This is a genomic window from Kitasatospora saccharophila, from assembly GCF_039529925.1.
Lineage (GTDB): Bacteria > Actinomycetota > Actinomycetes > Streptomycetales > Streptomycetaceae > Kitasatospora > Kitasatospora saccharophila.
The window spans coordinates 1-54,657 of sequence record NZ_BAAANS010000029.1 but is presented as its reverse complement, the minus strand read 5'-3'; the positions used below and the strand labels follow the sequence as shown (position 1 = coordinate 54,657).

At 74.5% G+C, this 54,657-nt stretch carries 54 protein-coding genes, 1 tRNA gene and 1 pseudogene (1 of these 56 only partly in view); 24 read left to right on the top strand and 32 right to left on the bottom strand.

The window, feature by feature from the left end; all coding sequences use genetic code 11:
* Both ABD345_RS21640 and ABD345_RS21635 read right to left on the bottom strand, forming a co-directional pair.
* Positions 1 to 277 carry the beginning of a putative T7SS-secreted protein gene (locus tag ABD345_RS21640; protein WP_344554124.1) on the bottom strand. The gene continues 1,082 nt to the left of window position 1, outside the view, so the window shows 277 of its 1,359 coding nt (coding positions 1-277); its start codon is at positions 275 to 277; its stop codon lies off the left edge, out of view.
* Complete coding sequence (locus ABD345_RS21635) at positions 274 to 516, bottom strand: hypothetical protein (RefSeq protein WP_425556856.1); 243 nt, start codon at positions 514 to 516, stop codon at positions 274 to 276. Before ABD345_RS21635 ends, ABD345_RS21640 begins: the two co-directional genes overlap by 4 nt.
* Positions 517 to 883: 367 nt before the next feature.
* Between ABD345_RS21635 and ABD345_RS21630 the strand changes: the two genes are divergently transcribed.
* Entirely contained in the window at positions 884 to 1,417 is a 534-nt protein-coding gene (locus tag ABD345_RS21630; protein WP_344554123.1) for a hypothetical protein, read from the top strand.
* Here the strand turns inward: ABD345_RS21630 and ABD345_RS21625 are convergent.
* Positions 1,362 to 1,934 carry a DUF2199 domain-containing protein gene (locus tag ABD345_RS21625; RefSeq protein WP_344554121.1) on the bottom strand — a complete coding sequence of 191 codons (573 nt, stop codon included), beginning with the start codon at positions 1,932 to 1,934 and terminating at the stop codon, positions 1,362 to 1,364. The two genes, ABD345_RS21630 and ABD345_RS21625, sit on opposite strands and share 56 nt — an antisense overlap.
* Before the next feature lie 136 nt (positions 1,935 to 2,070).
* Here ABD345_RS21625 and ABD345_RS21620 point away from each other — a divergent pair, with 136 nt between their 5' ends.
* Positions 2,071 to 2,568: a hypothetical protein gene (locus ABD345_RS21620; RefSeq protein ID WP_344554120.1), complete on the top strand. Its 498-nt coding sequence runs from the start codon at positions 2,071 to 2,073 to the stop codon at positions 2,566 to 2,568.
* Between the two features lie 80 nt (positions 2,569 to 2,648).
* Positions 2,649 to 3,392 (top strand): hypothetical protein, encoded by a 744-nt coding sequence (locus tag ABD345_RS21615; RefSeq protein ID WP_344554119.1) that lies wholly within the window; start codon positions 2,649 to 2,651, stop codon positions 3,390 to 3,392.
* Between the two features lie 370 nt (positions 3,393 to 3,762).
* Here the strand turns inward: ABD345_RS21615 and ABD345_RS21610 are convergent, their stop codons facing one another.
* Complete coding sequence (locus ABD345_RS21610; RefSeq protein ID WP_344554118.1) at positions 3,763 to 5,199, bottom strand: MATE family efflux transporter; 1,437 nt, start codon at positions 5,197 to 5,199, stop codon at positions 3,763 to 3,765.
* Positions 5,200 to 5,353: 154 nt separating this feature from the next.
* On the opposite strand from ABD345_RS21610, the gene ABD345_RS21605 reads away from it, so the two are divergent.
* A complete protein-coding gene (locus ABD345_RS21605; RefSeq protein WP_344554117.1) occupies positions 5,354 to 5,878 on the top strand; it encodes a PadR family transcriptional regulator in 525 nt (174 codons plus the stop codon).
* 124 nt (positions 5,879 to 6,002) lie between these two features.
* On the opposite strand, the gene ABD345_RS21600 is transcribed toward ABD345_RS21605, so the two are convergent.
* The 8 genes from ABD345_RS21600 to ABD345_RS21565 all read right to left on the bottom strand — a co-directional run bounded on the left by ABD345_RS21600 (position 6,003) and on the right by ABD345_RS21565 (position 12,283).
* Positions 6,003 to 6,079, bottom strand: a tRNA-Ala gene (locus ABD345_RS21600).
* A gap of 148 nt (positions 6,080 to 6,227) precedes the next feature.
* Positions 6,228 to 7,310 carry a divisome protein SepX/GlpR gene (gene sepX / locus ABD345_RS21595; RefSeq protein ID WP_344554116.1) on the bottom strand — a complete coding sequence of 361 codons (1,083 nt, stop codon included), beginning with the start codon at positions 7,308 to 7,310 and terminating at the stop codon, positions 6,228 to 6,230.
* Positions 7,311 to 7,461: 151 nt separating this feature from the next.
* Positions 7,462 to 8,088: a GNAT family N-acetyltransferase gene (locus ABD345_RS21590; RefSeq protein WP_344554182.1), complete on the bottom strand. Its 627-nt coding sequence runs from the start codon at positions 8,086 to 8,088 to the stop codon at positions 7,462 to 7,464.
* Positions 8,085 to 8,576 carry a MogA/MoaB family molybdenum cofactor biosynthesis protein gene (locus tag ABD345_RS21585; RefSeq protein ID WP_344554115.1) on the bottom strand — a complete coding sequence of 164 codons (492 nt, stop codon included), beginning with the start codon at positions 8,574 to 8,576 and terminating at the stop codon, positions 8,085 to 8,087. The genes ABD345_RS21590 and ABD345_RS21585 overlap by 4 nt, the downstream gene beginning before the upstream one ends.
* Positions 8,573 to 9,010, bottom strand: coding sequence for a cyclic pyranopterin monophosphate synthase MoaC (gene moaC, locus ABD345_RS21580; protein ID WP_344554180.1), 438 nt, complete (start codon positions 9,008 to 9,010; stop codon positions 8,573 to 8,575). The genes ABD345_RS21585 and moaC overlap by 4 nt, the downstream gene beginning before the upstream one ends.
* A gap of 116 nt (positions 9,011 to 9,126) precedes the next feature.
* Positions 9,127 to 10,440 (bottom strand): molybdotransferase-like divisome protein Glp, encoded by a 1,314-nt coding sequence (gene glp / locus ABD345_RS21575; RefSeq protein ID WP_344554114.1) that lies wholly within the window; start codon positions 10,438 to 10,440, stop codon positions 9,127 to 9,129.
* Positions 10,441 to 10,465: 25 nt separating this feature from the next.
* A complete protein-coding gene (gene galU, locus ABD345_RS21570; RefSeq protein ID WP_344554112.1) occupies positions 10,466 to 11,386 on the bottom strand; it encodes a UTP--glucose-1-phosphate uridylyltransferase GalU in 921 nt (306 codons plus the stop codon).
* A gap of 57 nt (positions 11,387 to 11,443) precedes the next feature.
* Positions 11,444 to 12,283, bottom strand: coding sequence for a GGDEF domain-containing protein (locus ABD345_RS21565; RefSeq protein WP_344554110.1), 840 nt, complete (start codon positions 12,281 to 12,283; stop codon positions 11,444 to 11,446).
* 63 nt (positions 12,284 to 12,346) lie between these two features.
* Between ABD345_RS21565 and ABD345_RS21560 the strand changes: the two genes are divergently transcribed.
* Complete coding sequence (locus tag ABD345_RS21560) at positions 12,347 to 12,934, top strand: 5-formyltetrahydrofolate cyclo-ligase (protein WP_344554109.1); 588 nt, start codon at positions 12,347 to 12,349, stop codon at positions 12,932 to 12,934.
* A gap of 185 nt (positions 12,935 to 13,119) precedes the next feature.
* Here the strand turns inward: ABD345_RS21560 and ABD345_RS21555 are convergent, their stop codons facing one another.
* A complete protein-coding gene (locus ABD345_RS21555; RefSeq protein ID WP_344554108.1) occupies positions 13,120 to 15,861 on the bottom strand; it encodes a penicillin acylase family protein in 2,742 nt (913 codons plus the stop codon).
* Between the two features lie 216 nt (positions 15,862 to 16,077).
* Here ABD345_RS21555 and ABD345_RS21550 point away from each other — a divergent pair, with 216 nt between their 5' ends.
* The 5 genes from ABD345_RS21550 to mscL all read left to right on the top strand — a co-directional run bounded on the left by ABD345_RS21550 (position 16,078) and on the right by mscL (position 20,528).
* Positions 16,078 to 17,613: a potassium/proton antiporter gene (locus ABD345_RS21550; protein ID WP_344554106.1), complete on the top strand. Its 1,536-nt coding sequence runs from the start codon at positions 16,078 to 16,080 to the stop codon at positions 17,611 to 17,613.
* 181 nt (positions 17,614 to 17,794) lie between these two features.
* Complete coding sequence (locus ABD345_RS21545) at positions 17,795 to 19,093, top strand: MFS transporter (RefSeq protein WP_344554105.1); 1,299 nt, start codon at positions 17,795 to 17,797, stop codon at positions 19,091 to 19,093.
* 94 nt (positions 19,094 to 19,187) lie between these two features.
* Entirely contained in the window at positions 19,188 to 19,499 is a 312-nt protein-coding gene (locus tag ABD345_RS21540; RefSeq protein ID WP_344554104.1) for an FmdB family zinc ribbon protein, read from the top strand.
* A gap of 303 nt (positions 19,500 to 19,802) precedes the next feature.
* Positions 19,803 to 20,063 carry a hypothetical protein gene (locus ABD345_RS21535; protein WP_344554102.1) on the top strand — a complete coding sequence of 87 codons (261 nt, stop codon included), beginning with the start codon at positions 19,803 to 19,805 and terminating at the stop codon, positions 20,061 to 20,063.
* A 48-nt stretch (positions 20,064 to 20,111) separates the two neighbouring features.
* Positions 20,112 to 20,528 carry a large conductance mechanosensitive channel protein MscL gene (gene mscL, locus ABD345_RS21530; RefSeq protein ID WP_344554101.1) on the top strand — a complete coding sequence of 139 codons (417 nt, stop codon included), beginning with the start codon at positions 20,112 to 20,114 and terminating at the stop codon, positions 20,526 to 20,528.
* A 14-nt stretch (positions 20,529 to 20,542) separates the two neighbouring features.
* On the opposite strand, the gene ABD345_RS21525 is transcribed toward mscL, so the two are convergent.
* A complete protein-coding gene (locus ABD345_RS21525; protein WP_344554100.1) occupies positions 20,543 to 20,749 on the bottom strand; it encodes a hypothetical protein in 207 nt (68 codons plus the stop codon).
* Between the two features lie 42 nt (positions 20,750 to 20,791).
* A complete protein-coding gene (locus ABD345_RS21520; protein WP_344554099.1) occupies positions 20,792 to 21,763 on the bottom strand; it encodes a sigma-70 family RNA polymerase sigma factor in 972 nt (323 codons plus the stop codon).
* A 322-nt stretch (positions 21,764 to 22,085) separates the two neighbouring features.
* Between ABD345_RS21520 and ABD345_RS21515 the strand changes: the two genes are divergently transcribed.
* A complete protein-coding gene (locus tag ABD345_RS21515; protein ID WP_344554098.1) occupies positions 22,086 to 22,967 on the top strand; it encodes a phosphatase PAP2 family protein in 882 nt (293 codons plus the stop codon).
* A 304-nt stretch (positions 22,968 to 23,271) separates the two neighbouring features.
* Complete coding sequence (gene murJ / locus ABD345_RS21510) at positions 23,272 to 25,425, top strand: murein biosynthesis integral membrane protein MurJ (RefSeq protein ID WP_344554096.1); 2,154 nt, start codon at positions 23,272 to 23,274, stop codon at positions 25,423 to 25,425.
* A gap of 787 nt (positions 25,426 to 26,212) precedes the next feature.
* On the opposite strand, the gene ABD345_RS21505 is transcribed toward murJ, so the two are convergent.
* Positions 26,213 to 27,229: a LuxR C-terminal-related transcriptional regulator gene (locus ABD345_RS21505; protein WP_344554095.1), complete on the bottom strand. Its 1,017-nt coding sequence runs from the start codon at positions 27,227 to 27,229 to the stop codon at positions 26,213 to 26,215.
* A gap of 274 nt (positions 27,230 to 27,503) precedes the next feature.
* Between ABD345_RS21505 and ABD345_RS21500 the strand changes: the two genes are divergently transcribed.
* The 3 genes from ABD345_RS21500 (at position 27,504) to ABD345_RS21490 (ending at position 29,116) form a co-directional block, all read left to right on the top strand.
* The gene (locus ABD345_RS21500; protein ID WP_344554094.1) at positions 27,504 to 27,848 is read left to right on the top strand and encodes a hypothetical protein; all 345 of its coding nucleotides are present in this window, start codon (positions 27,504 to 27,506) and stop codon (positions 27,846 to 27,848) included.
* Between the two features lie 313 nt (positions 27,849 to 28,161).
* A complete protein-coding gene (locus ABD345_RS21495; protein ID WP_344554092.1) occupies positions 28,162 to 28,395 on the top strand; it encodes a hypothetical protein in 234 nt (77 codons plus the stop codon).
* 28 nt (positions 28,396 to 28,423) lie between these two features.
* Positions 28,424 to 29,116, top strand: a complete 693-nt coding sequence (locus tag ABD345_RS21490) for a response regulator transcription factor (RefSeq protein ID WP_344554091.1) — start codon at positions 28,424 to 28,426, stop codon at positions 29,114 to 29,116.
* Between the two features lie 85 nt (positions 29,117 to 29,201).
* On the opposite strand, the gene ABD345_RS21485 is transcribed toward ABD345_RS21490, so the two are convergent.
* From ABD345_RS21485 to ABD345_RS21450, 8 genes are all read right to left on the bottom strand, one after another.
* Positions 29,202 to 30,728, bottom strand: coding sequence for a SagB family peptide dehydrogenase (locus tag ABD345_RS21485; protein WP_344554090.1), 1,527 nt, complete (start codon positions 30,726 to 30,728; stop codon positions 29,202 to 29,204).
* 53 nt (positions 30,729 to 30,781) lie between these two features.
* Complete coding sequence (locus tag ABD345_RS21480; protein WP_344554089.1) at positions 30,782 to 33,046, bottom strand: TOMM precursor leader peptide-binding protein; 2,265 nt, start codon at positions 33,044 to 33,046, stop codon at positions 30,782 to 30,784.
* A 28-nt stretch (positions 33,047 to 33,074) separates the two neighbouring features.
* Complete coding sequence (locus ABD345_RS21475; RefSeq protein WP_344554087.1) at positions 33,075 to 36,320, bottom strand: DUF4135 domain-containing protein; 3,246 nt, start codon at positions 36,318 to 36,320, stop codon at positions 33,075 to 33,077.
* 1 nt (position 36,321) lies between these two features.
* Positions 36,322 to 38,568, bottom strand: a complete 2,247-nt coding sequence (locus ABD345_RS21470) for an ATP-binding cassette domain-containing protein (RefSeq protein ID WP_344554086.1) — start codon at positions 38,566 to 38,568, stop codon at positions 36,322 to 36,324.
* Complete coding sequence (locus ABD345_RS21465) at positions 38,565 to 41,003, bottom strand: ATP-binding cassette domain-containing protein (protein ID WP_344554084.1); 2,439 nt, start codon at positions 41,001 to 41,003, stop codon at positions 38,565 to 38,567. Before ABD345_RS21465 ends, ABD345_RS21470 begins: the two co-directional genes overlap by 4 nt.
* Entirely contained in the window at positions 41,000 to 41,785 is a 786-nt protein-coding gene (locus ABD345_RS21460; RefSeq protein ID WP_344554083.1) for a biotin/lipoyl-containing protein, read from the bottom strand. The genes ABD345_RS21465 and ABD345_RS21460 overlap by 4 nt, the downstream gene beginning before the upstream one ends.
* Positions 41,782 to 43,020, bottom strand: a complete 1,239-nt coding sequence (locus ABD345_RS21455) for a cytochrome P450 (RefSeq protein ID WP_344554082.1) — start codon at positions 43,018 to 43,020, stop codon at positions 41,782 to 41,784. The genes ABD345_RS21460 and ABD345_RS21455 overlap by 4 nt, the downstream gene beginning before the upstream one ends.
* 104 nt (positions 43,021 to 43,124) lie before the next feature.
* Entirely contained in the window at positions 43,125 to 43,289 is a 165-nt protein-coding gene (locus ABD345_RS21450; protein ID WP_157852240.1) for a hypothetical protein, read from the bottom strand.
* A 281-nt stretch (positions 43,290 to 43,570) separates the two neighbouring features.
* Between ABD345_RS21450 and ABD345_RS21445 the strand changes: the two genes are divergently transcribed.
* Positions 43,571 to 44,569: an ABC transporter ATP-binding protein gene (locus ABD345_RS21445; RefSeq protein ID WP_344554080.1), complete on the top strand. Its 999-nt coding sequence runs from the start codon at positions 43,571 to 43,573 to the stop codon at positions 44,567 to 44,569.
* The gene (locus ABD345_RS21440) at positions 44,566 to 45,375 is read left to right on the top strand and encodes an ABC transporter permease (protein WP_344554079.1); all 810 of its coding nucleotides are present in this window, start codon (positions 44,566 to 44,568) and stop codon (positions 45,373 to 45,375) included. Before ABD345_RS21445 ends, ABD345_RS21440 begins: the two co-directional genes overlap by 4 nt.
* Before the next feature lie 143 nt (positions 45,376 to 45,518).
* Here the strand turns inward: ABD345_RS21440 and ABD345_RS21435 are convergent, their stop codons facing one another.
* Entirely contained in the window at positions 45,519 to 46,355 is an 837-nt protein-coding gene (locus tag ABD345_RS21435; protein WP_344554077.1) for an NAD(P)H-binding protein, read from the bottom strand.
* A 274-nt stretch (positions 46,356 to 46,629) separates the two neighbouring features.
* Here ABD345_RS21435 and ABD345_RS21430 point away from each other — a divergent pair, with 274 nt between their 5' ends.
* Positions 46,630 to 47,115, top strand: coding sequence for an ATP-binding protein (locus ABD345_RS21430; protein ID WP_344554076.1), 486 nt, complete (start codon positions 46,630 to 46,632; stop codon positions 47,113 to 47,115).
* Positions 47,116 to 47,132: 17 nt separating this feature from the next.
* On the opposite strand, the gene ABD345_RS21425 is transcribed toward ABD345_RS21430, so the two are convergent.
* A complete protein-coding gene (locus ABD345_RS21425) occupies positions 47,133 to 47,624 on the bottom strand; it encodes an HPP family protein (protein ID WP_425556855.1) in 492 nt (163 codons plus the stop codon).
* A 210-nt stretch (positions 47,625 to 47,834) separates the two neighbouring features.
* On the opposite strand from ABD345_RS21425, the gene ABD345_RS21420 reads away from it, so the two are divergent.
* Positions 47,835 to 48,449, top strand: coding sequence for a signal peptidase II (locus ABD345_RS21420; RefSeq protein ID WP_344554072.1), 615 nt, complete (start codon positions 47,835 to 47,837; stop codon positions 48,447 to 48,449).
* 29 nt (positions 48,450 to 48,478) lie between these two features.
* Here the strand turns inward: ABD345_RS21420 and ABD345_RS21415 are convergent, their stop codons facing one another.
* From ABD345_RS21415 to ABD345_RS21405, 3 genes are read right to left on the bottom strand one after another with little or no spacing between them, the layout of a single operon-like run.
* Entirely contained in the window at positions 48,479 to 48,715 is a 237-nt protein-coding gene (locus ABD345_RS21415; protein ID WP_344554071.1) for a hypothetical protein, read from the bottom strand.
* Entirely contained in the window at positions 48,712 to 48,897 is a 186-nt protein-coding gene (locus tag ABD345_RS21410) for a hypothetical protein (RefSeq protein WP_344554069.1), read from the bottom strand. Before ABD345_RS21410 ends, ABD345_RS21415 begins: the two co-directional genes overlap by 4 nt.
* Positions 48,894 to 49,250, bottom strand: coding sequence for a hypothetical protein (locus ABD345_RS21405; RefSeq protein ID WP_344554068.1), 357 nt, complete (start codon positions 49,248 to 49,250; stop codon positions 48,894 to 48,896). The genes ABD345_RS21410 and ABD345_RS21405 overlap by 4 nt, the downstream gene beginning before the upstream one ends.
* 113 nt (positions 49,251 to 49,363) lie before the next feature.
* Here ABD345_RS21405 and ABD345_RS21400 point away from each other — a divergent pair, with 113 nt between their 5' ends.
* The 3 genes from ABD345_RS21400 (at position 49,364) to ABD345_RS21390 (ending at position 50,890) form a co-directional block, all read left to right on the top strand.
* A complete protein-coding gene (locus tag ABD345_RS21400; RefSeq protein WP_344554066.1) occupies positions 49,364 to 50,203 on the top strand; it encodes a helix-turn-helix domain-containing protein in 840 nt (279 codons plus the stop codon).
* The gene (locus ABD345_RS21395) at positions 50,187 to 50,396 is read left to right on the top strand and encodes a DUF397 domain-containing protein (protein WP_344554065.1); all 210 of its coding nucleotides are present in this window, start codon (positions 50,187 to 50,189) and stop codon (positions 50,394 to 50,396) included. Before ABD345_RS21400 ends, ABD345_RS21395 begins: the two co-directional genes overlap by 17 nt.
* Before the next feature lie 167 nt (positions 50,397 to 50,563).
* Positions 50,564 to 50,890: a putative quinol monooxygenase gene (locus ABD345_RS21390; RefSeq protein WP_344554063.1), complete on the top strand. Its 327-nt coding sequence runs from the start codon at positions 50,564 to 50,566 to the stop codon at positions 50,888 to 50,890.
* A 46-nt stretch (positions 50,891 to 50,936) separates the two neighbouring features.
* Here the strand turns inward: ABD345_RS21390 and ABD345_RS21385 are convergent, their stop codons facing one another.
* Entirely contained in the window at positions 50,937 to 51,539 is a 603-nt protein-coding gene (locus ABD345_RS21385) for a hypothetical protein (protein WP_344554062.1), read from the bottom strand.
* 128 nt (positions 51,540 to 51,667) lie between these two features.
* On the bottom strand, positions 51,668 to 52,597 hold the full coding sequence (locus tag ABD345_RS21380) for an alpha/beta hydrolase (RefSeq protein WP_344554061.1): 930 nt from the start codon (positions 52,595 to 52,597) through the stop codon (positions 51,668 to 51,670).
* Positions 52,598 to 52,728: 131 nt separating this feature from the next.
* Here ABD345_RS21380 and ABD345_RS21375 point away from each other — a divergent pair, with 131 nt between their 5' ends.
* Together ABD345_RS21375 and ABD345_RS40325 are read left to right on the top strand one after the other, a co-directional pair.
* Positions 52,729 to 53,175: a MarR family winged helix-turn-helix transcriptional regulator gene (locus tag ABD345_RS21375; protein ID WP_344554060.1), complete on the top strand. Its 447-nt coding sequence runs from the start codon at positions 52,729 to 52,731 to the stop codon at positions 53,173 to 53,175.
* Positions 53,121 to 53,477, top strand: a pseudogene (locus tag ABD345_RS40325) (hypothetical protein); the annotation flags it as partial. The gene ABD345_RS21375 and the pseudogene ABD345_RS40325, both read left to right, overlap by 55 nt.
* Positions 53,478 to 53,515: 38 nt before the next feature.
* Here ABD345_RS40325 and ABD345_RS21365 read toward each other — a convergent pair.
* Positions 53,516 to 54,556 carry an AI-2E family transporter gene (locus ABD345_RS21365; RefSeq protein WP_344554059.1) on the bottom strand — a complete coding sequence of 347 codons (1,041 nt, stop codon included), beginning with the start codon at positions 54,554 to 54,556 and terminating at the stop codon, positions 53,516 to 53,518.
* Positions 54,557 to 54,657: the final 101 nt, after the last annotated feature.

The following is a 54,657-nucleotide window of genomic DNA, read 5'->3' as shown; positions in this document are numbered from 1 at the left end:
AGGACGCCTGGCGCATGGCGTCGACGCTGTCCTCCAGGTAGCCGGGCAGTTCGCCGATCTTGCCGGCGAACGCCTGGGCCGCGTCGCCCTCCCAGATGCTGCCGCCGCGGCCGACCTCGACCAGGGTGCGGTGGGCGCTGTCCATCGCGTTGGCGGCCTTGTTGAGCTTGCCGACCAGGCCGTCGACGTTGTCGGGGTTGCCGGGGGCCGGGTTGAAGCCCAGGGCCGGGAAGTCGGGGTCGAGGCCGACCACGTAGGAGAAGAAGTCGCCGCTCATGCCGCGGCCCCGCTGAACATGTCGTGGATGGCCTGGTCGGTCTCCGCGTAGTTCTTGCAGGTCTGGTCGAGCTTCTCCTCCAGGGCCTCGACGCCCTGGGTTATCCGGGTGATGGCGTCCTGCCAGCTGTCGTTGAAGTCGTCGCAGGCGTGGTCGAGATCCTTGCTGCCGGTCGTCTTCGGACCGGTCTCCTTCATGGCGTGCAGTGCCTCGCGCATGTCCTGCTGACTGTCCCTCATGCGCTGCATGAGCTTGGAGAGATCGTCGACTTCGACGCGGAAGTAGGCCCCCATTGCGTATTCATCCCCCTGGGTCATCGTCATCTGCTGGCAAAGCATCAGCCTAGGAGTGCCTCCCGACGGGTACGAGCACGGGTTCGCACCATTACACTTTCTTCACTTCCACCGCACCGGCGCCTTACCCTCCGCTCTCCAATACCCCGCCCCACCAGGCCGGATGACGCACCGGGGCAAATCCGACAGACCGGGTCCGTCGGCCGCGCGACCGCTGCCGCGGGAGTCGCCGACGGTCCTCCGAGCCGGTGTTCGGGCGGTCTATGATCCCGGGGAACACCGCCCGGAGGGGCGGCGCACCGGGGGGTTGGGCATGTCCGCTGTCCGCGCCTGGCACCGCAGGCCGCTGACCTGGGTCCTGGTCGTACTGCTCGTCCTGGGCGGCGGGCTGATCGGCGCCCGCGAGGCGTGGGGCGGCTGCTGGCCGATGCACCCGCACGACGCCCGGGCCTACCGGCAGTACGACTGCGCCAACCTGGGCGGGCCGCGCAACCTGGCCTCCCTGCTGCGCTACTACGGCGTCACGCTGCCCGCCGGGGCGACCGGGGTGCGCTACTACAGCGACGACGACTCGGTGTCCGGCCCGGACGTCCTGTTCCTGCGCTTCACCGCCCCGTCCGGCGCCGCCGCCGACTACCTCGCCGCGCTGAAGGCCACCGAGGTCGCCACCACGCCGGACGCCGCCCTGGGCGACACCGCGGCGCTGCGCCGCCGCGACCACGTCGACTGGGAGTTCCCGATCGGCGCCGGGCACCGGGTGCTCACCTTCGGCACCCCGTCCGGCACCGCCGTCACGACTCCGGACGGCGACGCCACCACCGTCCGCCTGGTCGTCCTGCACCCCTGACCCCGCCGCCCCGCCCGGGGTGCAGCAGCGCCTCGGCGATCTCCCGGACCCGTTCCAGGGTGATCCCGGTGCGCTGCTCGACGGCCAGCGGGTGGCTGGTGGGCTCCAGTTCGATGTACGGGCGCCGCCCGACCGGCCGGGTGTGGTGCATGGTCTTCAGGTTGATCGTGGACGGCGCGTACAGCGGCAGTTCGGTGGACAGCCAGCCGAAGTAGGCCGGCTCCGACTCCCGCCCGGGCCGCTCCCACAGTTCGGTCGCCCGCGCGAAGTTCCGCTCGCTCAGCGAGACCCACACGCCCCAGGCGAACACCTCGTCGCCGCCGATCACCGGGATCTCGACCAGCCCCCGGACGAACGAGTGCTCCCCGACCACGCACTGGTCGGAGGTCAGCTCGCAGTCCTCCCGCTCCGCCATCCCGGGCTCCCAGGAGGCGGGCGCCTCGGCGTGGTAGGCCATCGGCAGTTCGGAGTGCCGCTCACCGCAGCAGGTGCAGGTCCAACCGGGGTCGTTCGCCATGCGGCAGACCCTAGCCCGCGACCGGACGGTTCACGGGGGCGGGTGGCGGGTATGGGAGTTCAAATACCGAAAACGGCTCCTGCGCCACGGCACCGGCCAGTAGGGTCCCCACCCAGGCGCCGGGGACGCGCTGTCGGTGCCCCGGCCCGACAAGAGCGCCCCGCTGGAGGAGCAGGTCGAGGCCAAGCTGCGCGAGGACCTGCTGGGCCGGGCCCTGGTGCCGGGCAGCACCAGCGCCACGTGCCCGAGCGGCATCATCCTGAAGCCGAGCACGGGCAGCCCGTGCGACGTCGTCTACGAAGGCGTCACGGTGCCGTACAACGTGCAGATCAGCGACGCCTACAGCCCGGACCAGTCGCTGGTCTCGTACACCATGAGCCCGATGAAGGCCCTGGTGGTCGCCAAGGCCGTCCAGGCCGAGCTGTACCGGGACTACGGCCCGGACTCCGGCCGCCCCGACACCAGCAAGCTGGCCTGCCAGGAGATGCCCGCCGTCGCGGTCTACGCCTCCGGCTCCGACACCGGCTTCACCTGCCAGTACTGGAGCGAGCGCGCCGCCGGCGGCAAGCCCGGCTACACCACGCTCAAGGTGATCGCGGACGGGGCCAACTTCCAGTTCGAGCCGGTCAGCTGACCCGGGGGCGGCGACCGCGCGTTCCCGCTCCCCGGACGTTACTTCAAAGGAAAGGCAAAGAGCCGGTATGGTCCTCGCCCATGCGGCTCTCCAAGACCTTCCTCGTCGGCGCCCTCGCGGCGGTCCTGCTGACCTCGGCCTGCTCCTCCGACGCGGACTCCGGTGCGGGTTCCGGCTCGGACTCCGCCCTCGGCTCGGCTTCCACCGCCTCCTCCGGCAGCCCCACCCCCACCTCGAACGCCGGTGCGGCGCTGCCGGTGGCGGTGACCGGGCCGGTGGCGGACGTGTACCTGCGCAGCGGCGACAGCGGTGACGCGCTGAAGGTGACGCCGGCGCCCGACCGCAGCGCGCCGCTGGTCGAGAAGGTCGAGTTCGCGCTGCGCGAGGACCTGCTGTCGAAGGCCCGCACGCCCGGCGAGACCACCGCGAAGTGCCCGGACGGCGTCACGCAGAAGGCGGGCGCGGTCAGCCGGTGCGTGGCCACCTTCGAGGGCGCCGAGGTGCCGTACGAGGTGAAGATCAGCGACTCGTACAAGGAGGGCAGCATGATCATCTCGTACACCAAGACCCCGAAGAAGGGCCTGCTGGTCGCCAAGACGATCCAGGCCCAGCTGTACGACCAGTACGGCCCGGAGTCCGGCTACGAGGGCGCGGGCAAGCTGGCCTGCCAGGAGATGCCGGTGGCCAAGGCGTACGACTTCGAGACCGACACCGGTTTCACCTGCCAGTACTGGAGCGAGCACGCCGCCGGCGGCAAGCCCGGGTACACCACGCTGAAGGTCCGGATGAACAGCCGGAACGCCGACCTCCAGACCGTCCGCTGACCCGGGTCCGCCGCCCGGTCGCCGTTCGGGCCCGGAGGGCCGGGCCTCGGCCCTCCGGCCAGAGGTCGGGACGCGGCACCCGGCACCCGGCACCCGGCACCCGGCACCCGACGAACGCGAACACCGGCCGCTCGGGCCGCAGTTCGTCGGGCCTGCCGGTGAAGCGGTGCACCCCCACGCCGTAGCCGACCCCGGGCGGGGAGAGCCGGCGCTGCTCGAACCCCGCCGCGAACCACTCACCGATCCGGAGCACCAGGTCGGTCTCCTCCATCCGCCGCCGGGCCCGCCAGGAACCGGGGTCGTCGCGCCCGGCGTGCCAGGCGTTCCAGTCCATGCCCGGACGGTACGGCCGCGGTTCATCGACCGGCCGTCAATTTTCCTTCCCAGCACGGTGGTTGAGGCGCCCTGCCGGGTGGCCCGGGGCGGCCCGGCCGTGGTCGCGACCGCACTCCCCCGCGGTTCGGAGCAGGTGGGGCGGCGGACCCGGGGGTGTTCGGTCCGCCGGTCGGGGCGTCGCGCGGCGGTGCATCCTGGTGACGGCCGCGCACTGGAGGGCCGTGGAGGCCGCCATCGCGGTGCAGATGCCGGGTAGTCCTGACCCCGACAGGGCGTGGGCGAGGGCGAGTTGGAGGATCACCCCGCAGGTGGTGATCCGGGCGAGGGCGGGGCTGCCGCCGCTGCCTTCGAAGACTCCGCCCAGGGCGATGAAGCAGGCGAGCAGGACCAGGTACGGGCCCAGGCAGCGCAGGTAGAGGGTGCCGGCCTCGGCTACCGCGCCCTCGCTGCCGAAGGCCCGCATGATCCACGGTCCGGCGGCGAGCAGGGTCAGGGCGGCCGTGAGCCCCAGCGTCCCGCCGAGGAGCAGGGCCTGCCGTCCGACGGACCGGCGTTCGTCGCGGCCGGTGCCGAGCAGGTGGGAGGTGTGGATCGCGGCGGCCTGGCGCACCGCGTAGAAGGCCATGGTGGCGACGTACACGGCCTTGGTGGCGATTCCGTAGGCGGCGACTTCGTCGACCCCGATCCGGGCGACCAGGCCGACCAGGGCGAGCGCACCCGTCATCCGGACGACGAAGTCGGCCGACATGGGCAGGCCCGTCGCGGCGACCCGGCGGGCGTCGGCACCCGGTGTCCCCGTCCGGGACGACGGCGCGCTCGCGGCCCGACGCAGGACGGCGTTGCGGCGCAGTGCGACGAGTCCGCAGGCCAGCGCGGCCGTCCGGCCGAGGACGGTGGCGGTCGCGGCGCCCCGGACGCCGAGGCCGAAGCCGAGGATGAGCAGCGGGTCCAGGGCGAGGATCAGTCCGTTGGCGAGCACGGCGAGCCTCATCGGGGTGCGGGTGTCGCCCGTGCCCTTGAGGACGCCGTCGATGACGTTGGTCGCGAAGAACACCGCGATCCCGGGCAGCGCGATGGAGAGGTAGTCGACGGTGCGGGTCAGCGAGCCGCCACCGCCGCCGAGCACGAGTCGGGCGAGCGGCTCGCGGACCAGGTACCCGCCCAGTGCGACGACCGGCGTGACGATCGCCCACAGCACCAGGCCGCCGCGGACGGCGGAGCGCAGTGCCGCCGGGTCCTCGGCTCCCCTGGCCCGCGCGACCAGCACGGTGGTGCCCGATCCGGCGACCAGGATGACGCCGAGCAGCAGGTTCTCCAGGTTGGTGGCGACGGCCACGGCGGCGACGGCGGGCCCGCCGAGCCTGGCCACCCAGAGCATGTTGATGATCCCGGCCGTGACGCCCGCGAGCAGTTCCAGGTAGACCGGGTACGCCAGCGACACCAGTTCGCGCCGGTGCTGCGTTGCTCCCATGGCCGCGCCCCTCCCTCTGCGTTACCTCGATTCGAGGTACCGCGAAAAGAGGTAGCATGGGTCGCACCGAACGGGCAAGCGTCCGGACGGGCCCGGGAACGGGAACGGGGACGGACCCGGGAACGGGGACAGGGACGGGAAGGGGTGCGGCCGCGTGCTGGAGCTGTCGATTCTGGGGTTCCTCCGCGAGGAGCCCTTGCACGGGTACGAGTTGAAGGCCCGGATCCAGGGCCTCAGCGGCCACATCCGCCCGGTCAGTGACGGCGCGCTCTACCCGGCGATCACCCGGCTGGTGAAGGCGGGGCTGGTCGAGCAGCGCACCGAGCCCGGCAGCGGCGCGGCGCCCCGGCGGATCCTCTCCCTCACCGGGGCGGGCCGCGCCGAGCTGGAGGACCGGCTCCGGCGGCCCAAGGAGGTCGAGATCACCGACGGGCAGCGCTTCTTCACGCTGCTCTCGTTCCTGCGGCACCTCCCGGACCGGGCGGAGCAGGTCGCCGTCCTCCGCCGCCGGCAGGTCTTCCTCGACACCCCGGCGAGCTTCTTCTACCGCGACGGCGAACCGGTGCGGGCCGAGGAGGCGCCGGACCTCTTCCGGCAGGGCATGTTGCGCATCGCCCGCGCGAGGGGCGCCGAGGAGAAGCGGTGGCTGGCCGAGGCGATCGCGGCCCTGGAGGACTGAGCCGCCGGCCGGCCGTCAGCCGTCCGGTGCCGGAATCTCCCGGAACCCCGCCCGCGCGGGGTCCGTCGTGCGATGGCCCCGGAATGCGAGAAATCCCGCCCGGTTTCCCGGGCGGGATTTCTGTTGGTGGAGCTGAGGGGATTCGAACCCCTGACCCCCTCGATGCGAACGAGGTGCGCTACCGGACTGCGCCACAGCCCCAACAAGAAAGAACTCTATCACCTCTGCGCGGGTACTCGTGACCATGGTCGTTGCCACCCGGACGGCCGCCGTCCGGGCACGCGAACGCCCCGGCGCGGGTGGGGCGTTGCGGCCGGGGCGGGGCGGGTGGAACGGGTGGGGCGGGTGGTCACTCGTTGGCGGCGCGGGGGCGGCTGCCCCAGTCCGCGGCGGGCGGCTGGGCGGCCTGGCCGGGCTCGCCGTACTGGTCGAAGAGCGGGGTGGCGGGGCGGCCGGAGTCCCAGGTGCCGGGGGCCGAGAGGTCGAGGCCCCGGGTGGTGCGGGGGGCCACGGGGGCGGTGACGTAGGTGGGCAGCGGGACGGGGACGGGCTCCCAGGAGTCCGGCCCGGCGGCGGCGCGGGCGCGGACGCCGTCGGCCCACTCCTCGTGCTCGGTGGCCTCGGCCAGGACGGTCGCCCGGGTGGTGGCCGGGTCGGCGCCGACCGGGTCGGCGGCGGGTGCGGGGCGGGCCGCGGACGACTGGGCGGACGACGGCCCGGACGGGCGGGCGGCCCGTTCGCGCTCGCGCTCGCGCAGCCGCTCGGCGGCCTGCGCGGCCCGGCCCCGGTCGAACTTGACCTCGTAGCGCTGCCGTTCCAGTCGGCGCAGGTGGCCGATGTAGAGGGTGAGCAGCACGCCGGGGACGACGGGCACCCAGAGGAAGGCGAAACCGGCCACCGCGGCGACCACGGCGCCGAGCGCGAAGGCGAGGAACAGCATGGTGACCATCCGCCGCCGCCGGGCGAGCAGCCGGGCCCGCCGCTCGGCCGAGCGCCGGTCCCCGTGCTCCCACTCCCGCTCGCGCTCCCGTTCGCCCCGGCCCTCGGCGGGCTTCGGCTGGGACGGGGCCGACGCGGGGTCGGGCCGCGGGGCCGGCTCGGCGTCCTCCCAGGCGGTGGGCCGGGTGGCCACGTCCGCGGGGTCGACCGCCGGGTCGGCGGCGGGGCCGTCCGCGGGGTCGTCCGCGGAATCGGCGAGGGCCCCGTCCGGGTCGCCCCCGGCGGGGTGCTGCTGGTCGTCGGTCTGGTCGCCGAGGGCCCGGGCCGCGCGCCGCTCCATGGCCGATCGACCGGCCAGCAGGCGGATCGCGGTACTGAAGCGTTCCGTCGGACGCGACTCGTTGAGCTCGTCCTGCCTGCGGAGCCACATCGGCACCAGATAGGCAGCCCAGGCCCCTACGATGACCGCGTAGATAAGGCCGCTACTGCTCACGTTTCACACGGTACGGGCGCGGGCGAAGGCGCTGCAGCAATTTGGCGCGGCGTGTCGTGTGATCAAGCTGATTCTCAGACTATTTTGCCGGTATTTGTGACGGCTCGACACGACTCCGATGCCATATCGATATCTACATTCGAACACACATTCAATTCTCTTGCGGCGGTCGGTTCCTGAGTTCCTGCCAGCGCCGCAGCAGCCCGTCGGTGGCCTCCTCGGCGGTCAGCGCGTACACCAGGTGGTCGCGCCAGTCGCCGTCGATGTGCAGGTAGCGGGGGCGCATCCCCTCCGCGCGGAAGCCGAGCTTCTCCACCACCCGGCGGCTGGGCCGGTTCTCGGGGCGGATGCACACCTCGATCCGGTGCAGGCCCAGGTCCCGGAAGCAGTGGTCGACGGCGAGCGCCACGGCGGTGGGCATGATGCCGCGGCCGGCCACCGCCTCGTCCACCCAGTAGCCGACGTTGGCGGAGCACATCGAGCCCCAGGTGATCCCGCCGACCGTCAACTGGCCCACCAGGCGGCCCCGGTGGAGCACCACGAAGGGCAGCATCCGGCCCGCGCCGGCCTCGGCCCGCAGGTAGCGGACCATCTGCCGGTAGGTGGGCCGGGGCAGCGGGGCCCGGCCGGCCGGGGCGGGCGGGACGGTGGCCTCCCAGCGGCGCAGCCAGTCCCGGTTGCGGCGGCTGACCTCCTGCCACTCGGCCTGGTCGCGGCGGCGGATCGGCCGCAGCACCACGTCCCCCTCGGCCAGTTCGACCGGCCAGGGCGCGTTCAGTGCGCACCGCCCGCGGGTCGCGGGTGGTCGCCGCCGGCCAACTGGTCGACGGCGTGCGGCAGCAGCGGGGCGAGCACGGCCAGGCCGTCGCGGACGCCGCCGGTGGAGCCGGGCAGGTTGACGACCAGGGTGCGTCCGGCCAGGCCGGCCAGGCCGCGGGAGAGCGCCGAGGTGGGCACCTGCTCCCGGCCGTGCGCGCGGATCGCCTCGGGGATGCCGGGGACCTGCCGGTCGATCACCCGGGCGGTCATCTCGGGCGTGAGGTCCTGCGGGGAGATGCCGGTGCCGCCGGTGGTGAGCACCACGTCGTACCCGGCGGCGACGGCCGCGCGCAGCGCCGCCTCGACCGGTTCGCCGTCCGGGACGACCTGCGGGCCGTCGGTCTCGAAGCCCATCGCGCGCAGTCCGGCGACCAGCAGCGGGCCGCCCCGGTCCTCGTACACGCCGGCCGCGGCCCGGTTGGAGACGGTGACGGCGAGCGCCCTCACTTGGCCTCCTCCCGGTGCCAGTCGCCGCTCTTGCCGCCGGTCTTGCTGAGCACCCGGACGTCCTCGATCGCGGCGGCCTTGTCGACGGCCTTGACCATGTCGATGACGGTGAGCGCGGCGGTGGCGACGGCGGTCAGCGCCTCCATCTCGACGCCGGTGCGGTCGGCGGTGCGGACGGTGGCGGTGATCTCGACGGCGGTGTCGGTGACGGCCAGTTCGACGGTGGTGCCGGTGAGCGCGATGGGGTGGCAGAGCGGGATCAGCTCGGGCGTCCGCTTGGCGCCCATGATCCCGGCGATCCGGGCCACCGCGAGGGCGTCGCCCTTGGGAACGCCCTCGCCGCGCAGCAGTTCGACCACCCGGGGGGCGACCCGGACGCGGCCGGCCGCCACCGCGACCCGGGTGGTGGCGGCCTTCTCGGAGACGTCGACCATCCGGGCGGCGCCGGTGTGGTCGACGTGGGTGAGGCGGTCGCCGGGGGGTGTGTCGGTCACGAGTGGGCTCCAGTGGCACGGTGCGAATCTCGCGCTACCGTACAACCCCGCCCCGGTCAGTCCGTGAGAAGGACCACATCGACGGCGCTCCCGGCGGGCAGCGCGGTCGCGTCCTCGGGCACCGTGATCAGGCAGTCGGCCCGGGCCAGCGCACCGACCAGGTGCGAACCCTCGCCGCCGACCGGGGAGACGGTGCCGTCCGCCGGGTGGTACCGGCCGCGCAGGAACTGCCGCCGCCCGGCCGGGGAGCGCAGCGCGGCGGTGGTCGCCGCCCGCACCACCGGGCGGTGCACGTCGGGGGCGCCGAGCATGGTGCGGATCACCGGGCGGACGAACAGCTCGAAGGAGATGTACGCGCTGACCGGGTTGCCGGGCAGCGCGAGCAGCGGCACGCCGGGGCCCGCGCCGACCCGGCCGAAGCCCTGCGGCTTGCCGGGCTGCATCCGCAGCCGCCGGAAGTCGACGCCGCCGTAGTCGGCGAACACCTCCTTGACCACGTCGTACGCGCCGACCGAGACGCCGCCGCTGGTGACGATCAGGTCGGCCCGGCCGAGCTGGTCCTCCAGCACGGCGCGCAGCGTCTCGGCCTCGTCGGGGACGCCGCCGACCCGGAAGGCGACGGCGCCGGCCGCGATCGCGGCGGCGGTCAGGGTGAAGGAGTTGGAGTCGTGGATCCGGCCCGGCCCGGCCGGCTCGCCGGGCTGGACGAGCTCGCTGCCGGTGGAGAGCACCACCACCCGGGGGCGGGGGGCGACCCGGACGGTGCCGCGGCCGATCGCGGCGAGCAGGCCGAGCTGGGTGGGGCCGAGCACGGTGCCGGCCTCCAGCACGGTGTCGCCCGCGGTGACGTCGCTGCCCCGGCGGCGGATGTGCGCGCCCTCGGCGACCGGGCGCAGCACCCGGACCTCCTCGTCCGCGACGGGGGCGCCCATCGCGTCGGCGGCCAGCCCGGTGCCGGTGCCGCCGTCGGTCCACTCGACCGGGGCGACCGCCTCGGCGCCGGGCGGGACGGGGGCGCCGGTCATGATCCGGGCGGCCTGGCCGGGGCCCACCTTGGGCAGTTCGGCGGCGCCGGCCGCGATGTCGCCGACCACGGCGAGCACCGACGGGTACTGCCCGGTGGCGCGCACGGTGTCGGCGGTGCGCAGCGCGTAGCCGTCCATCGAGCTGTTGTCGAAGGGCGGCAGGTCGGCGCCGGCCCGCACGTCCTCGGCGAGCCGGCAGCCCTGGGCGTCCAGCAGTTGCAGTTCGATGGGCGGCAGCGGGGCGACCGCGGCGAGGACGTCGGCGAGGTGCTCGTCGACGGTCCACAGGCGCGGCGAGGCCGGGGAGCCGGCCCCCTCGCAGCAGGGGTCGTGCTTCCCGGTCATCGCCTCACGCTCCTTCGCTGGTGGGTCAGTCCTGCATCTCGGTGGCGACGAACTCCCGCAGCCAGCCGCGGAACTCGGGGCCGAGGTCGTCGCGTTCGGCGGCCAGCCGGACGATCGCCCGCAGGTAGTCGGCCCGGTCGCCGGTGTCGTAGCGGCGGCCCTTGAACAGCACGCCGTGCACCGGGCCGCCGTCGGCCTCGCCGCGGGTGGCCAGTTCGCGCAGCGCGTCGGTCAGCTGGATCTCGCCGCCGCGGCCGGGCGGGGTCTCGCGCAGCACGTCGAAGACCGCCGGGTCGAGGACGTAGCGGCCGATGACGGCGTAGTTGGAGGGGGCGTCGGCGGTGTCGGGCTTCTCCACCAGGTCGGTGACCTGGAAGACGTCCGGGCCGAAGTCGGTGGCCTTGACGGCGGCGCAGCCGTACAGGTGGATCTGCGCGGGGTCGACCTCCATCAACGCGACGACGGAGCCGCCGAGTTCCTGCTGCACCTCGATCATCCGGGCCAGCAGCGGGTCGCGCGGGTCGATCAGGTCGTCGCCCAGCAGGACGGCGAACGGCTGTCCCGCGACGTGCTGTTCGGCGACCGAGACGGCGTGGCCGAGGCCCTTGGGGTCGCCCTGGCGGACGTAGTGCATGCTGGCGAGCTGCACGGACTCCTGCACCCGGCGCAGCCGCTCCTGGTCGCCCTTGCGGCTGAGCAGTTCCTCCAGCTCGTAGGCCCGGTCGAAGTGGTCCTCCAGAGCACGCTTGTTGCGTCCGGTGACCATCAGTATGTCGGACAGGCCCGCGGCGGAAGCCTCCTCCACGACGTACTGGATGGCCGGCTTGTCGACGACCGGCAGCATCTCCTTCGGCGTGGCCTTCGTGGCGGGGAGGAACCTGGTGCCGAGACCGGCGGCCGGGACGACTGCCTTGGTGACCGGCTGGCGGGCGTGCTTGTTCGTCATGCGTCGACCTTACTAAGGCGGGCGTTCCACTCGGCTGAGAGCGGAGTGAATCGATGATTAGGGCCTGTCACCGATCGGGCCCGGACCGACGGTGGTCGCGTGCGGGGTGAGGGAGGCCCCGCCGGGGCCGGAAGACACCCTACCCGCCGACGGTGCGGCGCCCGGACCGGCCAACTCGGCCGGGAGCTGCTCGGTGGAGCGCCAGCAGTCCCCGCCGGCGGCCCGGGCGGCGGCCAGCGCCCGGTCCGCGGCCCGCAGCAGCAGGGCCGCGTGGGCGCCGTCCCGGGGCTGCACGGCCAGGCCGACGGAGGCGGTCAGGCCGCTGCGCTCGCCCGGGTCGGCGCTCTCACCGGGGTGACGGTCGGTCAGGCGGTGGCGGCGCACCGACCAGCAGAGCCGCTCGGCGACCTGCGCGGCGCCCTCCGGGCCGGTGTCCGGCAGCAGGACCAGGAAGTCCTCCCCGCCGTATCGCCCCAGCGTGTCACAGCCGCGGATCTCCATCGCCAGCCGCTGGGCGAGGTCCCGGAGCATCGCGTTGGCGCGGGCCCGGCCGTGCTCGGCGACCACCGCGTCGAAGCCCGCCACCTCCACCAGCAGCACCGACAGCGGGCGGGGGTCGATCGCGGTGGCCTCGGCCCGGCGGGCGCGTTCGATCTCGCGGTCCAGGGTCAGCTGGAGGTGCCGGTAGTTCCACACCCCGGTCAGCGGGTCGCAGGAGGCGGTGCGCACCAGCTCGTCGCGTTCCTCCGTCAGTTCCGCGATCTTCGCCAGAAGTTCCGACTCCCGGGCGCCGTGCTCGGCCCGGCACCTGCGACGGCGCAGCGCGAGGACGCCGGCGGCGGCCGGAACGGCCGCGCCGAACGCGGCCACGGCCTGGAGCAGGAACGGGGTGGACATGCGGCGGCCTCGGCGTGTCAGGCTCGTGTCAGTGCACGTGACGGAGCTGAAGGGAATCGAACGGTGACTGCGGATCGGTTGTCCAACGACAAGACGGCGCTGAGGTCACGGCTGCTCGCCGAACGACGGGCGCTCGGCGCCCCGGAGCGCGCCGCCGCGGCCGGAGCCCTGGCCCGGCGCGCCACCGCGCTGGTGCCGCCGGGCGGCACCGTCGCCGCGTACGTCTCGGTCGGCGCGGAACCTGGCACCCGCCCGCTGCTGCGCGCCCTCGCCGGCGCGGGCGTCCGGGTGCTGCTGCCGGTGCTGCTGCCCGACAACGACCTGGACTGGGCCCCGTACGAGGACGACGAGCACCTCGCCCCCGCCGCCCTCGGCCTGCTCGAACCCACCGCCCCCCGGCTCGGCCCGGACGCCGTCCTCGGCGCGGACGTCGTCCTGCTCCCCGGCCTGGCCGTGGACCGGCACGGCGTCCGGCTCGGCCGCGGCGGCGGCTCCTACGACCGCGTCCTGGCCCGCCTGGCCCGCGAGGGCGCGCGGCCCCTGCTGGCGACGCTCCTCTACCCGACCGAGGTCCTCCCCGCGGTGCCGGCCGAACCGCACGACCTGCCGGTGCACGCGGTGGTGACCCCGGAGGGCGTGACGCGCTTCTGACCCCGGGGGCTCGGGGGACGGCGAGCCCCGGTCTGCTGACGGTTCACTGCCGCCCAGCGCATCTGCTTCTGGTTCTCTTAAAGACACGCAGCAGCACGAACCTCCGATGGGCTCCGGCCACCAGCAGCACGGACTCGCCGTTCCCCGAGCCCCTGGTTTGTTCCCCCTTCGCGTGCCGAAAGCTTTCAGTTGGTGAGGGTCAGGGTGTTCTTGCCGGCCTTGGTGACCGCGTCCTTGGTGTAGGCCCAGGGCAGGAGTTGGCCGGAGGCCCAGAGGGAGGTCTGGTCGTTGTAGTTGGGGTGGAAGGCGTGGCCGGAGGCGCCGCCGACGTTGATCCAGCGGGAGGAGTCGAAGTCGCTGAGGTCGACGACCATCCGCATGGAGGGGATCCAGTCGACGTCGTAGCCGGCGGCGGCGTTCCAGCCGGTGGCGTCGACGGCGGCGCTGCCGCCGGAGAGCTTGTAGGGGCCGCGGTTGAGGAGCTTGTGGACCAGGCCGGAGGCGATCGAGGAGTCGTCGCTGCCGAGGGTGGGCTCCTGCAGGGTGAGCTGGTGCAGGCGGCCCCAGCTCCAGGTGGAGATGTCCTTGCTGAGGCGCGAGGTGAGGTCCTGGCGGGCGTCCTTGAGCGCTTCGGCGAGCAGGTTGTCGAGGCCGTGCTGCTGCTGGTGGTCGGAGTCGATGTAGTCCCACCAGGGCGACTTCGGGTCGGTGAGCTGCTGGCGGACGACCTCCATCCAGCGGTCGCCGCCGTCCGGCTGGGCCTGCGAGGGCTTGCGGGTGCCGCACTCGGTGACGGCCTGCGCGGCGCCGCCGAGCGCGTCGTCGGGCAGGGTGTTGTCGCGCTTCTGGCGCACCAGCAGGCAGTCGCCCTCGACCCGGAGGTCGGCGGGGAACTTCTGGCCGAAGGAGAGGGTGAGCAGGGCCCGCCAGACGCCGTTGTAGTAGGCGGCGGCCGCGGAGTCGGCGTCCTGGTGGTAGTTCCAGTCCTTGAGGAGGTCCTGGGCCTCGCGCACGTAGGGGTCGTCGATCTTGACCTTGAGCAGCAGCGGGACGAGTTCCTGGGCCATCACGCTGGTGTTGTCGAGCTGGATGGACTGCATGTCGTCCAGCGAGATCTTGCCGCCGTTCTTCAGCTTGCCCTGGATCTGGTCGGTGATCTCCTTGGCGCGGGTGCCGTACTCCCAGTCGGTGGTGAGCAGCGGCTTGTAGTTCTGGTCGACGACGGCCTGGTTGGCCGTGACGATGTAGCCCTCCGGCGGGTTGTACGCGTAGGGCAGCGACTTGAACGGCAGGTAGGCGGTCTTCCAGGCGTACGCGGACTCCCAGCCGGGGGCGGGGTAGCGGCCGTCGCCCTTGCCGCGGACCGGGATCAGGCCGGGGGCCTGGTAGCCGATGTTGCCCTTGGTGTCGGCGTACAGCAGGTTCTGCGCGGGGACGGCGAAGTCCTTGGCGGCGGCCCGGAAGGAGGCGAAGTCGGTGGCCCGGTCGAGTTCGAAGACGGCGTCCATGGTGTTGCCGGGGACGAGCGCGGTCCAGCGCAGCGCGACGCCGTAGCCGGCCGCCCGGTCGGGGGCGGCGTTGCCGGCGGGGGCGTACTGGCCGACCTTCTGGTCCTCGGAGGACTGGTCGGAGATCAGCGGCATGCCGTCCTGGGTGGTGCGGACGGTGATGGTGCGGTCGTCGCCGCCGGCCACCTTGATGGTCTCCTTGCGGACGGTGAACTTCACGTCCTTGCCGTCGAGGAGGTAGGTGTCCGGGCCGGTGACCTTCTCCAGGTACAGGTCGGTGACGTCGGCGCCGAGGTTGGTGAAGCCCCAGGCGATGTCCTTGTTGTGGCCGATGACCACGCCGGGCATGCCCGCGAAGGTGTAGCCGGCGGTGTCGTAGGCGCAGGTCGGCGAGACGGCGCGGCAGTGCAGGCCCATCTGGTACCAGATGGACGGCATGCCGGGGCCGAGGTGCGGGTCGTTGGCCAGCATCGGCTTGCCGGTGGTGGTGTTGGTGCCGGACACCACCCAGGAGTTGGAGCCGATGCCCTGCCCCTGCGGGCCGAGCAGCTGCGGCAGCGCGGACACCTTGTCGGACAGGTCGCCGACCAGGGCCTGGGTGGCGGCCCGGGCCTGGGCGCTGGCGGCGGGGGCGGCGGAGCCGGTCACCGGGGGCACCGTGGTGCCCTCGCCGGGGGTGTAGGTGCCGTCGGCGGAGAGCTTGCCGGTCTTGACGATGGTGCCGTTGCGGTCGTACGGGTACTCGGGGTAGAGCTGCTCGATCTGCTCGGTGCTGAAGTCCTGGGTGAGCAGCGAGCGGTCGATCTCCTCCTGCATGTTGCCGGACAGGCTCCAGGCCATCGCCTTGAGCCAGGCGACGGAGTCGACCGGGTCCCACTTCTCGGGCTGGTAGCCGGAGTTGACGGTGCCGAGCAGCGCGTACTCCAGCGAGGCGCCGGCGCCGCCGGGGTGCTCGTCGAGCCAGGCGTTGACGCCCTCGGTGTAGGCGGTCAGGTTGCGCTTGGTGTCCTCGGACAGGACGGTGTCCCACTCCTTCTGGGCCACCTGGCGCCAGCCCATGGTGCGCAGGAAGGTGTCGTTCTCGACCGAGGAGGAGCCGAACATCTCGGAGAGCCGGCCGGCGGTGATGTGCCGGCGGACGTCCATCTCCCAGAACCGGTCCTGGGCCTGGACGTAGCCCTGGGCCCGGAACAGGTCGGCGTCGGTGTCGGCGTACAGCTGCGGGATGCCCTTGTCGTCGCGGACCACGTCCACCGGGGCGGACATGCCGGCCACCTTGACGCTGCCGCTCACCTGCGGGAAGGAGGAGCGGACGGTGTCCACCGCCCACCAGCCGCCGCCGATCAGACCCGCGATCAGCAGCACGGCGAGCAGGATCATGATCAGACGTGCGCGCCGGAACTTCTTCGAGCGGGGCATCCGAGTCCTTGTATGAGGGAGCGTGCGACCGTGACAGGTCACCACATTAGGGCGAGCGTCCCGGCGGCCGTGCACGGGGGACACCGGCGGCGGTTCGACGCTCCGCAGGACCTTACCGGGCGGGGACGGGTGCAGGGGCTAGCGTAAAGATCAAGTAAAATGTTAGGATGGGTAACGATCCGTCAGTCGCCCCCTCCCTGCCCGAGGTGCCCCTGCGTGACCGTTGACCACCTGAACACCCTGCTGCTCGAGTCCGCCGTGATCCTGCTGTTCGCCGTGGTGGCGGTGCGGATCTCCACCCGCTCGGGGCTGCCCTCGCTGCTGATCTACCTCGGCATCGGCGTCGCCCTCGGCCAGAACGGCATCGGCATAAGCTTCAACAACGCCGAACTCACCCAGGTGATGGGCTACGCCGCCCTGGTGGTCATCCTCGCCGAGGGCGGGCTCAAGACCAGCTGGCGGGCCATCAAGCCGGTGGTCCCGGCCGCCGCCGTGCTGGCCACCCTGGGCGTCGCGGTCTCGGTCTTCGTCACCGCCGCCGGCGCGCACTGGCTGGTCGGCCTGGAGTGGCGCACCGCGCTGCTGCTCGGCGCGATCGTCTCCTCCACCGACGCCGCGGCGGTCTTCTCGGTGCTGCGGATGGTGCCGCTGCCGCAGCGGCTGACCGGCCTGCTGGAGGCCGAGTCCGGCTTCAACGACGCGCCCGTGGTGATCCTGGTGGTCGCCTTCGCCGGCACCGGCGAGCTCGACCCCTGGTACGTGCTGGTCGGCACCATCGTCGTCGAGCTGGCGATCGGCGCGGCCGTCGGCTACGCGGTCGGCAAGCTCGGCGCCTACGCGGTGCGCCGGGTCGCGCTGCCCTCCTCCGGCCTGTACCCGATCGCGGTGCTGGCGCTGATCGTGCTCGCCTACGCGGGCGGCGCGCTGCTGCACGCCTCCGGCTTCCTGGCCGCGTACATCGCCTCGGTGATCCTCGGGAACTCCAAGCTGCCGCACGGCCCGGCGGTGCGCGGCTTCGCGGACGGGCTGGCCTGGATCGGGCAGATCGGCATGTTCGTGCTGCTCGGCCTGCTGGTCACGCCCGCCAGCATGGGCTCGGCGGTGGTGCCCGGACTGGTGGCCGGCACGGTGCTGGTGTTCGTCGCCCGGCCGCTGTCGGTGCTGCTGACCATGACGCCGTTCCGGGTGCCCTGGCAGGAGCAGGCGCTGCTGTCCTGGGCCGGGCTGCGCGGCGCGGTGCCGATCGTGCTCGCCACCATCCCGCTGGTGACCGGCGCGACCGACGCCCAGCAGCTGTTCAACGTGGTCTTCGTCCTGGTCGTGGTCTTCACCCTGCTCCAGGGCCCGACCCTGCCGCTGGTCGCCAAGTGGCTGAAGATCGGCGAGGGCGACATCGGACAGGACCTCGGCATCGAGTCCGCGCCGCTGGAGAAGCTGCACGGCCACCTGCTCTCCGTCCAGCTCGCCCCCGGCTCCCGGATGTCCGGCGTCGAGGTCTCCGAGCTGCGCCTGCCCACCGGCGCCGCCGTCACCCTGGTGGTCCGCGAGGGCTCCAGCTTCGTCCCGGACAAGATGACCGTGCTGCGCGAGGGCGACGAACTGCTGGTGGTCACCACCGACGAGGTCTCCGGGGCCGCCGAGCGCCGGCTGCGCGCCGTCGACCGCGGCGGCAAGCTCGCCGGGTGGCTGCACAACGCGGAGGCACCGCCGACCGGCACCCGGCCTTCCAACCCCAGGAAGAAGACCGGCTGAACGCTTGAACCGAAGGCGAAACGCCCTGATATACGCTTGTACATTCTGATCAACCCGGATTTTCCACATCTGCCTGATGCAGAGTCGGCGCGACGGCCCCGGTCGGCGCGCGAGAGGACGACCCTCGGCGCCCGGCCGGTCCCACCCGCGCGGCGCTACCAGGCAGCAGAGAGGACCGACCGTGGCGGCTCGCCGACCGGTCGACGACACCACCCCCCACGGCACCGGCTACGGCGCGCTGCTGCGCACCCCCCGCGCCTGGACCTTCCTGCTCCCCGCCCTGGTCGCCCGGCTCCCGTACGCCATGCTCAGCCTGGGCATCGTGCTGCTGGTGCACGACACCACCGACTCCTACGGCCTGGCCGGCGCGGTCGCCGCGGCCGCCGCCGTCTCCCAGGCCCTGGTCGGCCCGCAGACCGGCCGGCTCGCCGACCGCCACGGCCAGGCCGCCGTCCTGGTGCCCGCCGTGCTCGTGCACGCCTGCGCGGTCGCCGCGCTGATCGTGCTGGCCCGCTCCGACGCCCCCGACTGGACGCTGTTCCTGGCCGCCGCCCCGGCCGGCGCCTCGGTGCCGCAGGTCGGCGCGATGGTCCGGGCCCGCTGGGTGCACCGGCTGGCCGAGCGGCCCGCCCTGATGAACACCGCCTTCGCCTTCGAGTCCGTCACCGACGAGTTCACCTTCGTGATCGGCCCGATGCTGGCCACCGGCATCGCCACCCTGGTCGACCCGGCCGCCGGGCTCACCGCCGAGGCCACCCTCACCCTGCTCGGCGGCCTGGCCTTCGCCGCCCGCCGGGACACCGCGCCCGCGCCCACCGGCCCCGCCGCCCCGGGCGTCCGGCGCGCCTCCGCGCTCTCCTCCCCCGGCGTGCGCCTGCTGGCCGGGGCCTTCCTCGGCCTGGGCACCGTCTTCGGCACCCTGCAGGTCTCGATCACCGCCTTCGCCGAGGACGCCGGCTCCGGCGGGCTCAGCGGCCTGGTCTACGGCCTGTTCGCGACCGGCTCGATGGTGGCGGGCGTGCTCTACGGGCTCGTCCCGTGGCGCAGCAGCGCCCGGCGGCGGATGGTGGTCTGCTACGCGCTGCTGGTGCTCGGCTGCTCCACGCTGTGGGCGATGCCCAACCTGGTCGCGCTGACCGTGGCGGGCCTGTTCTGCGGCCTGGCCATCGCGCCCACCCTGATCACCGGCTTCACCCTGGTGGAGACCCTGGTCGCGGACGGCGCCAAGACCGAGGCGTTCACCTGGCTGACCGGCTCGATCGGCCTGGGCCTGGCGCTCGGCTCCACCGCCGCCGGGCAGTTGATCGACCGCTCCGGGCCCTCGCTCGGCTTCACCGTCGCGCTCGCCGGCTCCGGCCTCGGCCTGGTGGCGCTCGTCACGATGCGCCGCCTGCTGCTCTCCCCGGCGCCCGCGCCCCGTACCGTGGCACGGGGCGGCGTCGCCCGCGAGGAGGCGGTCGGCGCGGCCCGCCGCGGCTGAGCCGCTGGACTCCACCAGCGGAATGCCGCATCATGGACCGTCGTTAGCACTCATAGCGTGAGAGTGCCAGGGGGAGTGCAGGAGGAAGCGGAAAGTGCCCACGTACCAGTACCAGTGCACCGAGTGCGGCAACGGCCTCGAGGCGGTGCAGAAGTTCAGCGACGACGCGCTGACCACGTGCCCCGACTGCCAGGGGAAGCTGCGCAAGGTCTTCTCGGCCGTGGGCGTGGTCTTCAAGGGCTCCGGCTTCTACCGCACCGACAGCCGCTCCAGCTCCAGCAGCTCGGTGAGCGGTTCGTCCTCCTCGACGGCCTCGTCCTCCTCGACCTCGACGGGGTCCTCGACCCCGTCGTCCTCGACCAGCGGCTCCAGCAGCTCCTCCGGCTCCGCGTCCACCGCGAGCTGACCCCGCTTCCCCGCGGAGCCCCCGTCCGGCCGTTGCCGGGCGGGGGCTCCGTGCCGTTCCGGGGCGGGTTCCGCCGCGCTCCGGGGCGGGTTACGCGGGTTCCTCCGGACGGCGGGCGGGGGCGGGTCACGGGCGGGGGGCCGGACGGCCCAGCGGTTCACCCCCGCGGGTGAAGGGGGTTTTCCACAGGGCCGGGTTTTCCACAGGCTGGGGAAGTCCGCGGCCGGGCTCCGGCGGGCGGGCGCAGGATGGCGGTCGCGACCCCGTCCGGGGCCGTGGAGAACCGTCGGAAGGCCCGCTGCCGTGACCTCCTCCGTACTGCCCCCGCTGCCCGCCGCGCTCGTCCCGCCGCGCCGCGAAGTGCCCGATTTCCCGCCGATCCGCGGCACCGCGCCCTGCCGCCACCGCTTGCGCGGCGCGCTGCGCCGGCGCCCGGGCCGGTTCGCCGCAGGGTGCCTGGTGCTGGCGGCCGCGCTGCTCTGCGGCCCGCCGCGGGGCGCTCCGCCGCCGCCCGGCCGGGCCCCCGCCGGGGCGGTCGGCTGCCCGCCGGCGTCAACCCGTTGACGCCGGATTCACCCGTGACCTCAGGGGGCGTCCGCCGTTCGACGCGGCATGAAAGGCTTCAAGGAATTCCTGCTCCGCGGAAACGTGGTGGACCTGGCCGTCGCCGTCGTCATCGGCGCGGCCTTCACCACCGTCATCAACGCGTTCGTCAAGGGCGTGATCAACCCGCTGGTCGGCGTGTTCGGCACCAAGGACCTGTCCGCCTACAAGTCCTGCCTCAAGGGCCCCTGCGAGATGGACGCCGCGGGGAACGTCACCTCGGGCGTCTACATCCTCTGGGGCTCGGTGCTCAGTGCCGCGCTCACCTTCCTGATCACCGCGGCCGTCGTCTACTTCCTGCTGATCCTGCCGATGAACCACTACCTGCGGAAGCGCAAGACCGCGGAGGAGGAAGCCCTGGAGGCCGAGGAGATGGAGGTCCAACTGCTCACCGAGATCCGCGACGCGCTGGTGCGCCGCGGCTGATCCCCGCTCCCCCGCTACTTCTCCCCGTGGTGCGGGGGCCGCTGGCTGCGGTACCAGTCGAGCCCCCGCTCCCCCGAGGCGTCGCCCCAACCGCGGTCGGTGTCGTCGGAGGTCTGCTGCTCGAACGGGTCCTTGAAGACCAGTCGGCGCCGGGGAGCGGGCTCGGGCCGGGGCTCGGACGCGGGTCGGGGCTCGGGCTGCTGTTCGTCCGGGGAGGTCATGCCTCCACTGTAGGACCGGCGCGGGCCCCGACGGCCCGGGTGCTACGCGGCCTCGAAGCCCGCGTGGTCGGCGATCTTCTTCAGCTCGGCGAGGGCGTGCTTCTCGATCTGGCGGATCCGCTCGCGGGTGAGGCCGTGCTGCTTGCCGACCTCGGTCAGCGTCCGCTCGCGGCCGTCCTCCATCCCGTAGCGGCTGCGGATGATCGAGGCGGTGCGGTCGTCGAGGCGGCCGATCAGGTCGTCCAGCTCCTCGCGGCGCAGCATCACCATGACCGCGTCCTCCGGGGAGACCGCGCCGGTGTCCTCCACCAGGTCGCCGAACTGGGTCTCGCCCTCGTCGTCGACCGACATGTTGAGGCTGACCGGGTCGCGGGCCCAGTCCAGGACGTCCTTGACCCGCTGCTCCGTGCTGTCCAGCTCGGCGGCGATCTCGGCGGGCTCGGGCTCGCGGCCCAGCTCCTTGGCCTTCTCCCGCTGGACCCGGCGGATCCGGCCCAGCTCCTCGACCAGGTGGACGGGGAGGCGGATGGTGCGGGACTGGTCGGCGATGGAGCGGGTGATCGCCTGGCGGATCCACCACGTCGCGTAGGTGGAGAACTTGAAGCCCTTGGAGTAGTCGAACTTCTCCACCGCGCGGACCAGGCCGGCGTTGCCCTCCTGGATCAGGTCGAGCAGCGGGAGGCCGCTGCGCGGGTAGCGGCGGGCGACGGCGACGACCAGGCGCAGGTTCGAACGGATGAAGACGTCCTTGGCGCGCTCGGCGTCGTCCGCTATCGCCCGCAGCTCCTCGGTGCTGACGCCGTCGAGGGACTCCTCCTCGTCGAGCAGGTGCTGGGCGAAGACCCCGGCCTCGATCCGCAGGGACAGCTCGACCTCCTCCGCGGCATCGAGCAGGGGCGTCCTGGCGATCTCGTCGAGGTACATGCCGACCAGGTCGCGGTCGGCTTCGAGGTTGGTCGGGCGGGCGGTGCGAGTCCGATCGGCCCTGTCGCGTACGACGGCACGGGTGGCCATGCTTGCTCCCTCACTGACGCTGCCGGGGGCGCTCCGTTCCGCCACTCGGCACAACCGTGTGGGCCGTTCGTGGCTCACACGTAACGATCCAACGCACAGAAATCGGACAACATTCCCAAGTGGCTCAGTTTTCCACCGGCGATGCAGTATCCTGCCGATTTTCATCCGATCGGTACACGCAGCGTGACGCGCCCCGCACGGCGTGCTCCCCGGAACCGGCACCGAACCGGCGCGGAGCCTTCGCGGCATATCCGCACAACCGATGCCGAATCGCTATCGCCCCAGCGCCGGTTCGCCGCCTGCCGCTGGGAAGGTGTCTGTCATGCACCAGTCCGCCGACCACGACTCCCGAGCGGCCACCGGGCGCCCGGGCGGCGGTCGGCGCACCGGCCCGCCGACGGCCCGTCCTCCGGTACAACGCACGGGGGCGCTCCGTTGTGCCTGGCCGGCCCTGGCGGGCGCGCTGGTGTTCGCGGTGCTGCTGGTCCTGGTCCGGGCCGACTGGGCGCCGCTGGTCCGGTTCGACCAGGGCTGGGCCGCGCTGCTGCACCGGTACGCGCTGCGGCACCCGGTCTGGACGGCCGCCCTGCAGACGCTGGCCGACCTGGGCGCGCCCTGGGTGATGCGGACCCTGCTCGGGGCGGTCGCGGTGTGGCTGTGGGCGCTGGGCGCCCGCTGGCTGGCGGGCTGGGCGGCGACGGCCGCGCTGCTGGCCTGGGCCGCCGACGCCGCGGGGCGGGCGCTGATCGGCCGCCCCGGACCGCACTTCGCCGACCAGCTGGCCCCGGACGCCGGAGCCTCCTTCCCGTCCGGCCCCGCGCTGGCCTCGACGGTCACCTGCGGGGTGCTGCTGGCGCTGGCCTGGCCGCGCACCGGACGGCCGGGGCGGGCGGCGGCGGGCGGCGCCGCGGCGCTGGCCGTGCTGGCGGTGGGCTGGACCAGGATCGCGCTGGGCGCGCACTGGCCGAGCGACGTGCTGGCGGCCTGGGCGGTGGCACCGGTGGCGCTGGCCGCCCCGGCGCTGGTGGTGGGCCTGTGGCGGCCGGGCCGGCTCCGCCGGGACGTCCGGCTGCTGCGCCTGCGGACCCGGCCGCGGGTGCAGCGGGTGCTGGCGCCACCGCTGCCGCCGGTCGGGACGGGCGGGCAGGGCGGGCCGGTGGAGGGCGTACCGCCGGTCACGGAGCGCGATCCGGGCCGTTCCTGACGGGCCGTGAGCAACGTCACACCCGGTCGCCCGCCTCCTCCCCCCGGGGGAACCGCGCGGCCAGCATTCCGCGTGTTTCCGGGCGCAAACGACGCTCCCCGGCGGGTGCGGCAAGGCCACCGGGCACCGGTGCGACCCGGTCGAACACCCCGCCGGTCGGCACCCGACTCCCCATCGGGTGCCGAAGTGGGGCAGACTTCTGCGGCTGGTGCACCCTGCAACCGGCAGGCGGAGTCCGGACCAGCGCCGACTCACCGCACTCACCCACGCAAAGCCGGACGGGCACCGATCGACGGGGGGTCCGATGACCATGCACACCGCGGACGGCCCCACCGACCCGTACCAACCGCAGGGCGGCCCCTACCAGCAGCCGCAGCACCAGCCGCAGCAGCAGGCGCACCGGCAGCAGCCGGGCGAGCCGTACGGGCAGCCGCAGCACCACCAACCGCACCAGCAGCAGCCGCAGTACCCGCAGGGCGACCCGTACGGGCAGCAGTCGGCCGGGTGGCCGGGGCAGGACCAGCCGACCATGCAGCTCGGCCGGATCCCGGCCGAGGCGTTCGAGCAGCCCGGCTGGTCGCCGTACGCCCCGGAACGGCCGGTGCCGCCGCCGCGGGTGAGCGAGGAGCAGGCGGCCGAGCCCGCGAAGCCCGCCGCGGCCAAGCCCGCCGCCTCCACCGGCCGCAACGGCCTGATCATGGCGCTGGGCTCGCTGGCCTCCCGGGCGCTGGGCTTCGTGCGCAGCGCGGTGATCGTGGCGGCGCTGGCCACCGGCCCGGCCGGTGACGCGTTCAACGTGGCGAACTCGCTGCCGAACATCGTCTACATGATGCTGCTCGGCGGCGTGCTGGCCTCGGTGTTCGTGCCGGAGCTGGTGCACGCGATGCAGACCCACCAGGACGGCGGCCAGGCGTACAGCGACCGGCTGCTCACCCTGTGCGGGGTGATCCTGGTGCTGCTGACGGTCGGCGCCTGGCTGTTCGCCCCGCAGATCGTCGACTTCTACTCCGGGGCCGACGACCCCGTGCAGCGCCAACTGGCGATCACCTTCGCCCGGTACTGCCTGCCGCAGATCCTCTTCTACGGCGTGTTCACCCTGCTCGGACAGGTGCTGAACGCCCGCGACCGGTTCGGCGCCATGATGTGGACGCCGGTGCTGAACAACGTGGTCGCGATCGCCGTGTTCGGCGGCTACCTGGCGATGGGCAAGCACGCGTACGAGGCGAACGAGGTGAGCGGCGGGGACGCGATGCTGCTGGGCCTCGGCTCCACCCTCGGCATCATGGTGCAGGCGCTCGCGCTGCTGCCCTCGCTGCGCTCGGCCCGCTTCAGCTACCGCCCGCGCTTCGACTGGCGCGGCGCGGGCCTGACCCGGCCGCTGCGCGCGGCCGGCTGGGCGCTGGCCCTGGTGCTGGCCACCCAGCTGTCCTTCGCGGTGATCACCAGCCTGAGCACCAGCGCGGGCACCGCGGCGAAGGACGCGGGCATCCTGGGCGGGCGCGGCTTCTCCGCCTACAACAACGCCTACGCGCTGTTCGTCGTCCCGCAGGGCGTGATCACGGTGTCGCTGGTGACGGCGCTGCTGCCGACCATGTCCCGGGCCGCGACGGCCGGCGACTACCGGAAGATCGGCGAGGACCTGTCGGGCGTGCTGCGCTCCTCGGCGGCGATGGTGGTCACCGCGGCGGTGCTGTTCTTCGCACTGGGCTCGCAGATCGCGATGGCCGCGTACGGCTACGGCTCCGGGGCGCACGTGCACGACGACGCGATGGTGGTCGGCCTGCTGCTGATGGCCTTCGCGGTCGGCCTGCCGGCGTTCTGCGCCCAGTACGGCCTGGCCCGCGGCTTCTACGCGATGGGCGACGCCCGGACGCCGTTCTGGCTGACCCTGATCTCCACCGGCACCAACGCGGCGCTGTGCTGGGTGGCGTACGAGACGCTGCCGCTGCGCTACAAGGTGATCGGCATGGCGGTGGCGCACACCGTGGCGGCCACCCTGTCGGCGGTGGTGACCGGCGTGGCGCTGGGCCGCCGACTGGCGAAGGGCGCCCCGCCCGCGACGGTGCCCGCCCCGCGGCGGGAGGCGCCGGGCGGGAACCCGGACGCCACGATGGTGCTGCGCACCGACTCCTTCGCGCCGGGCGCGAACGCCACCGTGGACCTGGGCGTGCGACGGCACGGCAGCGGGCTGGAGGGCGGCCGGCTGGTGGTCCTGCACCTGGGCCTGATCCTGGCGTGCCTCCCGGGCGCGCTGGCCGCGCACTGGCTGGCGGGGCGGTTCGGCGCGGGGCTGTTCGGCAGCCTGGCGGGCCTGGCGGCGGGCGCGCTGGCCGTGCTGGTCTCGCTGTTCGTCCTGGCCCGCCCGCTGGGCGTGGGCGCCTCGGTGGCACCGTTCGCCCGCAAGCTGCGCATCCCGTACCCGACCCCGGCGCCGACCAACGGCAAGCACCGCCGCTGAAACCGCCTGCGGCGGGCTCCGGGGCGGAGGGCCACCGCACCGGACGGCGACGGCAACCGCCTACGGCGCCCCGGACGGCGGGCAACCTTGGCAGAGCGCCTGCGGCGGGCTGCGGAGGCGGAGGGCCGCCGACGGGCCACCGCACCGGGCGGCGACGGCGACCGCCTGCGGCGGGGCCGCAACGACGACGGACCAGCAAGACAGTCAGCGCCGGAACCGCCTGCGGCGATCACCGGACGGCGGGCAACCTTGGCAGAGCGCCTGCGGCGGGCCGCAGGGGCGGAGGACTGCCAAAGCGGCGACGGCAACGGACAGCGGCACCGGAACCGCCTGTGGCGAGCACCGGCCCCCCGAACCGCCTGCGGCGAGCCTCGGACGGCGGGCGACCGTGGCGAAGCGCCTGCGGCGGAGGCGGAGGCGGAGGACTGCCGGCGGGCCACCGCGCCGGGCGACGACGGCGACCGCCTGCGGCGAGCCTCGGACGGCGGGCGACCGTGGCGGAGCGCCTGCGGCGGGCTGCGGAGGCGGAGGACTGCCGGCGGGCCACCGCGCCGGGCGGCGACGGCGACCGCCTGCGGCGGGGCCGCAGCGACGACGGGCCGGCAGGACAGCCAGCGCCGGAACCGCCTGCCGCGAGCACCGGCCCCCGGAACCGCCTGCGGCGAGCCTGGAGGACGGGCCGCAGCAGCGACGGAGGGCAGGACGAGCCGCGCCGGAACCGCCTGCGGCGTGCCGCGGGTTGTCTGGCGGCCTGGTGCGGGGGTGCGGGGAGGGGCCCGCCGGGGGGCTAGGCGGGGGCGTCTTCGGCGGTCTCCAGCCAGCCGAGGGCGGCGACCTGGATGCCGGCCTGGAAGCGGCTGCGGGCGTCCATCCGGACCATCAGGTCGGCCATCATCCGGCGGACGGTGCGCAGGGAGACGCCCAGGCGCTGGCCGGCGCGTTCGTCGGTGAGTCCTTCGGCGAGGAGGCGGAGCAGTTCGCGTTCCTGGCCGGTGAGGCCGCGCAGGTCGCGCTGGGGGCTCTCGCCGAGCGGGCGGGCGTGATCCCAGACCTGGTCGAAGAGGGCGCGCAGGGCGGCGACCACGCCGGGGCTCTGGAGGAGGACGGCGCCCTTGCGGGGGTCGTCGGGGTCGATCGGGACGATGGCGGTGGCGTTGTCGACCACGATCATGCGCAGCGGCAGGGTGGGGGTGGTGCGGACGGCGCCGCCGAGGCCGTGCAGCCAGCGGGCGTACTGGACGGTGGCGGGGTCGTTGCGGACGCTGTCCTGGTAGACGGTGCGCATCCGGACGCCGCGTTCCAGGGTCTCCTGGTCGAGGGCGCGGCTGGCTTCCATGACGGGGGCGGGCTGCGGGCCGCCGGGGGCGAAGGAGAGCACTTCGACGGTGGCGTCGGAGGCGAGCTGGATCAGCCGGTCGCGGACCTGGTCGAGGCTGGCGAGCATCTCGATGCCGCGCTGCCCGTCGGTGCCGGGGGCGTGGATGCTGGCGTACTCGGCGATCAGTCCGGCCATCGCGGCCCGGCTGCGTTCGGCCTCGCGCTGGCGGCGGGCCTCCTCGGCCTCCTGGTGGGCGAGGAGGGCGGCGAGGCCGCGTTCGGGGTTGACGGCGCGCCAGCGGGTGCCGCAGCTGGCGGGGCGGGTGAGGGCGAGGTCGGCGAGCCGGTCGAGGGCTTCGCCGACCTCGGCCTCGGTGGAGTCGAGGTGTCCGGCCAGGCCACCGGTGTCGAGGTCGGGGTGCAGCAGCATGGCGCGGTAGACCGCCTCGCCGAACGCGTCGAGCCCGATCGGGCCGCCGGCGGTCAACAGTCGGTCCGTCGTGCGTCCGGCCGGGTGCCCGTTCTCGTGGTTCTGCCCATGTCGACCTCCAGCGCGCAGGTGCCGCGCACCCCCCGGATTCCTGCTGACCGGGCGTCAGACTAACGCTGTCCGGACGGTGGGGAGAACTGGCTTGCGGAGATTCTGTCGCACTGGTGGGCGAGGCGTGAAGAGCGCCCGGGAACTGTCATATTCGTGCCAGGCGGGGATCTGACACCGGTGGCGGCCCCCGGATCGGCCCGCGGTTTGCCACGCTGGACGGATGTACGCCATCCGCCTGGAGCTGGTTCCGCCGCCCGTGGAGGACGGCTGCCCGGAGACCGCGGGGGCCGCTCCGGTGCGGACGGCGCTGCTGCGGCTGCGGCTGGACGGGGCCCGGGTGTGCCACGCCCGGGTGCGGGCCGTGCGGCTGCGGGCGGGCGTGGACGGGCTGGCGGCGGTGTGCTTCCTGACCGCGTCCTCGCTGCTGGCGGCGGAGTTGGCGCTGCGGGCGGGTGCGGCGCGGCTGGTGGGGCCGGACGGGCCGCTGGCGGGCTGGTCGGTGGAGCGCTGCGAGGCGGACCCGTGGATCGCGCTGGGGCTGTGGCAGGACAGCGCCCGGAGCTGACCGGGCGTCGGGTGCCGGAGGCGGGGGCGGGGGCGGGAGCTGTCCTCAGGGTGTCACGGCACTCTGGTGCCAGCTCCGGCTACTGACACGGAGGTGCCACCGGGAGCACTCTCGTTGTTGTCGGCAGGACGACGGAGCGGGAACCGCGGCAGCAGCCCCCGGCGGGGGACGCGGAGCGCACCGGAGACCTGACGGCGGCTCACACCACACTCCCCGGTGGCAGCCCGGGGATCAGCCGAACGCGAGAGGACCGGGCACTCCCATGTCGCTGAACATTCGAATTGTCGCGATTGCCGTACTTGGCGCTCTGACCGTGGGTGGCGTCGCCACCGCCGCCGAACTGGCCGGGCCGGCCCGGCCGGGCGCCGTGGTCACCGCCGACGGGGTGGTCCTGGACGGCCCGGGGCAGCCCGCCGACGCGGGGGCCCAGGCGATCGTGATCGGCCCCGGCGTCTCCGACCCGACCCCCGTCCCCTCCGGCAGCCCGACCCCGACCACCAGCCCGAGCGGTGGCGCGCAGGAGTCCGGTACCTGGGGCTGGGGCTGACCGGGCCGGGACGGGCGGAGGCGCGCGGATGACGACCGCACTGGAACGCCCGCTGGGGCAGCGGGTCATGACGCACCGGTTCCCGTCCGCGGAGCCGGCGGCCACGGACTCGACCCGGGTGCTGCTGGCCGACGGGCACCACCTGTTCCGCTCGGGCCTGGGGGCCCTGCTGGACCGGGAGGAGGACCTCGCGGTGGTCGCCGAGGCGGCCGGCGGCGAGGAGGCCGCCGCGGCGGCGGCCCGGGTGCGGCCCGCGGTGGCGGTGCTGGGCCTGGACCCGGAGCAGCCGGACGGGCCGGGGCCGGCCCGGCAGGTGCAGCAGGCGGCGCCGGGCACGGCGGTGCTGCTGCTGGTCCCGGCGCTGCCGCGGACGGCGGAGTCCCGGCGGGCCCTGGTGGAGGGCGCGGCCGGGGTGCTGCTGAAGGACGTGCAGGCGCCGGCGCTGATCGCGGCGGTGCGCGAACTGGCCCGCGGCGGCCGGGTGTACGACCCGCGGCTGGTGCTGGACGTGGTGCGGTCCGGGCAGGCCGGGCCGCTGAGCCGCCGGGAGCTGGCGGTGCTGGGCGAGATCGCCGAGGGCAGCACGGTGCGGGAGGCGGCCGCGGCGCTGTCGCTCTCGCCGGGGACGGTGCGCAACTACGTCTCGGCGGCGATCGCCAAGACCAGGGCCCGCAACCGCTGCGACGCGATCCGGATCGCCCGCGAGTGCGGCTGGCTGTAGGGCGGTTGAGGAAACGCAGGCTCGCCGACGACCCGTCAGATTCCCGCTGACGGGTCGCAGGCGTGCGCGTGTCCGAAAAGGGCCGTCAGAAGTTCTCGCCGAAGCCCTCCCCGGCGCGGGCGGCGTCCACCACGTCCGCGAAGCCGTGCGCGGTGCGCGGCACCCCGGCCGGGCGGCTGCCGATCAGGAACTCGCCGACCGAGGATTCGGCCGTCCAGTCCAGGCCGAGCGCCCGGGCGGCGGCGTCGGTGTCGCCGGAGCCGAGGCCGCAGGGGGCCAGGCCCATGGCGGTGGCCACCAGGTAGAGCGTCTGGTAGAGCACGCCGACGTGCTTGAGGGTCAGCGCGTAGGCGATCTGGCTGTACTTCCAGGAGAGCCGGCCGAACCGGCTGGTGACGGTGAGCAGCACCTGCGGGTCGACGGTGCAGGCGGTGGCGCGCCAGGCGGCGGTGACGAGTTCGCTGAACGCGGCCTCCTCGCCGGGGTGTTGGAACGGGCGGGGGCGCAGCCGGTGGGCGGCGGCGTCGTAGCGGTAGACGCCGGGCTCCAGGCCGACGCACTTGACCACCGAGAGGTAGACCTCCAGTTCGCCGGTGGCGCCGCCGGCCGGGTAGGGGCGTTCGACGCCGTCGTAGCCGTGCGGGTCGGCGGGGTCGCCGGGGATGACCCGGCGGACCCGGGCCACCCGGTAGAGCAGTTCGGCGAGTTGGTCGAGGGTGACGGGGGTGTCGGCGTACGTGCGCACCGAGCGGCGGCCTTCCAGGACCTCGCTGAGCGCGGGGTCGCGGGCGACCACGGTGTCCCAGTCGGGGACGGGCAGGTCGATGCCCTCGCCCTCCTCGCGGGCGCCGGGGGCGGAGACCGCGGGCAGTTGCGGGACGTCCTGGTGGGCGAAGACGCCGCCGGTGGGGTAGTCGTGCCGGCCGGGGCGGCTGCGGGCGTGGAACAGCAGGTCGTGGAAGTCCCAGAGCGGGGCCTCGGAGCCCTGTCCGGCGTCCAGGAAGCCGCCGCCGGCCAGCAGTCCGGCCAGGGCCTCGCCCTCGCCGGGGCTCATTCCGGCGAGCAGGGCGGCCTCCTCGGCGGTGCGGGAGGTGCTGAGGGCGGCCACGAAGGCGCCGGCGGCGGCCTGGTGCAGGGTGAGCCGGAACGGTGCCATCGGCGATTCGAGGACGCAGCTCTCGCCGTCCTGGCCCTGGCCGTCCGGCAGCCGGCGCAGGTAGGCGAACCGGGAGAGCACCAACCGGCCGGTGGGGCGGGCGAATCCGGGCAGGGCGGCGGAGCGGGCGATCGGGACGGCGGTGGCCAGCGGGGTGCCGAGCGGGTCGGCGACGGTGGTGGTGACCAGGTACGGGAAGCGTTCGAGCAGTTTGAGCAGCCGGACGTGGTCGAGGCTCAGCAGGTCGAGGTCGGCGTCGGCGCGGGTGAGGTCGAGCAGCGCGGCGACGGTGCGCTCGCCGAGGGCGTGGACGCGCTGGCGGCCCCACGGGTGGGCGAGTTCGACGTCGGCGCCCTGGGCGGTGACCTCGACCTCGGGGCGCAGTCTCAGCAGGCGGCGGAGCGGGCGGTGGCCCCCGGTGGCGGGGGCGGGCGGCAGGGTTTCGATGACGGTCATGGGTACCTCCCCGGAGGGGCGGGGCAGCCGGGCCCGGCTGCCCCGCGCGTCGGTCAGATGAAGATGGGGATCGGGTTGAGCTCGCTCTCCGGGGTCGGGGTGTCCAGCCAGCCGAGCCGGACCGGGACGTCGTAGAGCCGGCCGGGCGCGAACCTGGCCCAGAAGTGCCGCATGCCGGGGACGATCACCCGGGCGACGGGCAGTCCCACGTCGGGGCGGGTCTGGTCGGCGACCAGGAACTCCATGCCGCGGTCCTCGACGATCTTCTGGACGAGGGCGAGGTCGTCGGCGAGGTCGGGGCCCGCGAGCGGGAGCCAGCTGGCGGGGGTGGAGCGCGGGGCGCGCGGGTCGGGCAGCAGGTAGGGCTGGTTGGCGACGGTGGCGGTGGTCCACCAGGCCTTCTGCTCGGGGTCGGCGCCCGCGTAGCTGACCCTGCCGTGCTCGTCGCCGGCGACCGGGCCGAGGAACTGGTTCATCTCGGTGAGGGCGCGGGTGAGCGCGATGTGCGGGTCGAGGTGGGCGCCGAACGCGATCAGCACGTCCTCGTTGGTGCCGTTGCTCCCGGCGTCGAGCCGGCGGGAGAAGGCGCCGACGACGGGGATGCCGAAGTCGGCGGTCAGGTCGAGCGCCCAGATCTCCCGGCGCAGGCCGCGGTAGACCTCGCGGAGCTGGTCGACGTACGGGTCGCCGAAGGCGTCCAGGTCGACGGCGGGGCGCTGGACGCGGTTGTACCACCACAGGGCGACGGCGTCCCGTTCGACGAGTTCCAGGAAGCCCTGCAGGACGGCGTCCTCGAAGGAGGTGCCGGCCGCGCAGCCGTTGGAGTCGCCCGCGGCGTAGAACCGGCCGGCGTGCCGGTAGCCGTAGTACATCGCCTGGGTGGGCAGCCAGCGGTGCCGCTGCTCGGTGAGCGACCAGGCCGGGGACCACTCGATCGGGTCGTCGGTGCGGAACGGCACCGGGACGACGTTGAACATCGACTGCTTGACGTTCCAGCGGTCGCGTTCGGCGTACTGCTTGGCGGAGTAGAGCAGGGTGCGCCCGGGGTGGATCGCGGCGTCGCCGAGTTCGGCGAAGGTCGCGGTGCGGCGGGCCTCGTCGCCCTGGAAGACGCCGGAGAAGCGCTCCATCGCCTCGCCGAGCGCGGAGGCCCGGGCCTGCACGTCGGTGCGGCCCTTGCCGCAGGAGACCGAGCGCAGGCCGGTGCGCAGCTGCTTGAGGTCGCCGCTCTGCCGGGACAGGTTCTGCCCGGAGACGTAGACCCGCAGGCCGGTGGGGGTGCGGGCGGCGGGGACGAGGGTGGTGACCACGCCGGTGACCGGGCTGAGCTGGGGGCGGTACTTCTCCAGCATGTCCTCGGGCGAGGCGGAGCGGTGGCCGCCGTCGGCGGTGAACGCCTTGGGGCGGGACTCGAAGCGGACGGGCGCCAGCTGGCGCAGCGTCATCATCGCGTCGTCGCCGCAGGAGGGGCACTGCGGGCGGCGGACCAGGACGTGCTTCTCGCTCTCCAGCAGCACGGTGTCCAGGGTGGTGACGGCGGGCTGCGGCGGGCGGGCGCCGGCCAGCCACTTGGCGGTCTCCAGCGCGGCGAGCTGGGTGCCCAGGGCCAGGGTGGCGGGCAGGTGGGCGCCGGCGGTGGAGATCGGCTGGTCCTGGCCGAGCCGGTGCTGCAGGTAGCTGAGCGACTGCCGGTTGGCGGAGAGCCGGTGCGCCAGGCACTCCCAGCAGCCGGAGCCGTCGACGCCGGGGGTGTCGGGGCTGAAGACCGGGCCGACCCAGACGATCGAGCCGACCGGGCGGGCCAGCAGCCAGGGGCGGCCGTCGGCGAGGGCCTGCCGGTTGCGTTCGGCCAGGCCGGGGTGGAGGTAGTCCTCGGTGAGCGCGACGGTGAACTCGGCGTCCTGGTCGACGGTGACGCCGGCGGCGGCCAGGGCGGCCAGGAACGGCGCGGGGTCGAGGTCGCCGTGCACCTCGATCCGGACGGTGGCGGCGCGCAGCGCGGTCATCGCGGTGTCGCCGTCCTGCCCGGCCATCTCGAAGAAGGCCGCGCCGGGGCGGTCGGTGGCCGGGTCGGCGGCGGTGACCCAGCCGCCGGCCCGCAGCTTGTCGACGCCGGCCCGCAGCTTGTCGGCGGGGACGACGCCGTCCAGGGCGGCGCCGATCTGCTCGGCGGTGCGGGTGCCGTCCAGCAGCGGGGCGAGGGCTTGGGCGAGCGTGCCGTCGACCACCGAGACGCCGCGCTCGGAGACCAGGTAGACGGCCTCGCCGTCGACCACGTACGGGGTGAAGTGGCGTTTGAAGCCGATGAGTTCGGACATGGCGGGTACTCCTCGAAGCGGCGCGCGGTCAGCGCAGGGTGGCGAGCGGGGCGGCGGAGGCGTCGTGCAGGCGCAGCAGCAGCAGGCCGACGGCGACGGTGCCGTCCAGCGCGCCGAGGTTGACGGCGTCGTGCGCGGCCCGGTCCGGGAACCAGGTGCCGTGCAGGCGGTGGCGGGTGAGCAGTTCGCGGACCATCAGGGCGGCGGCCTCGCGCCCGTCGTAGAACGGGCCGTCCAGCAGGGCCCCGGTGGCGTCCTCGGGCAGGGTGTGGACGAGGCCGGCCTCGGCGGCGGTGAGTGCCTCGGTGGCGGCGGAGAGCAGGGCGCGGCCGGTGAGGGCGGCGAGTTCGGGGCCGGTGACGGGCGGGGCGAGGGCGCCGAGGTCGGCCTGGTCGACGGCGTCGGCGCCGAGCGAGACGGCGGCGTCCAGGCAGGCGAGGCGGCCGGAGCGGGTGGCGGTGTCGAAGCGGTGGGCGTGCAGCCGGGCCCGGACGTCCTCGGGGTCGGCGAGCAGGGCGGGGGCTTCGGCGAGGGTGCGGGCGAGCGCGGCGGCGATCGAGTCGGTGCCGCCGGGGACGAGCTGCAGGAAGTCGAACGGGCTGTGTTCGTCGGCGAGCCGGTCGAGCGCGCCGGCGGCCAGGACGCGGATCGCCCGGTCGGTCTCGCCGTGGCCGCCGCCCGCGGCGCGGCGCAGCCGCAGCAGGTTGAGCAGCAGGCCGGCGGTGCCGAGCGGGACGTCGGCGTGCGGGATCTTCACCGGGCGGCCGGGCCGGTTGGAGGCGGACTCGGCGACCGTCATGGCGCCGGGGACCAGGGCCTGGGCGGCGGCGAGGAAGTCGGCCTCGCCGAGCAGCAGTCCGCCGCGGGCCAGGCCGTGGATGATCGCGCCGGGGCCGAAGAAGCCGCCGGGGACGGGTGCGCCGGAGGCCAGCCGGGAGTCGCCGGCGAACGCGAACGCCTTGGGTTCGGCCGGGTCGATCAGGGCGGCGGCCTCGGCGAGCAGCGCGTGGGCGGCCCGGTGGAAGCGGGGTTCGCCGGTGGCGGACCAGAGTTCGGCGAGGTAGAGGGCGATGCCGAGGGTGCCGGCGGTCAGGTCGGGGCCGAGCACCTCGACCTGGCGCAGGCCGGTGCCCGGGTACCAGCCCTGGGCGACCCAGCCGGTGCCGCGCCGGGCGTCCAGGATCCGGTCGCCGATCGCGACGGCCTCGGCCAGCAGTTCGCCGGGGGCGGGCGGTTCGGCGGCGGTGAGCGGGCGCGGCGGGGTGGCGGGCTCCTCGGTGCCGGCCCGGGCGGCGTCCACGCAGCCGGAGAGCACCGCGACGTGGGTGTCCAGGTCGAAGTCGTCGAGTTCGGCGACCCGCTGCTGGAGGCGCTGCCAGCCGGTGGAGCGGAAGTGGCCGGGGATCTCGCGGCCGTCGGCGGTGAACACCGAGGACGAGGTGGTCAGCGAGCGGAAGAACGGGATGTCCAGGGTGCGGAAGGAGTCGAGCTCGGCGAGCACCACCTCCAGCAGGTCGCCGCGGTCCGGGTCGCCGGAGCGGGCGGTGACGGCGCCGCGCAGGGCGCCCGCGATGACGGTCTCCCGGGTCGCGCCGTCGTCCAGCGCGAGCGGGCTGGTGGAGGCGCGCAGGATCTTGTAGCCGTCCCAGGTGTGCCGCCAGATGTAGCGCACCCAGACGCCCCGGAATCCGCTCAACGGTCCTTCGGGGTCGGCGAGTTCGGCGCGGATCCGGTACAGCGCGTCGTGCATCTCGCGGTAGCCCTCGACCACTTCCTCGGTGTACTGCCACGGGTCGGCGGGCTGCCCGTCGTGCACCGGCCGGTAGGCGGTGATGGGCAGCGCGGGCACGCCGGGGACGACCTCCAGGCTGCCGACCCGGGACAGGCAGCCGATGTCGAGGGCGTCGGTGCGTCCGGCCGGCGTCCACGCTTGGAAGGCCATCGCGGTGCGCACCACGGTGGTCTCCAGCTCGTCCAGCAGGGCGTGCTGGGCGTCCTTGAGCACCGGCGGGTTCTGCACCCGCGGGTAGAGCAGGCACTCCAGGTCGATCAGGACGGGGTGCTCGCCGTCGGCCAGCAGGTTGTCGGCCCACATGTCGCGGCCTTCGAGCAGCTGCACCAGCCGGATGGTCATGCCGAGCCGGCGGTAGAACCGGGCGAAGCCCGCGCGGTCGGCGCAGGGGCGGGACGGGACGAGCTCCTCCCAGCCGTAGTCGCCGGAGCAGTCGGTGCTGAGCGAGGCGCCGTGGCCGTCGTCGCCGCGGTCGGAGCGGATCAGCACGGTGCGCACCGGCAGGTCGAGGCTCAGCTCCCGGTTGAGGCGCTCGACCAGGCGGAGGAAGGCGGTGGCGTGCCGCATGTCCTTGGGCTTGTAGACCACGCCGGCGCCGTTCGCGAAGCGCAGCAGCGCCACCGAGCGGCCCTGGGCGTGCCGGTCGCCGGCGTCGCCGTGCACCGAGTCCAGCGCGCCCGGGTCGACCCCGTCCCACATCTCGGCGACCAGGCCGGCCCGGTCGGCGGAGAGGCGGGCGAACATCTCGGTGTACATCTCCTGCCACTGCCGGCAGACCGTGCCGATCAGGTAGGCCAGCGCGGGCAGCCGCTCCAGCCGGGCCAGCCAGCCCGCGGCGGAGGCGTCCGGGCCGCCCTCGGCGTCCCAACCGGTGGCGCGGGGGCGGCCGGTGGCGAGCTGGAACTCCTGGCAGAGGGTGAGGTTGGCGACCTCGACCAGCCGTCCGGTCAGGGTGCCGACCACGTCGGCGCGGCCCTTCGCGGTGACCGGGACGCCCAGCACCGAGCCCTGCCCGGCGGGCAGCAGCGCGTCGGCGGCGGCCCGGAAGCCGGCCGCGACCGCGCCCGGTCCGGTGGCGGGCGCCTCGCTCTGGGCGCGCAGGAACACGGCCAGCGGGTACGCCCAACTCGGCAGCTTGGCCGGGTCGGCGAGCCGGACCCGGCGCAGGCCCTCGCCGAGCGGGCGGCCGGTCTCGGCGAGGTGGTCGAGCAGCACCCCGGCGGAGCGCTGGTCGCCCGCGGCGCGGCGCAGCCAGGTCTCGACGGCGGCGGTCCGGCTGCGCCGGTCCTCGCCCTGGTCGGGGGCGAACAGGGCCTGCCCGTCGTCGCGGGCGGCGGCGCGTTCCTCGAAGCTGGCGGCGGCGGCGATCACGGCGTGCAGCCGCTCGTCGGCGCCGGGCAGGCCGGGCAGCAGGGCGGTCGTCGGGGCCGCGGGGCCCGGGGTTCCGGCGGTGCGGAGCCAGGTCTGAACGTCGAGCGACATCTCACATCTCCTGGAAGCGGGCGAGGCGGGTGAACAGCGGTTCGGTGCCGAGCAGTTCGCGGTAGGTGCCCTCGGCGGACACCCGTCCCCCGTCCAGCACGTAGATCCGGTCGGCGGTGCGGATGGTGCTCAGTCGGTGGGCGATCACCAGGCGGGTGCGGTCGAGTCCGGCGACGGCGGCGGCGACCCGCTGCTGGGTGGCGTTGTCGAGGGCCGAGGTGGCCTCGTCGAGCAGCAGCACGGCGGGGTCGCGGACCAGGGCGCGGGCCAGCAGCAGGCGTTGCACCTGGCCGCCGGAGAAGCCCTGGGCGTCCTCGCCGACCCTGGTCCCGAGGCCCATCGGCAGGGCGCGCAACTCGTCGGCGATTCCGGCGAGTTCGGCGGCGTGCCAGATCCGGTCCTCGGTGACGTCGGGGTCGGCGCCGGCCAGGTTCTCCAGCAGCGAGCCGCGCAGCATCCGGCCGTGCTGGAGCACCGAGCCGAGCTGTCGGCGCACCAACCGGGCGTCCAGGGTGGCGAGTTCGCGGCCGTCGTAGCGGATCGCACCGGCTTCGGGCCGCTCGAAGCCGAGCAGCAGCCGGATCAGGGTGGACTTCCCGGCGCCGGACGGCCCGACCACGGCGACGAACTCGCCGGGCTCGGCCCGCAGCGACACCCCGTCCAGGGCGGGCAGCGCGCTGCCCGGGTAGCGGAACACCACGCCGTCCAGGGCGAGTCGGCCCCGCAGCCGGCCGGGGTCGGCGAGCTGCCCGGCCCGTTCGGCGGCGTTCACCGCCGGTTCGGCGAGGATCGGCCGCAGCCGCTCCAGCACCGGGGCGACGCCGTACGCGCCGACCGCGGCGTGGGTGACCTGGCCCAGCGCCAGCGCGACCTGGCCGGCCGCCACGCCGGCCGCCATCAGGTGCCCGGCCTCGGCGGCCGGGCCGAACGTCGCACCGGCCAGCAGGACGGCCAGCAGCAGCGGTTGGAGCGCGGTGGTGAGGGCTCCGGAGAGCGCCTCGCTGCGCATCGCGGCGGCGTCGGCGCGCTTCTGCCCGGCGAACGGGACGGCCCAGCGGGCGAACGCCTGGATCTCCCGGCCGGCGGTCTGGATCTTGTCGATGCCGAGCAGCAGCCCGTACAGCACGCCCTGCAGCTGCCCGTGCGCCTGGTAGACCTGCGATTCGTACTCCTGGCGGCGACGGCCGAGCAGCAGCAGCGCGGCCGTCACCGCCAGCACGGCGAGCAGCAGCAGCCCGCCGAGCCGCCAGTCCACCAGCAGCAGGACCGTCAGCCCGGTGACGGCGAACACCGCGCCGAGCACGGCGCCCACCAGCACCTCCGAGAGGGCCTGTCGGGCCTGCGCCACCGCGTTCGCCCGGTGCACCAGGTCACCCGTGGTGTAGTCGCGGAAGAACCTGGCGTCCTGGGACAGCAAGCGGTCCCAGACGGCGGGTTCGAGCGCGTGCTGCACCCGGCCGGTGAGCCGGACGGCCGCGGTGTTGCGGACCAGCGTGAGCAGCCAGGACGCCACCACCGCGGAGCCCAGCAGCACGGCCAGCCAGCGCACCGGGTGCCGTTCGGCCAGCAGCAGGCCGGGCAGCAGCACTCCGGTGGACAGCGGGACGAGCAGGCCGAGCAGCGCCGACACCAGACCGGCCAGGCTCAGCACCGCCAGGTCCCGGCGGGCACCGGGCACGGCGAGGGCGAAGCGCAGCAGGTCGCCCGGGGTCGGGCACCCCGGTGGCAGCGGCGGGTACAGCAGTAGCGCCTGGCGGCTCAACTCCGCACGGGTGGCAGCCCGTTCGGAGCCCGGGTCGTGGCGGCGGTGCCGTCCGGCCCGGGGGATCAGGGCGATCGGCCGGCCGTCCTCGGCGGCGAACGCCACCATCGGTCCGGCCGTGCCGTTCTCGTCCCCGCCGGTGAGGGTGACCGGGCGCCAGCGCACTCCGGCCCGGCGCAGCAGCGCCGTGACCGGGTCGGCGGCGTCCCGCACCGCGGCGGGGATCTCGTGGGGCACCGGCACTCCCAGGGCCCGCAGCACCTCCCGCGCCAGGTCCGCGCGGTGGCGCGGCGCTGTCGGCGTGGCTCCGCCGCGGCGCGGGGAGGTGTGCGGGCGGGTGGTGGTGCCGAACTCCGCCAACGCGTCCGCGAGCGCGGTCCGGTTGGCGGCCGCGGTGGCGTCGGCCCGGGTCGCCGGGTCGCGCTCCTCGTCCGCCGCGGTGGTCGTGGTCCCGCCCGCGGGGGCGGCAGTGGTGGTGACGGTCATGCCTGCTCCTCCGTCCGGACGGGCTGGTCGTGGGTGGTCTGGGTGGTCTGGGCGGCCTGGGTGGCCTGGGTGGCCTGGGTGACCTGGGTGGTCCCGGCCGTCTCGGCGGTTTCGGCCGTCTCCGGGTCCCCGCCCGTCCCGGCGGCCGCCGCTTCGCGCAGCAACTCCCGGTACGGGCCGTCCTGTTCGGCGAGTTCGGCGGGCGGGCCCTGCTGGACGATCCGGCCCTCGCGGATCACCACGACCCGGTCGGCGGCCCGGATGGTGCTCAGGCGGTGGGCCAGCACGAGGCAGCTGACGCCGCGGCGGCGCAGGTGCCCGTTGACGGCGGCCTCGGTGTGGGCGTCCAGCGCGCTGGTGGCTTCGTCGAGCACGACCAGCGCCGGGTCGAGGGCCAACGCCCGGGCGATCTCGATGCGTTGGCGTTCGCCGCCGGACCAGTTGCGGGCGTCCTCGTCGATCCGGGCGTCCAGTCCGCCGCGGCGGCGGACCAGTTCGGCGGCTTCGGCGTCGGCCAGCGCCCGGTGCAGGGCGTCCTCGCCGGTGGCCGGGTCCCAGAGCGTGAGGTTCTCCCGGACGGTGCCCTCGAAGAGCCGCAACTGCTGTTCGACGTAGGCGACCTGGCCGGTGACGACGGCCCGGTGCCAGTCGTCGCGGGGCTTCCCGTCGAGCAGCACCTCGCCCTTCCAGGGCCGCAGCACGCCGGCCGCGAGCCGGGCCAGCGTCGACTTGCCGCTGCCGCTGCCGCCGACCACGGCGACCCATTCGCCGGGGGCGATCCGCAGCGAGATGCCGGTGAGGGCGGGGGGCCGGTTGGGGTCGTAGCCGAACTCCAGGTCGCGCAGTTCGAGTTCGCCGCGCAGCCGGACGGGTTCGGCGGGGGCGTCGAGCACCGGGGTGAGGTACGGGTCGACCTCGCTGGTCTCGATGTCCTCCAGCAGGGCGTTCTGCGCCCGGGCGACGGTGAACTCGGAGCCGGTGCCGACCAGTTGCGAGACCGGCAGGAGGAAGCCGTTGAGCAGCAGCAGGAAGGCCAGCAGGGTGCCGAAGGAGAGCGAGCCGGCCAGCAGCAGGGCGGTTCCGGCGATCACGGCGGCGGCCGCGGCGGCGGAGTTGAGTGCGCCGGGCAGCGAGAGCGGCACCAGCACGCTGGCGGCGACCTGCTGCCCGGTGTGGGCGGCGCGGGCCTGCCAGCCGGCCCAGGAGCGGAACAGCGCGTCCTCGGCGCCCTCGGCCTTGACCGTCTCGATCGCCGACACCCCGGCGAAGGCGACGCCGTCGCGCTTGTGGCCCTCGGCGTGCAGCCGGTGGATGGTGCCGCCGCGCCGCCGGTCCGCGGAGCGCAGCGCGAGCGCGTCCAGCACCGCGACGGCGACCGGGATGACGGCCAGCTTGGGGGCCAGCCAGAGCAGCGCGCCCAGGTGCACGGTGGCGGCGGCCAGCGAGGAGGCGGCGCCCGCCACCCGGTAGGAGAGCAGGTTGGCGAGGCCGTCGTTGAGCTGCACCCGGGTGACCAGGCCGCCGAGCTGGCGGCGGTGGAAGAACGCGCCGGGCAGCCGCAGCATCCGCCACAGGAAGGCCGCCGAGGAGCGGGCGGCCATCGCCTCCAGCACCCGGTTGACCATCGCCGAGCGCAGCCAGTTCCCGGCCAGCACCAGGGCGGTCACGGAGAACCCGGCCAGGGTGAGCGGCACCGCCCAGCCGCTCGCGCCGCCGTTGACGACGGTCGCCAGGTAGGTGCGCAGCAGGAAGGCGGAGGCCACGCCGGGCAGCGTCATCAGCATGCCGACCAGCACCGCGACCAGCATCGGCCAGGCGTACGGCCGCATCCGGGCGGTGAGCGAGCGCAGCAGCGGGAAGCGGCGGCCGCCGGGTTCGAAGTCCGGTCCGGGTTCGAAGCCGACGGCGATGCCGGCGAACGACTCCCAGAACTCGGCCGGGGTGGCCGAGTAGGAGCCCAGCGAGGGGTCGTTGACGTGCACCCGGCCGCGCTTGACGCCCTCGAAGACGGCGAAGTGCGGGCCGGTGACCAGCACCATCGACGGCACCGGCACCGCGTCGAGGCCCTCCAGCCGCTCGCCCTCGCGGCGCACCACCCGGCGGCCGCGGGCCAGCAGCCCGTACCGCCCGGCGGCCCGGGCGACGGCGGCGGCGCTGACGCCGTCCCGACTGACCCCGCAGGCGCGGGACGCCTCGTTGAGCGTGATCCGCCGCCCGAAGGCGCCGAGCACCACGGCGAGGCAGGCGGCCCCGCAGTCCTGCTCCTCCATCTGCGGGACGACGGGCGTGCGCAGGTGGGTGCGCTTCTGCTGGGCCTTCCTCCGTGTGCGCGGCTCCGGTGGCCGCGGCGCCTCCGGCCGCGGCGGCGGCCCGCCGTTGGCGGTGCGCGGTTCGGTGGCGGGCGGCTCGGCGGTGGCGGTCCGGGCGGGCTTCATCGCTTGGCCTCCTGTCCGAGCACCGCCTGGTAGGGGTGCCGGCTGCCGAGGTCGACCCGGACGTCCAGGGCCAGCGGGCCGGCGAACGCGACGCCCTGCGGGAGCCGGGCGTAGGCGATCCAGACCGGGGCGCCGCTGGACGGCAGGCCGGGGAGGGCGACCGGCAGGGTGCCGTCGAGCGAGTCGGCGCGGACTGGCAGCGCCTCGACGCGGTCGATGACGGCGCGCACCGCTCCCCCGCCGGGTGCCGGGACGAGCACGGGCAGGCCGGGGGCGAGCTTCGCCGCGTCCTGCGGGTCGTCCAGCAGCAGTCGGACGGTGGCCGGGGCGGCGGTCGGGTCGAGGGTCAGCACGGGTGTGCCGGGGGCGAGTTGGCTGCCGGGCGGGGCCAGCAGGGCGCTGACGGTGCCGCTCTCGGGGGCGGTCAGTTCGCCGTCGCCGACCCGGGCCAGCACCTGTCCGGCGGTGACCGGGTCGCCCGGCCGGACCTCGAACTCGACCAGGCTGCCGGGGCGTTCGGCGGCCACCCGGACGGGGGCGTCGCCGTGCGCGGCGACGGCGTGCACGGTCATGGTGTGCGGGAGCTTGCCCCACACCGCCCAGCCCGCGCCCGCGCCGACGGCCAGCACCAGGGCGGCGCCGGACAGCCACAGCCGGGCGCCGATCAGCCGCACGGGCTGGTCGAGTCCGGGCTCCAGCACGGCGGCGGCCCGGGCGGCGGCGACCACCGCGGTCTGCGAACGCTCCCGTTCCGGCGCCTCGGGCTCCGTCGCGGTGCTCATGCCGCCACCTCCATCAGCTCGGTCCGCAGCGGGCAGGACACCGGCAGTTCGCGCACCCCGCCGAAGGCGAACTGCTCGTTCGGGCGGGCGGTGGCCTCGGTCAGGGTGGTGCTCAACTCCCGTACGGCGTCGGCCTCGGCGAGGCCGCGCAGGACGGCGGAGCCCGCGATCAGGGAGAGCGGGGCGCCCAGGCAGTGGTGCGGGCCGTGGCCGAAGGCGAGGTGCTGGCGTTCGGGGCGGTCCGGGTCGAAGCGGTCGGGGTCGGCGAAGCGGCGCGGGTCCCGGTTGGCGGCGGCGTACAGCAGCATGGCGACGCTGCCCGCCGGGACGACGGTGTCGCCGAGGACGACCTCGCGGGTCAGTGCCCGGGCGCTGGCGCGGACCGGGCTGCCGAGCCGCTGGGCCTCGTCGAACACGGCGGCGGCCAGCGCGGGTTCGTCGCGGACCCGGGCGGCCAGACCGGGGGTGCGGATCAACTCCCAGGCGGCGACGGCGAGTCCGGAGGTGAGCGTCTCCAGGCCGTTGGCGAGCAGCATCACCACGAAGGCGAGCAGTTCCTCGGTGTCGAGCCGGCCCTCGCCGCGCGCGGTGGCCAGTCGGCTGATCAGGTCGTCGCCGGGGCGGGCGGTCCGTTCGGCGCACAACTGCTCGACGTAGGCGTGGAATTCGGCGAACTCGGCGTCGATGGCGGCGGCTCCGGGGCCGGTGCCGGCCGGGTCGAGCATGGCCCGGGCGACCAGGCCCGCCCAGCCGGTGATCCGGTCCTGCTCGGAGTCGGGGACGTCGAGGATGGCGCAGGAGACGGCGACCGGCAGCGGGACGGCCAGGTCGGCGACGAGCTCGAAGGAGCCGGCGGCGATCAGCGGGGCGAGCAGTCGGGCGGCGGTGGTCTCGATCCGCTCGCGCATCTGCTCCAGCCTGCGGTGGCTGAACGCGGCGGTGGCGAGCCGCTTGAGCCGGGTGTGGTCGGCGCCGTCGCGCATCGGCAGCATCCGGTTGACCACCTTGAGCAGGGCGGTGTTCCCGGCCCTGGGCAGTCCGACGGTGGTCGGGTCGACGTTGGTGCCGGGGTTCATCAGGACGGTGAGGACCTCCTGGTGCCCGGAGACCACGTACAGCGGGCCGAGGTCCAGGACGGGTGCCTCGGCCAGCAGCCGGCGGTAGAGCGCGGGTGGGTCCTGCTGAGCGGCGGGCTGCTGGATGAACCGCGTCAGCTCGTGCCGGAGGCTGTCCATGCCCGGCTCTCCTTCAATCTGGCGGTCTGGCTGGGGCGTTGGGGCCGGAGCGGGGTGCGGGGGTGGGCCGCCCGAGAGCGGACCACCCCCGCACGGGTCCCGAATTACTCGGCCGCGACCTCGGCGACGGAGTTCGACACCGAGCTGAAGCTCGACACCGGGCAGGCGGCGGAGAGCAGGGAGGAGACGGAGACGCCGCCGTTGACGGTGTCCAGCTCCTCGACCTCGATGTCGAACTGCTCGTCCTTGTTGATCTCGTTCTGCGCCATGGGAGGCTCCTTCTTGTCTCGCGGCTCCGGCCCGCTTCCCGGGTCGATCGCCTCGGTCAGTCCTTCTCCCGCCTTTCGCTTTCCCGGTCCGGCTTTCGCTTTTTCCGGTTCCGCTCTCGGCGATGTCTCAACTATGACCGGCTTCCGGAAATCCGTGCAGTAGGAGATGTCAGATTCCGCGGGGCGTGAATGTCATGACCCGAGATGACATTTTGCACATGTTCTGAGCTGCGGCGATGCGCTACTTGCCGCGAACCGCCCGCACCCGTCACGCTGCCTGCATGACACCTCTTTCCGAGAAATTCCCGGCCGTGGAGGTAGTGGACCTGCGGCGCAGTTACGGAGAATACGAGGCCGTGCGCGGCGTCTCCTTCTCGATCGCCCGCGGCGAACTCTTCGCCCTGCTCGGCACCAACGGCGCGGGCAAGACCACCACCCTGGAGGTGCTGGAGGGCTACCACCCGCCGACCTCCGGGCGCGTCCGGGTCTTCGGCCTGGACCCGTTCACGGCCGGGCCGCAGGTCCGCCGGCGCACCGGGGTGATGCTCCAGGAGGGCGGCTTCTTCAAGGAGTTGACCGTCAAGGAGACGGTCGACTGCTGGCGCTCCTTCACCAGCCGGGCCCGGCCGACCGCCGCGGTGCTGGCCGAGGTCGGCCTGGAGGCGCGGGCCGGCACCCGGGTCGGCCAGCTGTCCGGCGGCGAGCGCCGCCGGCTGGACCTGGCGCTGGCCGTGCTGAACGAGCCGGAGCTGCTCTTCCTGGACGAGCCGACCACCGGCATGGACCCGGAGGCCCGGCGGGCCACCTGGCGGCTGGTGGCGGGGCTGCGGGCGGCGGGCACCACGGTGGTGCTGACCACCCACTACCTGGAGGAGGCCCAGCAGTTGGCCGACCGGGTGGCCATCATGGACCGCGGCGTGATCGCCGCCGCGGGCACCGTCGCCGAGGTGCTGGCCGGCCGCGGCGACCTGATCACCCTCCCGCTGCCGCCCGGCCTCGACCTGGCCGCGCTGCCCGAACTGCTCGGCGCCGCACCGTCCTCGGCGGACGGCCGGGCGGTCTACCGGGTGCCCCGCTCGGCGCCCGCGCTGGCCGCGCTGCACGCCTGGGCGGCGTCCCGGGGCGTCGAGCTGGACGGCCTGGAGGTGCGCTCCGGCTCGCTGGAGGACGTCTTCCTCGACCTCGCCGACCGCCACGCGCCCGCCGACCGGCACTCCCCCGGCGAGCACCACACGCCCGCCGACCGCCACTCACCCACCGCGACGGGAGCGTCCCGATGAGCTGGTTCACGTACGCCAAGGGGCAGTTCGCCCTGTCCTGGAAGGTGTTCTGGCGCAACCGGCGCTCCACCTTCATCGGGTTCCTGCTGCCGGTGCTGCTCAACCTGGTGATCGCCGCGCCGCTGCGCGAGCGGGAGATCGGCGGGGTGAACGCCGCCGGGTACGTGGCGGTGGGGCTGCTCGGACTGGCCCTGGTGACCTCGTTCGTCAATCTGCTGGGCGGCGTGGTGGCGCGCCGCGAGGAGCTGGTGCTGAAGCGGCTGCGCGGCACCGAGTGCCCGCCGAGCGCGGTGTTCGCCGGGCAGGTGGGCGCGGGCGGGGTGGTGGTGCTGATCCAGGCGGTGGTGCTGGGCGGGGTCGCGGTCGGCTGGTTCGGGGCGCCGCTGCCGGCCGATCCGGTGCTGCTGCTGCTCGTCCTGCTGGGCGGCTACCTGCTGTTCTCGGTGCTGGCGGTGGCCCTGTCGGGGGTGACGCCGTCGACCGAGTCGGCGCCGCTGGTGGCGACGCCGGTGCTGGTGCTGTGCATGTTCGGCGCGGGCGTGTTCACCCCGGTCGCGGGCCTGCCGGAGTGGCTGCGCGGCCCGTCCGGGGCGCTGCCGCTCTCCCCGGTGGTGCGGGGGCTGCGGACGGCCTGGTTCGGCCGCGAGTTCGGCGCCGAGACCTGGGCGGGCGGCCCGCTGCGGGAGTTGGACCTGCTGCACGGCTGGACGTCGGCCGGGCCGTCGCTGCTGCTGCTCGCCGCCTGGCTGGCCGCGGCCGCGGCGCTCTGCCGCCGCCTGCTGCGCTGGGAGCCCCGACGCGGCTGAGGCCCCCGCCGGTCACCGACTTCGGCCCGTCCGGGTGCGGTCGGGGGAGCACCACGAGGAACGGGCCGTCCGGGAGGTCCGCACGACGGGCCGTCCGACCGCGCACGTCGCCGAGGACCGGGCGATGGCCGGGCGATGGCCGTTCACCGGAACAGGTCCAGGTGGTCGGCGGCCCAGCGGCGGAACGGGCGGCCGGGGCGACCGGTCAGTCGCTCGGTGGACCGGGCCGCCTCGTGGTGCTCGGTGGGCAGCGCGGCCCAGTAGTCCAGGACGGAGTCGACCAACGGTGCGGGCACGTGAGCGCTCAAGCGCGCGGCCGCCTGTTGACGGGTGGGCTCGCGCAGTTCGATCGGACGGTCGAGCAGTTCTCCCAGTATCCGGGCCTGGTCACGGAAGCTGAGGACTTCCGGGCCGCCGAGCGCGACGGTCTCGCCGTCCAGTCGGTGGCTGACGAGGGCCAGTTCGGCGACGTCGGTGACGTCCTCGGGATGGATGACGTCGAGCCGGGCGTCCGGATGCGCCTGCTCGACCGGTCGGCCGGCCCGGACGGCTTCCGCCCAGTGCAGCGCCATGGTGGCGAACCCGCCCGGGCGCAGCACGGTCGCGGTCAGCGGCGCGGTCCGCAGCGCCCGTTCGACCTGCAGGTGGTGCCGGGCGAGCGCGTGGTGTTCCGCGCCGGGGAGGGTCACCGCGTCCGACGAGAGCAGGACCACGCGCTGCACCCCGGCCGTGATCGCGGTGCTCAACAACGCGTCGATCCCGGCCGGTTCGGCGTAGAGGAAGACGTCGGTGACGCCGGTCAGCGCGGGGGCGAAGGTCGTCGGGTCCGCGAGGTCGAGGGCGACGGCGGGTACGCCGCCGGGCAGGTCGAGCCTTTCCGGGGCGCGGCTGGCCGCCCGGACGGCGTACCCGGAGGCGTGCAGGCGCCGCAGCAGACCGGCGCCGATGCCGCCGCGGGCTCCGGTGATCAGAAAACTCATCTGCCCAACTCCCGTTGATTTTCTGGGACGTGGCCCGCGAGCGAGGCCGGGCCATCAGCCTGCAACGGTTTCGGACACCGCGTCCAACGAAGATCGCCGATGGCAGCGATCCGCATGAGCCATGGATGAGACGTGGACCCGCGTCAGCCGAAGTGCCCCTTCCCCTGGGGACTTCCGGCCGTGGCGGGCCGCCGGTGCTCCGACCGAAGCTGGATGGTGCGGGTCGTCTCCTGTCGTCGGCGGGTGCCCGTGCGCATCCGCCGGGAGGCCCGTGATGTCTCGAAGTCGGCCGCAGCTCAGCCTGTTGACGCTCGACAGCACCCCGGAGTCGGTCGCCGGGGCCCGCCGCCACACCGTCCACGTGCTGGAGTGCTGGCGCGCCCGGGTGGAACTCTCGGACGCCGCCCGGCTGGTGGTCTCCGAACTGGCCACCAACGCGGTCCGGGTCCGCGGCGGCCCGCACGGGTTCACCCTCTCGCTGGTGCTGCGCGGCGGCTCGCTGCTGGTCCAGGTCGGCGATCACGACCCGCGCCCGCCCCGCCCCCGCCCGGCCGATCCGGACGCCACCGGCGGCCGCGGCCTGCACCTGGTGGACGAGCTCTCCTCCCGCTGGGGCTACTACCGCACCTCGCCGCACGGCAAGGTCGTCTGGGCCGAACTCCCGACGGGGAGCGCCTCCGACCGCTGCCCCGGCACCCTGGTGGACGCCCGGCAGCCCTTCCTGCCCACCTCTCCCCCGTCCGCCGAGCCCTGCTGCTGACGGCACCGCCGCCGCCCTCACCAGGCGACGGGGTACCGCACGGGGTGGCCGCCGATCCGGTGCGGCAGGAGGCCGAACAGCACCAGGACGGCCGTGGCGAGGGCCAGCAGCGGGAGGAACACCACCGGACGCGGGGACTGCAGCACCACGATCACGGCGGTCGCCGCCGCCGGGGAGTGCGGCACGTGCGCGATCAGCATCGCCACCAGGGCCAGTCCGCCGGCGACGGCCGCCGCCCACGGGCCCGGCCCGGCCACCGCCAGCACCAGGAAGCCCACCGCGGCGGACAGCAGCTGCCCGCCGACCAGGTTGCGCGGCTGCGAGATCGGCAGCCCGGGCGCACCGTGCACCAGGGCGGCGCTGGCCGCCAGCGGCGGGATCAGCACCGGCTGGTGCAAGGCCACCCCGACCCCGACCAGCACCAGCAGTGCCCCCATGGCAAAGCTTCCGGCTCGCATCGCGTGCCACGCGCGGCTTCCCAGCGTGGCGGCGTTCGAGGTGACGGACATGCGGAAACTCCCTGATCAGGCAGTATGCGATCCCAGGATCCTAAACAGACTGTTGACGTTTCAAGAATCCTGTTGCCTCAGAGGCAATCTTCCGCCGCCCTTCCGGTACGCCCCGGAGGGACGGGCGCAGATCGCCCCGGGGTACTTTCCTCGGGGCGAGAAGCCCCGCCCGCCGCCCACGGGGGGGCCAGGAGCGCGAGGAGAGCGAACATGACGACGAGCAACGCGGCCACGAGCGACGCGGCGAAGGACGACGCGGCGAAGGACGGCACCTCCGCCGCGCGCAGGCGGGTGCGGCTGCTGTGGGCGGTCGCCGCCGCCGCGTACGCGGTCGACCTGGGCAGCAAGCTGGCGGTGGTCGCCGGACTGGAGGGGCGCTCGCCCGTGCGGCTGATCGGCGGCTGGCTGGAGCTGCGAATCCACCGCAACCCCGGCGCCGCGCTCGGCATCGGCGAGGCGATGACGATCGTCTTCACCCTGGTCGCCTCGGCCGTGGTCGTCGTGGTGGTCCGGCTCTCCCGCCGCCTGGCCAGCACCTCGTGGGCGATCTCGCTCGGCCTGCTGCTCGGCGGCGCCCTCGGCAACCTCACCGACCGGCTGTTCCGCTCCCCCGGCGGCGCGCAGGGCGCGGTGGTCGACTTCATCGCGGTCCGCGACTTCAGCGTGATGAACCTCGCCGACTGGGCGATCAGCTGCGGCTGCGCCCTCGCCGTCGTCCTGTCCTTCCGCGGCACCTCCCCGAGCCTGACCCCCGCCACCGCCGCCGCCACCGCCTCGGACGCCGACCCCGCCCCGGAGGCCGGAGCCGTCGGCAGCAACTCCTGAACGGAGGCCGTCCCGGACGGGCCGTCCGCCTACCAGTAGGTGGCCCACAGGTGCTCGACGCCGTCGGCCGAGCGGCGGTGGCCGAAGCGGTCGGCGGCGCGCAGGACGGCGAGCACCTCCAGGTGGTTGGAGTCGCTCTCCCCGGGCGGGAGTTCGAGCAGGACGTGGGCTCCCTCCGGCACCTCGGTGACCTTGACCTCCACCCCGATCAGCTCGGCCAGCCGGGCCGCCCCCGCCCAGGCCCGGGTGAGCGCGTCGTCCGTCACAGCCCCTCCACCGCGCGCTCGGACGGGACGAGTTCGGCGAGCGTGGTGACGCTCTCCCGCCCGTCCCGCAGGCTCCGGACGAACACCCCGCAGCCGTGCACCGCCATCACCCGGACGTCCTCCCCGGAACGCCGGTCGTACGCCGGCCGTCCCTCCTCGGGCTCCCACCGCTCCGTGCTCACGCGCTCAGCTCCCTCGCCACCAGGTACGCGCCCTCGCCCGGCCGCACCGGAGACAGCCCGTTCTCGGCGAACACCCGGGCCAGGATCCGCTGCGACCGCCCGTCGATCAGCCGCCCGGTCAGCCGGGCGTACTCCGTCAGCACCTCGGCCAGCGCACGGGCCGTCGCCGCGCTGCACCCCCCGAGCGAGACGTGCGCCCCCGCCCTCAGCCCCCGCCCGCTCATCACCGGCATCACACTCGGCTCCGACGGCAACCCCGCCAACCGCCACGCCGCCTCCACGGCGTCCGCCGCCCCCTCCGCCTCGGCCTGCCGGGCGCGCAGTTGCGCCGCCCCGTGCTCCGTCTCCGCCATCGCCGCTCCCTGCCTCGGATCCTGGACTTTCCACCCTCAGCATCGGCACGGATAGCTACCCTGAACAGGGACGACGTTGCAGCAACGCTGCTGTAGTGAAGTGGATGTGACGCATGGTCAACCCCAAGGAGCTCGGCCCCGCCACCTCTCCGAGCGCCTACTACGGTTCGGAGCTACGGCGGTACCGCGAGAAGATGGGGATCTCCCAGCGGGAGTTGGGCGATCTCGTCTACTGCTCCGGCGGGTACATCGGCCAGATCGAGGTCGCGGCCCGGAACCCGCAGGCAGAACTCTCCGAACGCTTCGACAAGGTCTTCGAGACCGGGGACCACTTCGCCCGCATCTACCTCCTGGCGGCCCACCGACAGCACGCCGCCCACTTCACGCGGGTCGCCGAACTCGAAGCCCAGGCCGAGCAGATCTTCGAGTACGCCCCGACCCTGGTACCTGGCCTGTTGCAGACGGCCGACTACGCGCGGGCCGTCATCCGGGCCAGCAATCCGTTCATCGAGGCCGAGGAGGTGGAGGAGAAGGTGTCGGCCAGGCTCGGGCGGGTGCCCGTCCTGACCGATACAGCAGCCGCCAAGCTGTGGGTCGTCCTCCACGAGGCGGTGCTCCGGCTACCGGTCGGCGGCAGGTGCGTGATGACCGAGCAACTGCGCCACCTCTTGTACTTGGTACGCGCGGGCAAACTCGTGCTCCAGGTACTGCCGTTCAGCGAAGGGGAGCACTCCCTCGTGACGGGTTCGCTCTTCATGATGACGTTCGCAGAAGCCCCACCGGTGGCGTACGTAGAGGGCCCGTACTCAGGCCAGTTGCTCGACGATCCGGTCATAGTCGCCCGTTGCCAGGCGGCCTATGATGCAGCCAGGGCCGCCTCGCTGTCGCCGAAGGCGTCCCTGCCCCTGATCGAATCGGCGGCGGAGGAATACGCACATGAGCAACGCCCTTGACCCCGGCGCCTCCGCCTGGCGCAAGTCGTCCTACAGCGGCGGCGACGGCGGAAACTGCGTCGAGGTGAACGACAGCAACCCCGGTGCTGTGAGGGACTCCAAGGACCCCGAGGGCCCCCACCTGGCCTTCTCCCCGCGCACCTGGCAGGCGTTCGTCACCGAGGTCAAGGCGGGCACCTTCCCCGGCGCGTGACCGCCCGACAGCCGTCGACTCCCGGGCCCCGGCGCCCCTCGGCATCGAGATGCGGTCGGCCCCTTCAGTCTTTCGCCACTTGCCGGGCGAGTCCCGAAGTCCCCTCCCTCACACCGCAGTTGCCTTAAGATCGGATGCGAATCGATCAGGCGGAGGGGTGAGTGCGCATGTCCAGCGGGAACGAGTTCAGCGTCTACGGGCGGATGACCGCGCTGCCCGGTCGGCGGGACGAGCTGGTCGCCGTGCTCCTCGACGGGTTCCGGGTCAGCGGCGAGACCGGTGGCCTGCTCGACTACAGCATCAACACGGCCTTCGACGACCCGGACACGGTCTGGCTGACCCAGCTGTGGACCGACAAGGAGGCGCACGACGCGACCACCCGCTCCGAAGCGGTCGCCGTGGTGACGCGCCGAGTCGGTCCGCTGCTGGCCGGAAAGCCCGAGGGCTCCTACGGCCACGCCGTGCATGTCGGCAGCCGAACTACCGACTCCTGAGCATCCGAATTGACTGAGCGTCGTGGACCCGGATCCGTGCCCGAGCTCAGCCGGCGGACGGCGTCGCGGGCGCCGCGCCGAGGGCCAGTCGGATGACGTCGGCGTCGTGGGCGCGCAGCCAGTAAGTGTCCCGGCCGAAGCGGACGGGCGAGGCGTAGCCGATGCGGGCGTGGGCGGGGTTGAGCACCGCTCCGCCGGGGGTGAAGGCCGGGACCGCGGGGGTGATCGGCTGGGCGGCGCCCTCCTTGCGGCCCTGCCAGGAGACCTCCGTGCCGCCGTCCGGGGTCCGCTGCAGCAGCAGGTGGCCCCGGGTCTCGTGGCCACCGCGGACGGCGAAGCCGAACAGGCAGAGCCGGACGCCGGCGGCGAGGCGGAGCTGGTCGCCCTCGGGGGTCCGGTTCCGGCCCAGGGCGGTGCGCGCGACGAGCCTGGCCGCCCAGCCCCGGTAGGTGGCCGAGGTGGTCTCCGCGCCCGCGACGCCGTAGTGGTAGGAGGGCGGCAGCATCGCCCGGACCAGGCTCGCCACGACGAACCAGAGGACCAGCCCCAGCCGGCCCACGAGGGGCCCGCCGAGCGCGAAGCCGCCGAAGGTCAGGACCAGTACCAGCGTCAGCGTCCCGACCAGGTGCACCACAAAACGGATGTTCATGTGCTTCCTCGCACGCTCTCCGGAAGGGATCGTTCGCACGGACCCTAGACCCGGGAGGGGAACGCCGAGCAGCCGGGGCGGCCCCCGCCCGTCCACTCGCTCGCGCCGCGCCGCGCCGGGACTGAGGTTCAGCCGACGACGTCCGACCGCACGGCGTCCGACCGCGCGGCGTCCAGCCGGTCGGTGAGGAAGCGGGCGGTGCGGTCGAGGGCGGCGTCCGCTTCGTCGAGGCGGCCGTAGTGGTGCTGGTAGACGTGCGGGAGGCCGGGGCCGACTTCGAGCGTGACCTCGACGTCGGCGGCGACCGCGCGGGTCGCGAGCCGGACCGCGTCGTCGAGGAGCAGTTCATTCGTTCCGACCTGGACGAGCAGCGGGGGCAGGCCGGTGAGGTCGGCGTACAGCGGGCTGGCCAGGGGGTGGGTCCGGTCGTCCGCGCCGAGGTAGTGGTCGGCGTAGGCGTGCAGGTCGGCCTCGACGAAGAGCGGGTCGGCGTCCTTCCTGGAGCGGACGCTCTCCCCGGTGACGGCGAGGTCCACCCAGGGGGAGAAGACCGCCACCGCGGCCGGCATCGGCAGTCCGGCGTCCCGGGCGGCGAGCAGGGTGGCGATGACCAGTCCGCCTCCGGCGGAGTCGCCGGCCAGGGCGAGGGCGCGCGGGTCGGTGCCGGTGGCCAGGAGTTCGCGGTAGGCGGCGAGCCCGTCGTCGAGGGCCGCGGGGAAGGGGTGTTCGGGGGCGAGCCGGTAGTCGACCGAGGTGGTGGGCAGTCCGGCGCGGCGGGCGAGTTCGCCGACCAGGCCGGCGTGGGTGTCGGGCGAGCCGATGACGTAGCCGCCGCCGTGCAGGTAGAGCAGGCGGCCGCGGGCCGGGGCGCCGGCGGGTTCGAACTCCAGGGCGGGGCGCCCGCCGAGGACGGTCCGGCGGACGGCCACGTCCGCGGGCCCGGGGCGGGTGATGGCCGCGGCGAAACCGGCGCGCTGTTCGGCGGGGGCGGGCGGCACCTCGCTGCGGGGGACGGAGCGGAACAGGGCGTCCAGGGCGTCGCGTTGCTGGCGGGACATGGGGGCCTCCGAGGGGCGCGGGTGCGAGTGGGCGTGCGGGCGGGTGTGCAAGGATGGATTCCCAGGAATCCATCTGCCGACTCGAACAATATTCCAAGGAATACGATTCCCGGGAATCCATTGGAGCGAATGTGAGCAGCGTCACACCCTTCTTCATCGATCTGGTCCGCACCGAGACCCGCCTCTACAACGCGGTGAACACCCGGCTGCGCGCCGAACTCGACCTCGGCACCGGGCAGTTCGAGCTGATGGAGATCATCGACCGGGTGCCCGAGTGCCGCGTGCTCGACATCGTCGGCGAACTGGCGATCACCGTGGGCGCCGTCAGCAAGGCCGTCGACCGGCTGGTGGCCGCGGGCTGGTGCCGGCGGGCCGCCCACCCCCAGGACCGGCGCTCCTCGCTGCTGCACCTCACCCCCGAGGGCGACGAGCGGCTGTCCGCCGCCCGCCGCGTCGTCGAGGCGGAACTCGCCGCCCTGACCGCGGCCGTCACCCCGGACGACCTGGACCGCGCCGCCGCCACCCTGGCCCTCCTGCGCGCGGCCCTCGAAGCGGGCGCCCACGGCCAACTGGGCTGACCGGCACCGCCCACGACGGAGGCCCCGGCCCACCAGGGGACGGTGCCGCCCTCGTCGAAGAACGCACCGCTCGGGCCGCCGTCCGGCAGCGTGGCCAGATCGCCCTCGGACGCACCATGGCCCTCGTCCCCGCCTCCGCCCGCACCTGGCTGTGGCACGAGCACGCCGCCGTCCCGCTGACCGACGCGCCCCCCGTCGTGACCCACCTCGCCTGGCCCCCGCACAGCCGCTCCCGCCCGCTGGCCGCCCTGGTCCGCACCGCGGCGCGCCTGGCGGCCCCGGACACCGCGCCGACCCCCTGAGCCCCCGCCGGGCCGGGGCCCGTGAGCCGGGGCCCGCCTCAGCTCCGCCAGCCCCGCACCTGCCGGCCGACGCCGACCGCGGCGGCGGTGAGCGGCACCGCCAGCAGCGTGCCGAGCAGGCCGCCCAGCGAGGCGCCCGCCGAGATCGTCAACAGCACCACCGCCGGGTGCAGGCGGACCGTCCGGCTCTGCACCGCGGGCTGCAGGATCGCCCCCTCCAGGGCCTGCACGCCCAGCACGATCCCGAACGCCCACAGCGCCTCGCCCGGGCCGCCGTCCGCGAACGCCACCACCACCGCGGTCAGGCCGGACAGGAACGCGCCCGCGTACGGCACGTACGCGCCGACGAACACCAGCGCGCCCAGGCCCAGCGCGTGCGGCACCCCGAGCAGGGTCAGGCCCAGCGCGATGAAACCGGCGTCGATGCCCGCGATGATCGTGGTGCCGCGCATGAAGCCGGACATCGCCGCGTACCCCGTCCCGACCACCGCGAGCACCCGCTCCTGCTGCCCGGCCGGGGACGCCCGGCGCAGCGCCGCCACCAGCAGTGCCCGGTCCTTCAGCAGGAAGAACGCCAGCGCCAGCGTCAGCACCCCGCAGGCCAGCACCTGCGCGGCCAGGCCCACCCCGCTCAGCACCCCCGAGACGACGCCCGCCCCCAGGCTGCTCCCCCACTGCCGCAGGCCGCTCGCCGCGCCGCGCACCGCCTGCGCGAACGGGTCCGTCCCCGAGGCCCGGTCCGCGGCCGCCTGCAACGAGGCCGTCAGCCCGGACGCGGCGTCCGAGATCAGCTTCACCACCACCCACAGCGCCCCGCCCACCACCGCCACCAGCAGCAGGCACCCGACCGCCGCCGCCAGGGCCCGCGGCAGCCCGCGCGCCGTCAGCCGCCGGCTCACCGGCTCCACCAGCGCGCTGATCAGCACCGCGATCAGCAGCGGCACCACCGCCGCCCGCAGCAGCACGCACAGCGCGATCACCAGCGCCACCACCGCCGCCGCCACCAGCACCGCCGCCCCCCACCGCGACGCCGACCGCCACCCCTCCCCCGCCGCGCCGGGCTCCCGCTCGAACACCACCGAAACCCGCCCTTCCGCCGCACCACCCGCCCGCTTTGCGCCGAATCCTCCCCCACCACCCCCACGCCACCCCCGCCCCGCACCCCCACCCACCCCGAATC

Coding starts and splice junctions, on each gene's coding strand:
- ABD345_RS21635 (WP_425556856.1), bottom strand. CDS start 516: ATGAGGGACAGTCAGCAGGACATGCGCGAGGCACTGCACGCCATGAAG.
- ABD345_RS21630 (WP_344554123.1), top strand. CDS start 884: ATGTCCGCTGTCCGCGCCTGGCACCGCAGGCCGCTGACCTGGGTCCTG.
- ABD345_RS21625 (WP_344554121.1), bottom strand. CDS start 1,934: ATGGCGAACGACCCCGGTTGGACCTGCACCTGCTGCGGTGAGCGGCAC.
- ABD345_RS21615 (WP_344554119.1), top strand. CDS start 2,649: ATGCGGCTCTCCAAGACCTTCCTCGTCGGCGCCCTCGCGGCGGTCCTG.
- ABD345_RS21610 (WP_344554118.1), bottom strand. CDS start 5,199: ATGGGAGCAACGCAGCACCGGCGCGAACTGGTGTCGCTGGCGTACCCG.
- moaC (WP_344554180.1), bottom strand. CDS start 9,010: ATGGTCGACGTCTCCGAGAAGGCCGCCACCACCCGGGTCGCGGTGGCG.
- glp (WP_344554114.1), bottom strand. CDS start 10,440: ATGACCGGGAAGCACGACCCCTGCTGCGAGGGGGCCGGCTCCCCGGCC.
- galU (WP_344554112.1), bottom strand. CDS start 11,386: ATGACGAACAAGCACGCCCGCCAGCCGGTCACCAAGGCAGTCGTCCCG.
- ABD345_RS21565 (WP_344554110.1), bottom strand. CDS start 12,283: ATGTCCACCCCGTTCCTGCTCCAGGCCGTGGCCGCGTTCGGCGCGGCC.
- ABD345_RS21555 (WP_344554108.1), bottom strand. CDS start 15,861: ATGCCCCGCTCGAAGAAGTTCCGGCGCGCACGTCTGATCATGATCCTG.
- mscL (WP_344554101.1), top strand. CDS start 20,112: ATGAAAGGCTTCAAGGAATTCCTGCTCCGCGGAAACGTGGTGGACCTG.
- ABD345_RS21525 (WP_344554100.1), bottom strand. CDS start 20,749: ATGACCTCCCCGGACGAACAGCAGCCCGAGCCCCGACCCGCGTCCGAG.
- ABD345_RS21520 (WP_344554099.1), bottom strand. CDS start 21,763: ATGGCCACCCGTGCCGTCGTACGCGACAGGGCCGATCGGACTCGCACC.
- ABD345_RS21515 (WP_344554098.1), top strand. CDS start 22,086: ATGCACCAGTCCGCCGACCACGACTCCCGAGCGGCCACCGGGCGCCCG.
- murJ (WP_344554096.1), top strand. CDS start 23,272: ATGACCATGCACACCGCGGACGGCCCCACCGACCCGTACCAACCGCAG.
- ABD345_RS21500 (WP_344554094.1), top strand. CDS start 27,504: ATGTACGCCATCCGCCTGGAGCTGGTTCCGCCGCCCGTGGAGGACGGC.
- ABD345_RS21490 (WP_344554091.1), top strand. CDS start 28,424: ATGACGACCGCACTGGAACGCCCGCTGGGGCAGCGGGTCATGACGCAC.
- ABD345_RS21485 (WP_344554090.1), bottom strand. CDS start 30,728: ATGACCGTCATCGAAACCCTGCCGCCCGCCCCCGCCACCGGGGGCCAC.
- ABD345_RS21480 (WP_344554089.1), bottom strand. CDS start 33,046: ATGTCCGAACTCATCGGCTTCAAACGCCACTTCACCCCGTACGTGGTC.
- ABD345_RS21475 (WP_344554087.1), bottom strand. CDS start 36,320: ATGTCGCTCGACGTTCAGACCTGGCTCCGCACCGCCGGAACCCCGGGC.
- ABD345_RS21470 (WP_344554086.1), bottom strand. CDS start 38,568: ATGACCGTCACCACCACTGCCGCCCCCGCGGGCGGGACCACGACCACC.
- ABD345_RS21465 (WP_344554084.1), bottom strand. CDS start 41,003: ATGAAGCCCGCCCGGACCGCCACCGCCGAGCCGCCCGCCACCGAACCG.
- ABD345_RS21460 (WP_344554083.1), bottom strand. CDS start 41,785: ATGAGCACCGCGACGGAGCCCGAGGCGCCGGAACGGGAGCGTTCGCAG.
- ABD345_RS21455 (WP_344554082.1), bottom strand. CDS start 43,020: ATGGACAGCCTCCGGCACGAGCTGACGCGGTTCATCCAGCAGCCCGCC.
- ABD345_RS21450 (WP_157852240.1), bottom strand. CDS start 43,289: ATGGCGCAGAACGAGATCAACAAGGACGAGCAGTTCGACATCGAGGTC.
- ABD345_RS21445 (WP_344554080.1), top strand. CDS start 43,571: ATGACACCTCTTTCCGAGAAATTCCCGGCCGTGGAGGTAGTGGACCTG.
- ABD345_RS21440 (WP_344554079.1), top strand. CDS start 44,566: ATGAGCTGGTTCACGTACGCCAAGGGGCAGTTCGCCCTGTCCTGGAAG.
- ABD345_RS21435 (WP_344554077.1), bottom strand. CDS start 46,355: ATGAGTTTTCTGATCACCGGAGCCCGCGGCGGCATCGGCGCCGGTCTG.
- ABD345_RS21430 (WP_344554076.1), top strand. CDS start 46,630: ATGTCTCGAAGTCGGCCGCAGCTCAGCCTGTTGACGCTCGACAGCACC.
- ABD345_RS21425 (WP_425556855.1), bottom strand. CDS start 47,624: ATGTCCGTCACCTCGAACGCCGCCACGCTGGGAAGCCGCGCGTGGCAC.
- ABD345_RS21420 (WP_344554072.1), top strand. CDS start 47,835: ATGACGACGAGCAACGCGGCCACGAGCGACGCGGCGAAGGACGACGCG.
- ABD345_RS21405 (WP_344554068.1), bottom strand. CDS start 49,250: ATGGCGGAGACGGAGCACGGGGCGGCGCAACTGCGCGCCCGGCAGGCC.
- ABD345_RS21400 (WP_344554066.1), top strand. CDS start 49,364: ATGGTCAACCCCAAGGAGCTCGGCCCCGCCACCTCTCCGAGCGCCTAC.
- ABD345_RS21395 (WP_344554065.1), top strand. CDS start 50,187: ATGAGCAACGCCCTTGACCCCGGCGCCTCCGCCTGGCGCAAGTCGTCC.
- ABD345_RS21390 (WP_344554063.1), top strand. CDS start 50,564: ATGTCCAGCGGGAACGAGTTCAGCGTCTACGGGCGGATGACCGCGCTG.
- ABD345_RS21385 (WP_344554062.1), bottom strand. CDS start 51,539: ATGAACATCCGTTTTGTGGTGCACCTGGTCGGGACGCTGACGCTGGTA.
- ABD345_RS21380 (WP_344554061.1), bottom strand. CDS start 52,597: ATGTCCCGCCAGCAACGCGACGCCCTGGACGCCCTGTTCCGCTCCGTC.